Origin of the sequence: Bacillus sp. OV322 (genome assembly GCF_900112495.1) — a bacterium.
GTDB lineage: Bacteria > Bacillota > Bacilli > Bacillales > DSM-1321 > Peribacillus.
The window spans coordinates 1-57,671 of record NZ_FOMA01000012.1 but is presented as its reverse complement, the minus strand read 5'-3'; the positions used below and the strand labels follow the sequence as shown (position 1 = coordinate 57,671).

The window sequence follows — 57,671 nt, the reverse complement described above, 5'->3', positions numbered from 1 at the left end:
AGCGTTCGTCCTGAGCCAGGATCAAACTCTCCGAAGAAATGTTTGACTTGCTCATTTGCTTTTAGAGTGTATGCTCACTATTTAAAACGTTGGCGCTTAGTTTTGTTCAGTTTTCAAAGAGCAATGTGTCGTTTATCTCGTAAGCGACTTTTACATCTTACCACCAGATTCATTCCGGTGTCAACACTTTCATAAAAAAATATTTTATGTCTGTGAGGTATGTTTTATATACTATCACCCTAGATTCTTCAAGTCAATGTTATTTACGCAAGAAAATTATGTAAAATTATTACATTTTTCCACATAAAATTACAAACTGCAAAGAAAAAGCCGGGCCCCTATTAATAGAGTCCCGGCGTCCTTGCAGAATTTATTTTATAGAAATAATATTTTTTTCTTCTCTATCTACTTGACCTGTTTTCTCAATCTTCACTGCCTGGCCTTCTTTCAGGTTTGTAAAGACAATAGGTGTAATGATAGAAGGTGCATTGTTTTTCACGTACTCAAGATCAACTTCTAGCAGCGGTTGTCCTTTTTTGACTTTATCTCCCTGGGAAACAAGGCCATTGAACCCTTTTCCTTCTAATTTAACTGTATCGATACCAACGTGAATCAGTACTTCGCGTCCTCCATCAGATACAATTCCAAGAGCATGCTTGGTAGGGAATAGGTTGACAATTGTTCCATCAACCGGTGAAACGATTGTGCCCTCAGAAGGAAGAATCGCGAATCCGTCACCCATCATTTTTTCAGCGAATACCGGATCTGGAACTTCAGAAATCGGTTTGATTTCGCCTTTAATCGGAGAAACGAAAACCTCATCCTCTCCGTCTGTTTGAAGAGCGCCTGGAACTACATCTTCAATTTGGTGTTCCACTTCTTTTTCAGGAACGGTTTCAACCGGACGAGGCGTTTTTCCGTCCATAATATCTTTCATTTGACCTTTGATGGTCTCAGAGCGAGGTCCGAAGATTGCCTGGATGTTGTTGCCGACTTCCAGGACACCAGCTGCCCCTAACTTTTTCAATTTATTTTTGTCTACTTCTTTCACGTCGTTAACGGAAACACGAAGACGTGTGATACATGCATCCAAGTGAGCGATATTTTCTTTTCCGCCCATTGCCTGAAGGATGTCTCCAGGAAGGGTACCTGCGTTTTTGCCTGCAGGGGCTGATGCATCTTCATCTTCTTCAGTCGCATCTTCGCGTCCTGGAGTTTTAAGATTGAACTTGCGGATCGCGAAACGGAAACCGAAGTAGTAGATAAGAGCAAATACTAAACCAACCGGGATAACAAGCCACGCGTTTGTCTGCGGGTTAAGAAGACCAAATAATACATAGTCAATTAATCCCCCGGAGAATGTCATACCGATTTTTACATTAAGCAGGTGCATAGTCATAAATGAAAGACCTGCAAATACTGCGTGAATTCCGAATAGAACCGGAGCTACGAATAAGAATGAAAATTCAAGCGGTTCTGTGATACCAGTAAGGAAAGAAGTCAGTGCCGCAGAGGCCATAAGACCGCCGACAATTTTCTTTCTTTCAGGACGTGCTTCATGATAGATCGCAAGCGCTGCCGCTGGCAATCCGAACATCATGAATGGGAATTTACCTGCCATGAATGTTCCGGCAGTAAGGTTCTGTACACCATCTTTAATTTCGTTCATGAAGATAGCCTGATCACCTTTAACGACTTCTCCGGCATGGTTTGTATAGCTTCCAAATTCAAACCAGAAAGGCGCATAGAAAATATGATGAAGGCCGAATGGTATTAATGATCTTTCAATTAAACCGAAAATGAATGCTGATAATGTAAGGTTCGCACCAAGCATGTTTTGTGAAAATGAATTCAGCGCATGCTGTACAGGAGGCCAAATCACGATCATGATTAATCCTAGTACTACCGCACTGGCAGCTGTAATGATTGGAACAAAACGTTTTCCTGCAAAGAAACCTAAGTAAGACGGCAATTCGATGCGGAAGAATTTATTGTACATAAATGCTGCAATAATACCGACGATAATACCGCCGAATACACCCGTGGATAGAGTAGGAATTCCAAGTACACTTGCATATTCCTGGCTCCCTTTGATGTCGCCGGGCTCAATTCCAAGAACTGTACCCATTGTTACGTTCATGATAAGGAAACCGATGATTGCCGCTAATCCCGCAACTCCGTCTCCTCCCGCCAGGCCGATCGCTACCCCTACAGCGAACAGCAAGGAAAGGTTACTGAAAATAATATTTCCCGCATTTTCCATGACTGAAGCAACCATTTCAACACCATGGCTATGCAAGAAAGGAGCAATATCCAGCAAAGTAGGATTTTGCAGTGCATTACCAAACGCCAGAAGAATACCGGCTGCAGGCAAGATTGCAACTGGAAGCATTAGTGCTTTACCAACCTTTTGCAGAACTCCAAATAATTTCTTAAACAAAACGCAAACCCCCTATTAAATGTTTTAATCAACTAATAAAACGGTTACATTAAAATAAAATAAACAAAAAAGCATAAGCAAAGAAAGCATGGATGTATGGCTTTGGGTTTTAATATGCCCAAACACCTGACATTCAATCGCAATCTTTACTTATGCCTGATCGAATCAGTAACACGTAAAGTTATCGGTTCGTTTATTTAATTTTCTTTTGTAAACGTTGTAGATGCATTGTTAAATATACCGCTTCGGCATCGAAGACTGGCTTTTTTAACTGCTTTTGCATGATTTTTATTAGCTTCCACGAGAGATTATAACACAGAGGGTATTCTTCTTTCAAGAGTAAAGTTATTTTTTCCGGCTCTTCTACTATCTCACCCGCAAGCACCCTGTCAATGGTAAATCTCAAATGGCGGACCAGCCTCATGTAATCCACGCTTTCTTTATTTATCAAAAACCCGAACTGTTCCTCCACAATAGAAATCAGATGGGAAACCAGCTGGGAATACTGGTTAACTTCAGATAAATTTTTGTTGGTGATGGCACTGTGTATATGCAAGGTAATGAATCCGATTTCACCTTCAGGCAGCCCAATTCCTGTCTTCTCTTCGATTAAGTCTATAACTTCTTTGGCTATTTCAAATTCAAAAGGATAAAGGGTAATGGTTTCGATTAGAAACGGATTTTTAATTTCCATGCCATTTTTTACACGGGTCAAGGCGAAAAGCAGATGATCCGTCAGGCCGACATGAATATGTTCGTTTAAATTGCCGCGCACTTTGCTGCTGATCAGTTCGAGCACTTCAATGATGGCCGCCTGCAGATTTTCATTCATCTCCGGAAGCAGCTTTTTATAGTTTTCCTGCTCTTTTTCATTTCTCAAAACGAACATTTTCTCCGCCGACTTCAGTTCGATTTTATCATTTTTCTTTCTATTGAAGCCTATACCCTTCCCTATCATCACAACTTCCCCATGATCCGGATGGGAAGCAATGACTACATTATTATTCAGCACCTTGTTAATTATAATTTCCGGCATGTTTGTTCCCTCATTTTGTCCCTTGTAGTATGAGTACATGTTAGACTATCTGCTTTCAGGAAAGCAACTATTAAAATTAGATGGTCGCTCTAAAAGCTGTTTCTTCTTTTTAATGCCAAAAAAAGAACCCTGCCCAGCAGGATTCCTTTTTTGAATGTGTTCCATTCAATTATTATACCAAAAAAATGAAGTAAAGGATAAATATACAGAATAACAAAAACATTATAGGATGAACTTCTTTGATTCTTCCCTTCACAAGCATGGTGATTGGGTAGAAGACAAATCCTACAGCAATTCCTGTTGCTATGCTGTATGTCATCGGCATTGCAATGACGGTAAAAAATGCCGGAACTGCAACTTCGAATTTTTCCCAGTCAATTTTCTTGAGTGATGCTACCATCAGGACGCCTACAATTATTAGCGCTGGTGCAGTAACGGCCGATGTAACCACTGAAAGCAGCGGGAAAAAGAAGATGGATAAAACGAATAGCAATCCTGTAATGATTGAAGCAAACCCCGTACGCGCTCCAGCAGCAACACCAGCAGTAGACTCCACGTAAGATGTTGTTGTACTCGTGCCAAGTATGGAACCAATTACGATGGAAAGAGAATCTGCAAAAAGTCCTTTTCCTACTCTCGGAAGCACGTTGCCTTTCATAAGTCCTGCCTGCTGGGCAACAGCTACGAGTGTACCTGCTGTATCAAAGAAAGCAACAAACAAGAAAGTTAGGATAACAACCAGGATCTGAACTGTAAATAATTTATGCGTAGGATCCCCAAATGCCTGGAAGGCTGCTCCAAATGTCGGCTTAAGGCTTGGCACTGCTCCAACTACCTGATGCGGGAGTTCAATTAAACCGAAAATCATTCCAACAATTGCGGTGATGACCATTCCAATAAATATACCGCTGTGAATGCCTCTAGCCAGCAAAATAACCGTTAAAATTATCCCAAATACCGCTAAAAGCGTCTGCGGGTTTGTTAAATCGCCTAATCCTACAAGTACTGAATCGTTATTAACGATGATTTTAGCATTTTGAAATCCTACAAACGTTATAAATAACCCTATCCCGGCTCCGACTGCAAATTTTAGCTCAGCCGGAATGGCATTAATGATTTTTTCCCGGATTCCCGACATCGTCAGAAGAACGAATATGACACCAGAGATGAAAACACCGGTTAAGGCAGTCTGCCAAGGGATCCCGTACGTCAGGACCACTGTGTAGGCAAAGAATGCATTCAGTCCCATACCCGGCGCCAGTGCTATCGGGTATCTGGCTATGAGGCCCATCAGCATGGTGCCGATTGCCGCAGCAAGGGCGGTGGCCACAAACACTGCTCCGTAATCCATTCTTAGGTCGGAGGGGAAATCCTTTACGCTGTTCAAGGAAAGCGTCAGCGGGTTTACAACCAGAATATATGCCATGGATAAGAAGGTAGTTAAGCCTCCAAGGATCTCCCGGCGATAGCTGGTTCCCAGCTCTTCAAATTGAAAATATTTTTTCATACCTAATCTCCTCTGATTGGCACGTCGCATAAAAAAGCCCCATTCTATTAACCGAACGGGGCTTGACTGTAAATGGAAATAGAAAAGGGCATAGACTCCAGCCTTTTTCAATCACATCGTAGTCAAGCTGTTAACGGCAGCTCGGTAGAAACTTTTGGGCCATATCCCCAATATTATACGACGAACATATATTATTATGATTTCACCTTTATAATATCAAAACTAATTTTTTTCGTCAACCTCTAAAGCGAATATTAAACTGGATTCAGTTCCGATCATTCGTATTCTGCAATGAAGGCCTCCTTCAAAAAAATCGGTTAAAGTTACAGCCTTCCCTCCCGTTTCATTTTGCCTGAAACAGAACATATTTAAATATCTGCTCATGATCCGGCTGTTCTGCTACCACCCGGTAATTTTGATGAATATACGGGATTCTAAGCCTTTCTGCAGGAACACCAGGGAAAGTCCTCACTACGGCAAAGCGGACTTTCTTATCTCTCAGATACCGGTTTTGCTCATTCATATTCTCAGGAAAGATATCATAGCTAATGTTCTGCCTTTCAAAGTACTTGATTGTTGGGACAATATTCGCTTTTAGATAAAATCCTCCGTCCAGAAAACCATAATTCAACAGTGTGGGATGTGAGGAAGAATTCATGATTTCCGCAAAATTTTCCTGCGGACTGCGTTCCTTCACATAAAATTTGGATCCAAGGATGTTGTGATTCACAGAAAAACAGACGGCAATCGCGAGAGCTGTAAAAAAGACATATGTTAGAAACATGTAATCTTTATTGAACGATTGAAATAAGGACACCCTCTTCAGCAGGCCTGCAATCGTAATCAGCCCTAATCCTGATAATGGCGTAATGATCAAAAAGTAATAGTAATAATCTCTTCCTCCATAATAGACGCCAAGCAGCAAAAACAATATGATACTAAAAAGCATCAGCTTGCCAGAAGGTTGTTTAAGATATTTTTTTGTGAACATAAAATCAATAAAACCCGCCAAAGTAAGCACCAGCGCTGCCGGGTTTCTGCCAAATGCCTTGCCGATATTTATGGCACAGTGAAGCAGTTTGCCTAAAAAGCCATATTCGGAAGGATAGGACACCATATTAAAAATAAAGTACACGGAATATAACGAGTGCAGGGCATGATGCATACCAAAATAGGCAATCCAGGGCACCGAGGCAATGACGAGTCCGGAAGCTGTATATAAAACTGCCCAGATTAATTCTTTCCACTTCCCTTTATAAATGCAGATGGCTGCAATCACCAGATAAAAGCCGATCCATGCTCCAAGAAGTGTATATTTCGTCCACAGCACGGCACCAATCGACAATCCATTCACCAGGTAAAAGCCTGTTGAAAAAGTCTCTCGTTTTAGCCTGAAATGCTTCAGCACCGAGTAGAGAAGCAATAATAAAAAGGGTATGCAGAATTCCTCAGCACTGTCGCCGGATAAGAAGGCATTCTCGTTCAGGATGAGTGCCGGGAACAACACAGCAATGATGGCTGAGGTTCTTTTGCCGGCATACAGGGCTGATATTTTAAACATAAGCACCAGGCTGAAAAACAAAAAGATACACTCCAGCATATACACCCCTGTAAAGCTTGTATTTGAAATAAAGTACGCAATTTCATGATAAAAATAAAGCAGCGGTCCTTTTTGCTCAAATAAATCTCTGTATGGAACTAATCCATTGGCCATTCCTTTTCCCATTGTAAAAAAAGCATTCGAGTCCACCCAGGGATTAAAGGAAAAAAGCGGAGAGGTTTTAGTGAAAAATAACATAATGCTACATGCATAAACAAAAAACAAGCTGTTCCGGATCGCAGGCACATATCTTTCCGCTCTTTGTTTATCAAGAATTTCATGCAGTTTTTGGATGAACATAAACCGTCTTCTCTCCTCCATTTAAACTTTTCCGTTCTGCCTTAGGCTTCCCTGCAGCAGATTTGCTGATTCTATCATATACTTTTCCGAATGTTATTCAATTAAATAATTCTTTTATTTTTATCGTTTCTATCGCGGTTTCAAACTGAAAATGGAGCACCCCGATTTATTGGGGCGCTCCATTTTAAAATGATTCTGCATTAATGGTAATGCAGGCAGCTGCTTTGAGTAAGCTACCTTATTCCCACTCAATCGTCGCAGGCGGCTTGCTCGTAATATCATACACAACCCTGTTTACATGCGGAACTTCATTGACAATCCTAGTTGAGATAATTTCAAGAACGTCCCACGGTATCCTTGCCCAGTCTGAGGTCATTCCGTCAATGGAAGTGACAGCCCTGATGCCGATTGTATAGTCATAGGTACGGGCATCCCCCATTACGCCGACACTGCGGATATCAGGGAGCACGGTAAAGTACTGCCAGATTTCACGCTCAAGTCCAGCCTTTTTAACTTCTTCCCGCAGGATGAAATCTGATTCACGCACAATCTCAAGCTTGTCCTCAGAAATTGCGCCAAGAACGCGGATCCCAAGTCCCGGACCCGGGAAAGGCTGGCGCCAGACTACCTCATCAGATATGCCAAGCTCCGTTCCCAGCGCGCGCACTTCATCCTTAAACAGGGTGTTCAGCGGCTCGATCAGTTTAAATTGCATATCTTCAGGCAGACCACCTACATTATGGTGGGACTTGATGGTTTGAGCTGTTGCCGTCCCGCTTTCGATGATATCCGTATAAAGAGTGCCCTGTGCAAGGAACTCGATTCCTTCAAGTTTTGTTGCTTCATCGTCGAATACATAGATGAATTCATTGCCGATGATTTTACGCTTCTTCTCAGGATCTGATACACCTTCTAGCTTGCTCATGAAACGGTCGCGTGCATCCACTTTGATGACATTCATATGGAACCCTTCGCTGAAGGTCTTCATTACACTTTCTGCTTCGCCTTTGCGGAGAAGGCCGTGATCAACAAAAATACATGTTAATTGATCGCCGATTGCCTTGTGGATTAGTACAGCAACGACCGAAGAATCCACACCGCCGCTCAATGCACATAATACTTTTTTATCTCCGACTGCCTGGCGGATTTTTTCTGTTTCGATTTCAATAAAGTTTTCCATGGACCAATCGCCTTCACAGCCGCAAACTTCAAAAACGAAATTATTAAGGATTTCATTTCCATGGACAGAATGGCGGACCTCAGGGTGAAATTGCACGGCATATAGCTTTCTTGATTCATCACTCATTGCAGCAATCGGGCAGGAGGCATTGATTCCATCAACCGTAAAACCTTCCGGAGTTTCCACAACTAAGTCTCCATGGCTCATCCAGACAATTTGTTCTTCAGGAAGAACCTTGTATAAAGCAGACTGATTTTGGAGTTTAAGCACGGCTTTTCCATATTCACGGTTTTTCGCGCGTTCAACCTTGCCGCCAAAATGCTTTGTCATCAGCTGCATGCCGTAGCATATCCCTAAGATTGGAAGGCCAAGATCAAAGATTCTCTCATCACAGCCAAAAGCAGAAGCGTCATATACACTGTTCGGGCCTCCTGAGAAAACAATTCCCGCCGGATTCATTTCTTTGATTTCCTCAAGCGTAATGGTATGGGGATGCAGCTCGCTGTATACTCCCATTTCACGTATACGGCGTGTAATTAACTGATTGTACTGGCTGCCAAAATCTAATACTACGATCATTTCCTGCTGCTGCAATTCTTTTTTACCCGGCACAGTCGTCACCTCAATTGATGTATTTCACATTTTAAAAAACAGGTCTTTCCTCTTTAAAATGTGCTGAAATAAATAAAAAAAACAGAATTCTGCCTTCGTAAAATTATACAAAGGCAGAATCCTGTCATGATATATCAAAGATCCTGCCTTCATAGTCAAATCATTTACGGTGATTTGGTAGAAACTTTCGAACCATATTATCGAGGATATACGAAGGACACTATTAAATTTTATTACAATAATTTAAATACAATTGTACGAGTTCATTGTAACAAGGGAACAAAAAGCAGGTCAAGAGGCAGTTGTTTTAATTAATTTTTCCCATAATTCTTGATATTCTTCAAAGACCCCGACATCGCTGTCTCCCCTGTAAGCAAGTTTTTCATATCTTTCTGTCATAATCTTCATGGCATCTGTACCATATACAAAATCAACATACGCGGCGTATTCCCGCAATGTTTGTCCAGCCGGCCTCTTCATCCCTGACCTGTCCAGCTGCTTAAGCAGCACATGATACGCCTTTGCAAACGTTTCGCCGCCTGCCTTCCTTCTGTATACAAGAATGAGAAGATGCGGCAGCCATTTCCTCCATGTCAGCACAGCAATCACTGCAAAGAACAAAACAATTGCAGCAGCAGCCCATGCAATTTTGCTATTATTCTTCAGCCAGCTTTCTTTTTGAACAGCAATCTTTGAAGGGCTGTCCTCCCGCAGGAGATCCTGCTTCGGCGGTGTCTTTTGTGCAGCCTTCGCTTTTGCTTGAGGAGTAACCACCTGCTTATCATTTTGGGTTTTCAGTACAGCAGAGTCAAAAAAAGACGCGCTTGTGGAAAAGCCCTTGGTCGGTTCAAAAGGCACCCAGCCGCTTCCGGGGAAAAATACTTCCACCCATGAATGAGCATTATCATTTGTTACCTTATACTGAGATTTCCCTTTATATTGCACCATCGTTCCTTCCGTATATCCTTTTACCCATCTTGCTTCAATACCGATCGAGCGCACCATAACGGCCATGGCTGTGGAAAAATTATCACAATATCCCCTCTTTGTTTCAAAAAGGAATTGTTCCGCATAATCCTGATTTTCAGACGGGTACGGGATATTTTGCTTGTCATACGTAAACTCCGGGCCGTCAAAATAGTCCTCAATGGCTTTCACCTTGTCATAAAGATTTGTTTTATCTTTGGTAATCGAAATGGCAAGGTCTCTGATTTTTTCCGGCAAGCTATCCGGAAGCTGCAATTCATCCGTATACAGTTCTGCAGGATTTACAGCCATTCTCAGCATTTTAATGTCATACTCACGCGGAACGTATTCCACATCGTAATTATCCAGGTAAAGTTTTTCACCCTTCTCATTTATGGCCTCCACACGGTCTTCACTATCATCATGGCGGTATAACACTCCATCCGGTGCGTTCACTTTTAATAATTGGCTGGCTTCCGGCATCAGGATATGTTCGTGTGTTTCTTTAACCGATAAGCGGACTCGCTCGACTTTGTCTTTATCGCTGGGAAACGACATTGCCTTGTTATTTGCGAACATTGAAACATGCCTAGGTATTTTTTGATTTATCCAGCCCTTGCCTGTATAAAATGATTTATTTTCAACCTTCCAATAATGGCTGCTTTGAGCATCGTTGTAAAAAACAACTGAATCATCCTCTTTGACCGTTCCACCAAGCCGGGAGTCGTTTTTTCCGTACCCCACTTTATGCGGCCCTCCTGACCCGTCCACTCCTGCCTTATTGGAATGAGAAACAATGAATGGCACAGGATCCGGCCATTGGGGCTTGAATTTCGGAAAGGCAAATCCCATGCATGCGCTTATTGCAACCATGGCCGCAATCGCGGCTGTCCACCTTTTGACGGATGCCGGGGACAGTCTTAGTTTTTCTACTTTTGTCAGGCCGACAAGCCTGAGCAGCCCGATCATGACAAAGCCAATGATGATTAAGAGTACAATGCTATTTTTCGCATCATAGGGAGTAAAGGTATCGGCTACAGCCAAAAAGACAATTGTGACAAAGAAAAACAGGAAGATGCTATTTCTCACCATCACCCAATAATGAATTAAATAAGTGACCAGCCAAAGCAGAATGAACAATAGAAGTGTCCTGAATGGGTCACTCAGCATCTGCCAGTCTGCCTGAAAAACAATTGTGAGGCTTCTGTAAAATTCAGCGATATACCCAAAAACCCAGCTTGGATCAAAAAATGGGACATTGGAATAAAAATAGTGCAGAGCAGCGGCAATATAAGCAATTAGGATAGTAAACCTCAGAAGAATATGCGTCTTGAAGTAGTGAAGCAAAAGAGAAAGCCCTGCGAAAAGAATGAAAATAGAAATATTGTCGGTATTCGTAAGCTCATCGACAGGCCTTAGCCATTCCCATAAAAGCAGGATGCCAAAAGCATATAACAGTATATGCGTAAAGTTTTCGAGCCGCCTATTATGCCTCATTGTGCAATCACCCCGGATAACCCTTCTTCCAAATGGCTGTGTTCCATAAAGCTTACTTTGATACCTCTTTTAAATGCAGCGTGACGAAGCCTATTTTCATATTCTGTTATAAAAGGATCTTTCTTCAGGCAAAAGACTGCTGCAGCCATGTTCCTTTTATAAGACCCCAGTAATTCAATGGACGCATCCGTAAGATTGGACGTGATATAAACCAAAACAGCATTCGGAGGCAGCATCGCTTTATTCATATCAAAAACCCGGACTGATGCAGCGGATTGGCCTCCTTCAGCCTTTGCCAGTTGATAGAGGACTTTTTTCCGCTGAATGTCTCCTCCCCTGACAGGCAAGATGATTTCTTCATTCGTTCCAAGAAAACCAATTTGGATACCTTTTTTAAGGACCGAATGGGCAAAGGAAGCTGTAAACGATACTAATTCTTCAAAGAAATCGGATGTTTCTTCATCCAGGATAATGAATAAATCATGATTTTTTTGCTCTTCAAATTCTTTTGTCAAAATTTTATTCGTCCTTGCGGTGGCTTTCCAGTTAATCCAGGAAAGCTGGTCTCCCTGCTGATATTCGCGGATTCCGCTCACTACTGAATTTTCCCTTTGGAGCTTTTTGGTCGTACCTGCCAGACCCTGGTCAAAGAAGTTTTCAAGCTGCCTGTACGGAAGATCGTAATAGGCTGGCAGCACAAGAAGCTTCTGGCGGAGTTCGAAGGATTCCTCCTTTTCAAAAAACCCGAAAATATCCCCGGTCCGTACCCGGATTTCCTGAAGATAATACTCTCCCCTGATCATATTTTCAAAAGAGTAATGAAGGGTGATTTCCTTTTTGAAAAGAGGAAAAACAATGGCTTTCGCGCTCTGTCCGCCTGCAGAAAGCTTACGCGGCAGCATCTCCTCTACTAATAAATAACATAAAGGAAAACGGCTTCTTCGGGTAATTCTGATGCTGATCTCTATATTTTCGCCAGCTATGCATTCTGTTCTGCTTACGAGCCTTTCCGCCTTGAAATCCTTCATAGGGTAAAAAAACAGGATAATCGGGTAAACCGCAAACGGAAGAAACGTATAAAAAAGGAACCAGCTGACAAAGCCTCCCTGAAACATGGCGAAAGCAAAGGATGCCGCAGCAATGAGCAAGAGGCCGGGTATTTTCATATAAGAACCCATTCTTCGCAATATATTTCTCATGGAAGCTACACAAACCTTTTCACTGGCACCGGAACAATTCTGATAATCTCTTTCATGATGCCTTCAGAGCTTTTCCCCTCATATCTCGCCTCCGGTTTTAAGATGATGCGGTGGGCAAATACATTAGGAGATAGATATTGTACATCATCTGGAAGAACATAATCCCTGCCCTGAAGCAAGGCGTACGCCTGCGAAGCTTTCATCAATGCGATAGACCCCCTCGGGCTTGCCCCAAGATAAACACTATGATGGCTCCTTGTTTTTGCGGCCAGCTCTACGATATATCTTTTGATAGTTTCATCGATATGCACCGTCTTTGCCTCATTCTGCAGCTCACGCAGCTCTTCAAGGGTAATGGCTGGCTCAAGATCATCAATCGGAGGTATAAACTGGACGCGGTTCAGGACCTCGACTTCATCCTCAGCGCTCGGGTATCCCATCTTGAGCTTTAAAAGAAACCGATCCAGCTGGGCTTCAGGAAGCGGATATGTACCTTCGTATTCAATCGGATTTTGAGTAGCCATAACAAAAAATGGCTTTTCAAGCTTTCTTGACTCTCCGTCTATTGTCACACTTGCTTCTTCCATCGCTTCCAATAGTGCCGATTGCGTTTTAGGAGAAGTCCGGTTAATTTCGTCTGCCAAGATGATATTCCCCATTATGGGGCCTGCACGAAAAATGAATTCCTGTTCTTTCGGATTGAATATTGAAACTCCTGTCACATCGGACGGAAGCAGGTCAGGGGTAAATTGAATCCGTTTGAAGCTTGCCGAAATCGAACGGGCAAGGGCCCGGACCATCATCGTTTTCCCAACACCGGGCACATCCTCCAATAAAACATGGCCGTCAGCAAGCAGGGCAACCAGGCTTAGCTCCGCAATCTCCCTTTTACCGATAATTACTTTTTCAATATTGCCGAGCACCTTTTCCAGCTTAGAATGCTTTTGTGTATATGTCATACGTCCCCTCCTGTGGAAGCCATAGAAATGTAAATGATAAACTATTTTCTAATTCGACTCCAAATGCCAAAATCCCTTTTTTTACCTATAATTCCATTTGCATGTTTGCACGTTTGACGAAAAAAAATCTCCCTGCCTGGAGGAAGATTTTTTCAGGAAGTAACACTAATGTGTCATATTAACAAAGAGACTCAGATGGCGCGCGATATTCTTTTCTGCTGATAGGTTTTATATTCGTACATATTTCCCAAATTCACCACTTGAATCTTTTCAAACTCAGCAGTAATTATACAATTCCGTGTATCAAGGATTACTTTTTGTGCCATGCTTCCCGCAAGCTTGTCATAGTCCATACCTTTAAACTCGCTATGGTCGGTTAAAATCAGCAGAAGATGCGCATCCTTTACTGCATTTTCTGCCGACACAACCGGCATTTTGCTAGGCTGGACATGCGGATCATGGAAAGAAACTTCTATATTTCCCTCGCTCATCAATTTGTTGACAACTTCTATAGCCGGACTTTCTCTCAGATCATCCACATCCGCTTTATAAGGAAGGCCGAATACCGCAACCTTTGGATATCGAATATCCCCAAGCAGCATTTTTACCCGGTCGACAATATATTCCGGCATGGAGACATTAGTTTCACGGGCAAGCTGAATGATCTTAGCAAGCTCAGGTGATTTGGCAACGATGAAATAAGGATCAACGGCCAGACAATGTCCGCCTACTCCCGGCCCGGGGTGATGAAGATTCACACGCGGATGCTTGTTGGCCATTGAAATAACATCAAGTACATTAATATCAAGGTCGAAGCAAACTTTCGCTAATTCATTCGAAAGAGCAATATTCACATCACGGAACGTATTTTCCATTAATTTAGACATTTCAGCTGTTTTGGCATCTGTACGGATAATTTCGCCCTTCACAAATGTTTCGTAAACCTTGGCCCCCGCTTCTGCACAGGCTTCGGTCATGCCTCCCACAATCCGGTTATTGTAGACAAGTTCATGAAATATTTGCCCCGGAAGAACACGTTCAGGACAATGCACCAAGAATACATCTTGTCCCACTTTAAGGCCGGCTTTTTCTACAATCGGCTTCACATAGTCATCCATGCTGCGGGGAGCAATCGTGGATTCTATAATAATCACATTTCCCTTTTTAACATATGGCAGCACTCGCTCTGTTGCCTGAAGGACATAGGTCAGATCACATGATTTATGTTCGTCCTTTTTATTAGGAGTCGGGACGGCAATTAAGAATACATCCGCAGCTTCCGGTTCAAGAGAGGCGTGGAACCTGCCGTTTTCCGATACTTCCTGCAGAAGCTCATGAAGCCCTGGCTCTTCAATATGAAGATGTCCGTTATTCAGCTTATTTACGATTTCAGGAAAAACATCAACACCTACTACCTCTGCACCATGTTTCGCAAACATTACTGATGTAGGCAAACCAATATATCCTAATCCCATTGTACATAATTTCATAATCTGACAGCTCCTGTTCAATTATATTTTAGAAAACTTGCTTTCTCTAAAAATGTTCAGCTTAGGCTCATGCTGTTTCATATATTTCAATGAATATCTCTTTTTCCTTCAGCCAATTATAATTGTGCCGCGCTTCCAGACAATTGCTGCTCATATCATCTCTTGCTTCTGGATGCTCCAGGAGATAATTGACTCCCTCTGCAATAGAAGCAGGTTCATGAGAATTCACACAAACTCCGGTGTTTTCCTGCTCTACTACTTTTTGAATCTCCGGAAAACTGCAGGCAACAACAGGTACACCGCTCATCATATATTCAAATAATTTGTTAGATGACGCAGAATAATGATTAAAGCACACATTATTCAGCACCTGAAAGCCTAAGTAGGCGTTTTTTGTGTAGTGAAGCAGTTCATCCACCGGAACCTTCGGGATGAATTTCACTCTGTCTCCAAGATTTCTTTCATGGACCATTTTCTCAAGCAGCGGCTTGATTCTGCCATCTCCGATAAAAACAACGGTGCCGCGTTTCATGAGCGGAACTGCCTCAATGATTTTTTCCAGCCCCCTGCCAGTTTGAATGCCTCCCTGATATAAAAGAATGGGTTCTTCCCTCGGCAGACCCAGCATATCGTGAAGGTTTACCGATGAACTTTGTTCTGGCTTCTGCGGGATTGGGTAATTATGCACCACATTCGGATAGATGCCATATAATTCTTCATTGTATTTCGCCCTTGTATGGTTTTCCGCAATCATTTCATCTACAAAGCCCAGCAGGAATTTTTCCATGACGCCATATACTTTACTGTTATAGCCGGTCCTGCTCGTCTGTACTTCATGCGAATCATAAATCAGCTTTCTCCGGCGAAACAGCTTGGCACTCAGCACACCCTGCATCAGGGTATTTAAATCATTGCTGTGGTAATAATCAAATTTCTGTTTTCTTCCTTCCCTGACCATCTGGGTGAATATATGGGCTCGTACCAGCATGGCAGGCAGCTTGGTTTTTGTCATAATGAATACAGCAAGTGCACAAATAGCAATGACACTTAAAGATAGGGCAGCCTGCAAGAGAGTCGTTATGACCCGGAGGCTTGCAAGGATATTCAGGATAAGCAGAAAGAGTACTAGCAACTCAATCTTTCTTTTTTTCAGCTGGCGGAAACCCCTGAGCACCTTATTTAAGGTTGTGCTTCTGTTATTGACACGAATGATGCGAAACCCGCTTTTATGCTGTTCCCGCTTTGGCAGCACCTCATTTTTCCAGTCATGAATGGCCACGAGGCTCACATCATACCCTGATTCGGACAATGCCGAGCATGACCGCAGGACCCTTGCATCATTCGTGAAATGGTTCCAAACGAACATACATACCTTTTTAGACATGGTTTTCCTCCAAGTTAAGCTTCTAAAATATTCAGCAAGCCTTGTATATTTTGATTCCACTGAAAATGCTGTTTGGCATATTGATAGCCATTCTCCCCATATGCCTTGCGGAGCTGCTTATTTTCCGCAAGTGTGAGGATATGCCGGCAAATTTGTTCAACATTTCTTTCCTCTGCAACAAGCCCGCATTGCGCTTCTCCGATAATTTCCTGTGCCCGCCCTGCCACATCACCCACAATCGGTTTGCCGACGCACATATAATCAATGATTTTGCCGGGAAGTACTTTATGAAACACATCCTTCTCCACAAGACTTACATAAGCGATATGTGAGGAGGATATTTCCTGAAGGGTCACCCTCCGATTTCTCGCATCAATCAGCTTGATATTCCGGAGACCTTTTTTTAATATAGCTTCTTCAATCTCTTTCTTTCTGAATCCATAGCCGATGATCGTAAATTCTATAAAGGTATGGCTCTTGAGTTTTTCCGCCACTTCTATCAGCTTCCTGACATCCTGGGCAAGCCCGATGTTACCTGTATAAATCACCTTAATTCTTTTTTCGGACAGGGGCGGAAGGGTTTTTCTAATGTCGAACTCTTCAGCTGTTAAAGAGTTCGGGATGAATTGTATGTTGTCATCGCCTACACCCTTTGACACGATATATTCACGGAATCCCGGACTGTTGATGATAATTTTGTCGCTATGCTGAAAAAGCATCTTCTCGAACAAATAGGCAATTTTTAAAATTCGCTTATTCGCAAATACGCCTACACCGATAAGCGACTCCGGCCATAAATCTCTTACATCTGTGATGAGGGAAGCCTTCATTTTCTTCTTTGCAATCATTCCAGCCACACTCGGGAAGATGGGAGGTGTGGATACAAACACGTAATCATATTTTTTCTTAAGGGTCATTACCTTCCAAATAAATAGAATCATGGTTTCCATATAATGAAAAAGGCGATTCCACTTGCTGCTCGTGTAGCTTTTGATCTTCCCCGGCTGAAGTCTTACAATATCTTTTTCTATGTCCTTTTCATCCCAAAACTGTTCATCCTGATATAGATTTTGATTCGGATAACTCGGCTTCATGGTCAAAACGGTCACATCATAGCCATTCTGCTTCAGGTTAAGATAGACATTTTTCAGCCTATTGCCCGCACTGCCTATTTCGGGGTAAAAATTCTGGACAATCATCAGCACACTTTTCATTTGCTCAAATCACCCAATCTCCATTTGGATTAATCATGTTCTGGTTCTGGTTTGGCTCTTTACTTAAAAATTGTTGTTTTTTTAATGTTCTTGAGGCGATCCCGTTGTTAAACGGGTTGATTAGAGCGTAAGGTGCGAGACTCCTGCGGGATTGCGGGAAGGTGAGACCCCGCAGGCATTGTCGAGGAGGCTCACCGCCCGCTCCGCGGAAAGCGAGCATCCTGGAGCGGAAATCAACCCCCTTGTTCAAAAACAACAATGTTTACGAAAAATGTCTCTGGTTCTTATTATGAAGTCAGAATATTGAGAGCATATGAATGTTAAATAAAGATTTCTTTAGAGTTGTTAACGGATTGTTGGGGTTATTAACGGATAATTAAGATATCGGGGTTCTCGTAAAGTTTATGTGTAGATTGGTGCAAAGAGCTAATCCTGCCATCCTGTTCTTATATAATGAAGCCAATCCAAGCTTCCTCCGGTACTCATCTCGAGGCGGTTTGCGAGGAATTTACGAAAGGGCAGTAACGATAATACATACATATCATGAGAGAGAGGGTTCAGCTATGAAAAAGCTAAAAGTTATGACTGTATTCGGCACACGGCCAGAAGCGATAAAAATGGCTCCTTTAGTTTTAGAATTGCAAAAGCACCAGGAAATCGAAACCATTGTCACAGTTACTGCCCAGCACCGGGACATGCTCGACGGAGTTTTGGAGTTTTTCGGAATTTCTCCGGATTATGATTTAAATATTATGCAAAACCAGCAAACTTTAATGGATATAACAACACGGGGACTAACTAAGCTGAATGGAGTTTTAGAAGAGACAAAGCCTAATATTGTCCTTGTTCATGGAGACACTTCAACGACCTTCATCGCAAGTCTTGCAGCATTTTATCACAAGATCCCTGTTGGCCATGTGGAGGCAGGACTCCGCACCGGAAATAAGCTTTCTCCTTATCCCGAGGAAATGAACCGCCAGCTCACCGGGATACTGGCTGATTTCCACTTTGCACCAACACAGCGTGCTGCCGATAATCTTCTAGCGGAAAATAAACCGGAAGCAAGCATCCGCATTGTTGGCAATACCGCTATCGATGCACTGAAATACACGGTACAGGAAAATTATAAGCATCCTATCCTTGAAGGACTGGGAAATGACCGGCTCCTTCTTATGACGGCGCACCGCCGCGAAAATATAGGGAAACCGATGGAAAACATATTCCGCGCCGCAAAGCGTCTCGCAGAAGCCTATCCCGATGTTCAAGTTGTTTATCCTGTACATAAAAATCCGGTTGTGCGCAAGATTGCTGCTGATATTCTCGGCAAATTGGACAGGGTTCATTTAATAGAACCATTAGAAGTCATTGACTTTCACAATTTTGCAGCACGGGCGCATTTGATTATGACAGATTCCGGGGGCATACAAGAGGAAGCCCCGTCACTGGGCGTTCCTGTGCTGGTGCTCCGCGATACGACTGAACGCCCAGAAGGAATTGATGCAGGAACACTGCTGATGGCAGGGACTAAGGAAAACCGGATTTTCTCGCTTGCCAGTGAATTGCTTCAAAACAGAGAAAAACACGATGTAATGGCTAAAATCTCGAATCCTTATGGAGATGGCTTCGCTTCCCGAAGAATTGCTGAAATTCTGCTGAAGGAACTGAGCCAATCAGAAACTGGTGTCCTGACATTTTAACAGCAAAAAAGGGGTGCAGTTTTCACACTGCACCCCTTTTTGCTATCAGGCATTTTGCGCTGTTTGCTATTTTTTCACTTTCCTGCCTTCTTGCGAATCTGCCATCATTCTTGGAACAAGGATGAAGAACAAAATGATCACAGAGAGTACAAGGATGATGCCCAGCAGGAGGGTCAGGCTGAAAGAAAAGCTCTGCTCACTGTCCGTCTGCTCATCCTGCTCAGAAGCCGTATCAATTTCAGCAGCATCCTTTTCAAAAAGCTTCAATTGCTTTACTTTTGCTTGTATCGAACTATTATCTTTCTGTTCTTTTTTAAAAAGCTCCGATTTAATTTCACTGACCTGCTCATCAGGTTTCTTCTCAAATGTGAGCGCCTTTTGTTCTTCCGGCAAGGCATGCTTTTTTCTCAAGCTGGAATCTTCCTGAAAATAATCTGTTTTCAAATCAATCTTTTTTTCATGATACGCATTCGGCTTTACTGCCGGATCTCCCTCTTCAGCAGATCCGTGCAGCGGGAACATGTACAAATTAATGAAAATGATGAAAGATATCGCAAATTTACGCTTCATGTGCCAATTCTTGATCTTCCTGCCTTCGATTCATGATATATGGAATGACAGACGCGATGATGACCGCTGCCGCCAATATCAGAGTTGCCGGAAGGAAGGAGGACTGATCTCCATATTGGATGGACAAGTAAACATTCGAAACCGGATGGCTGACCGAGAAATTAGGCATAATCAAATCAAGTGCCGGAGTGACAAAGAAGACAATAAGCGCTGCTGCAAGCAAGGACCCGATGAAAGGCCCGATAAAGAATGCAAGGCGGATAATGCCTGACGCTCCCATTAACAGCAGGATAGTGAAGATTGTCCACTTAAGTGCCTGTACATCATGAAGCGGATAAATTTTCAATCCATAAATGCTGATGACCAATCCGACAATCAAATTCAGCATGAGAAACAGTGCTATATGAACCAGAATCGGCAGGCTTGAATAATGGTGCAGGAAGAATCCTATTAAAAGCCCGCTGATCAGTATAATGATGAGCATAAGCACAGGAGGAGCATATGACGCTTTTTGAACCTGTGCTTCACCGCTGACCTTGACCGGATTGGCAAGATAATCATAAACATAGCCATTCTGCTGGTCATCAATCATGGTATTGCCAAGAATATTATAAACATCGCCTTTGACTTTCTTCGTAGAGCCTACATTCAAAGCCCAGTTATTATTTAATTCATCAGCCTTCTTCTGAACAGAGCCTACCTTTGTCTGAAGCTCATTGGTATAGTCTGTCACCTGATTTTGGCGATCAGCCAGGGAATTCACCAAATCCGTTATTGTGCTGACTTCACTTGCGGTTGTATCCTGGACGGACAGCATAAACTCTCCGTTAAGGCTTCCCACCGGAATGGACTCCGTTTCAAGGGTTTTTGTATTTTGCGTAAGGTTTGCTGAAACCTGATCAGCGCTTTCTATGATTGCACCAAGCTCATTTTGGATTGCAGTCTGCTGATCACTTACATTTTGATCATATTGTGCAATGAATGAATCGAGGGATTTAGAGAAGCTTCCAAAATCCTTACCGACTCCTTCTATGCTTGCTGAGTTATTTTTTACGTCCTCTAATGATTGATTCATCGCTGCCAGATAAGGAGAATCCTTGAAACCTTCCTGGTTTTCCACAATGCTCTTCATTAGTGCATCGTCCGAATTACCGGCTTTCTCCTGGATTGCCTGATAGGCGGAAAGCATATCGCTATAAGCCATCAGATCCTCCATATTAGTGCTTTGGATATCGTTTTGGAAAATTCCAGCGAGCGCATTTTTTCTATCCTCTGACAATGCAGCAGATTCAAGAATATTTTTCTCCTTCGTCCTGATGCTTTTAACAGCTTGTGCTGCAGCATTATCAGGAACCGGCTCCCCGTCCCCGTCTTCAATCTGTGCTTTTAATGCAGCAAGGAGCTCTTTATAATTCACTTCCAGCTTCTTTTGGCCATCAGCCTGCTGCTGTACCTCTCCCTCAACCTTTTCCAAATTGGCCTCAAGATTTTTAATCGTTTCGTTAATGGCAGCCCAGTTCTCCGGCTGCTCCTCGGGCTTAACGGCTTCTAGACTTTTCTTTAAAATGGCAATCTGATCCTTTAATCCCGTAAGAGTGATGTCCCCGGGGTTTGCCGGATCTGGAGCAGGGGGCGGATCTGGAACAGGAACCTGCGGGTCAGGTGTTCCTGGTGTGCCTGGTGTTCCTGGTGTTCCCGGTGTGCCTGGCGATGCATTTTGTATTTTTTCATGCAATGGCCCAAGTTTTTTCTCCATTTCATCTAATGAAGCATTTACTGATTTTTGTTTATACTGTTTCATGACCGTACTTAGAAAATCATTCAGCTGCCCGCCGCTTGAATTCGCTAAGTCCTCAGATATCTTTTTCAGCTGTTCTGTACTGTCTGAAATCTTCCCTTCAATTTCAGTGACATTCTGATCCATATCCTCACCGTTGTTATCAAAGCTTGGCTTTGGATCCTTTTGCCCATCGCTGATCTTCTGTGTTTCATCATTCAGTGCTGTATTGTACTGGCTCATGCCTGTCTGCAGCAGCTGCTGATTTTCAGCAGATGTCTGCTGAAATAGATTCGCTTGCTGATTCTGATACTCTTGATATAAATTAACGTCTTCGATAAAGGATGCGACCTTCGTTTTGGCATCATCAATATTTTTCAGGGTTTGCCCTGTGGACTTGCCCGTCTCTTTCGTAGAAGCGAACACACCCTCAAGCATTTTCTTCTGCTGATCTATTTCCCCTGCCAGCTTTTTTGAGTTCGGTGTATAAAAATTATACATAGACTGCTGGAAGGCAATCTCTTTTTCAAGTATTTTGCTGAACTTTTTGCGCACATCTTCAACAGACTGGGAAACATAGCTCCAATATAACGTGGATACTTTCGTATTCATTTTATTTTTGGCCATTTCCAGTTCCTTTTGAACCTTTTCCATGTTCTCTGCATTTAAGTCAGATTGAATTTCATAATTGACACCTGCTTTTACAGGATCTTTTTCATTAAAGGTAAATATGTTTTTAGAAAAGTCGGAAGGCATATAAATGACAGCATCATATTTCTTTTTCTCTAACCCTTCCTCTGCAAGGCTTCTGTTCACGCTCTCCCACTTATACTGTGAATCCTTGTTCAAAACCCCGGATACCTTATCTCCGAAATTCAGGGATTCTTTATTGAATTCTGCTCCTGCATCTTCATTAACAACAGCAATTTGGCGTGAAGCCTTTTCCGTATTCTTCATTGGGTTTTCTCCAACATAGGAAAAGAATAAAACCGGAAGAATCAGGATCACCAATATTTTTCCGACTAGGACCAGTGGCTTCATTTTTCCAGACACTCTATGCACCTGCTTTCCTTTAAACTATCAATACTCATTTGGCGATAATCATTTTCAATTTATATGGGGAATCTGTATTTTGTTTTCCTTGCCATTCATGACTAAGTAGCCATAGCCTGGCTGAATTTCTTCTTCTTTCCTTGAATATGCCAGGGTGAAGAGGCTTTGATCGGACTTTTTCATTAACAAGACACATTGGCGGATTTGCTTCAGCTCACTCGTAAGTGCATCATATCCTTTTGTAAAGTCGCTGGCATTGCCTGAAACGATGAGCTTAAATCCAAGATGGCTGTATTGCTTGATCAGGAGTGCCATCTTATCCTGGATTTTACTGTCGATGGTTTGCTGAAACCTTGTGATGCTGTCAATAACAAAAAGCACTGGTTCGAATGACAGGCTGCTGATTGTTCTTTGCTCAATCGCCTGGATATACTCCCGCTCTCTTTCTTCAAAGGCTTCAATAATTTGGTCCAGCCAATCAGAAATGGCATCTTTGGTTTCTAAATAATATACATTCTCCCTGCCTGCATAAGGAGCAAGCCCCCTGTCAGCAGCATCAAAGATTGCAACACTGGAAACCTCTTGTGTTAGAAGTGACTCAACGATCAGCTTCAGCACATTTGTTTTTCCTTTCCGGGACTGTCCGGCAATCAGCAAATGAGGATTGGACATTAAATCCACATAAACCGGTGTAACACTTTCTTCCGCAAGTCCTATAGGAATCAGCCCTGCCTTATTGGCTGGTGAATAGAAGGATTTGAAGCTTCCGATATCCAGCCTCGAAGGAAGCATAGGAATTCCTTTTGGTTTCGTATAATTTTCATATTTCTTATTCAGCCTGGCAATATTCCGTTTAACACCATCAAGGACCTCCAGATCATCACTGCCTTCTGCGGGCAGGTAAACCTGCATAAGATGGACATCATCCTTCTTGACAAGGGCTCTTCCAGGAATCGGCTCATTATTTAATGGAGTTCTGCCAAGGATGGAATACTGCTCAGAGCTATCCATTAAATAATGGACAATTTTTGTTTTTAAATTATTCATAAGAGGCTGCCTGATCGCACTGATCCTTGTTGCCGTCAGAATCATGAAAATCCCGAGTGACTGCCCGTCACGCGCAAACTGGGTAAACTGCATCTCAAGATCCGGCAGCTCATCCTTCACCAGATCAAAATTATCCAAGACCACATAAATGACCGGCAGTTTTTTCTCTACCTGGGAGTTATATAAAGTTATGCTGCTGAACTCCTTCTCGGTAAACAGCTGCTTTCGCTTTTCCATCTCTGCTTTTATGAACATCATGAATTTCTCGATTTTGCGCTCCTGGTCAATCCTGAAATAATCACCGGTTTGCGGAAGCTGCCGAAGCGGCAGGAGCGCCCCGTTACCGAAGTCAAAAATATAATATTGAAGCATTTCCGGCGTCTGTTTTTCCGCAAACCCAGTTAGAAGAGTAAGTACAGTGTTTGATTTCCCGTAACCAGAGGAACCGAAAATCCCTATATTCCCATCCTCGATCCAATTATAGGCATACGGTGCCTGGCTCTGCTTTTCAGGCTCATCCATCAGCCCGATCGGGAAGAGCCGCTCATTTTCATCACTGTTTTCAGGCTTGAAAATTCTTTCCTCAAGAGGAGGCAGCCATGGACTTGAAAGCTTTTCTATTTTCAATTCCTGCTGAACGGCCAGGATTTCTTTTACAACAGCCTCGATTTCCGTCTTCTTCTCCTGGCCCCCTCCCAATGATTTAGCAGGGACATTGGAGATTGGAATCAGTCCAAGGTCGGTCACGATGCTCACTTCATCTTCTGCCCCATAGGTGTCCTCTAAATACGGCGCCCCGCTCCACGCTGACTGAAATAGCTCGTATACTTCGTTATTGCCGACCTGCAGATATCCCCGGCCTGTTACTGTGATGTTGGCCGCATCGGCATTTTTTAGAATTTCCTTACTGTCTCCCGCGTCCTGCACCTTTAGGGAAATCTTAAAACGGGCATTGCTCCATATCTGGTTATCAATGATTCCGCCAGGTTTTTGTGTAGCTAGAATCAGGTGTACCCCAAGACTGCGCCCAATCCTGGCCGCACTAACAAGCTCCCTGATAAAATCCGGCTCCTCATTTTTAAGCTCGGCGAACTCATCTGAGATTAAAAACAGGTGAGGAAGCGGCTCGCTTGCTATTCCTTCTTTGTACAAATCCGTGTAATCATTAATGTGATTCACTTCATAGCGGTCAAAGAGGCGCTGCCTTTTCTTCAATTCACTGTTGATAGAAGCAAGTGCACGTGCGCTGAAGTTTTTGCTTCCCTCAATATTCGTAATCGTGCCAAGCAAATGCGGAATGTTTTTAAACGGCTGTGCCATTCCCCCGCCTTTATAATCAATCAATAAAAAGGCCACTTCGTGCGGATGATAATGAACAGACAAAGCCAGAATATATGTCTGAAGCAATTCACTTTTCCCGGAACCTGTTGTTCCAGCAAGCAATCCGTGCGGTCCGTGCGCTTTTTCATGAAGATTCAGTTCTACAACATCTTTTCGTCCCTTTAAGCCGATTGGAACAGCAAGCGACTGTGAGGATTGATTGACTTGCCAGTTTTCTCCAATTTTCAGATCCTTCACTTCTTTTGCATTATGAAGCTCCAGGAAGGAAACCATCTCCGGAATGGAGTTGTTCATCCCCTTTTGATGATTAAGGGAACGAAGCAGCCTCGCATAATCTTCATTTCCCTCTTTTTTATGAATATCCAGGACAAACGGGGTATGAACGGCTTTTCCCTGGCCAATCAGGATTTCACCTTCCCGTTCATTAATGTATCTGACAAGCGTATGGATGTTTTCTGACAGGCTTTCTTTTGCATTGGTGGCAAATATGGCAGAAATGCCTACCTGTACATCTTTTCCCTCCAGATATTCCATGATTACATGCTCAGCCACAAGATTGCGGTCTGTAACAATAAAAACAAAATGGGGGAAGAAGCGCTTCTTTTCTTTTTCTTCATCCAGGTCGCGCTCCCGGAGCATTTGATACAGAGAAGACAAAAGCTGGTCCCTGTTTTGTTCGTTATAAACAAATCCTTTGGCATAGGAATGCGGGAGCTGAAAGTGCGGAAGCCATTTCATCCACTCCCATTCTTTATAATCATCTTCATTAAAAATGGCTACAAACCTTACATCATGATAACTATGGAAAAAGGCAAGCTGGCCGATCAATTGCTGCAATTCATTTTTAACAATCGAACCCTTTCCGACCAGCCCCATGGACCCATGTGAAAGATCAATGGCTAAGGGCACATTTTTTATGTATTTATAGGTGCTGACAAGCTCTTGTGCCTCTTCAAGCAAATCATCCATATCCCTGTTGGACATATCATTGGAACCTACTGTTACTGCGTAGCTGGAAGGAATAGTTGCCTTCCCGATGCGAAAATGCAGAAAATCCCCGCTGTCTGCAGTTCTTTCCCAGATACGGGCGCTGATGTTGCCAGTCATATATTTCATTCTCTCAAAGGAAGGAAAGTGGTACTGCAAGACATCTTCCTGTTTCTTTGACAGCACATGCAGCTCCTCGCGTTTTTGCTCCAGGTAGCGTGTGTATACCCTAAGACGCCTCGCTTCTCTTTTCTTGCGGCTTTTTCTGTCTTTAATATATTGAACTGTTGAAGTAAAGATTGTCGTTGTAAACATCACTATCGAGATTAAAATAAAGATTCCTCTCGGCTGAATATAGGCAACAACCCCCATTACAATCATCATTAAAAGAGGCGGCAGTATCATCAGCCATAATCCTCTTTGATGATCATCTGCCTCCTGGGCAGGAAACGTGATGGCCACTTTATCATCCGGCAGATCGTACACCATTCTTGGTGTACGCCTATATTGAGGGTAATTTTTCTGCATCTCGGAAATTGGCGGAAGCGTCCTCGTCAGCTCTGTCTGGAAGGAAGCAGCGCCTTTTATCTTCAGCAGGTCACTTTCAAGAAGCGAGAATTCCAGAAACGGAGAAAAAACCACATCACCTATTTCAAGGTTTCTTGCTTCTCCTGCTTTATGTCCGTTCACATACACAGAACCTGTTTGACCAGGCACAAGCATCCATTGTCCGTTCAGCTTGACCACTTCAAACCCTTTCTCTTCATGGATCTTTGATGCTTCTTTTTGAATATCTGCCCCGTCATTAGGGGAAACCGTCCATTCATCCAGATTGCCAATATAGTAGACATGCTCATCTTCATTCATGGCGGAATAGCAGATGGTCATCGTTTCACCTGAGGCTTCAATGGAGAAGGCACCGCCATGGTTCAGCTCTCCAATCTGCCTTAAATTTTGGATAACACAGTAACCTCCGCTGCCCTCTAGTCTTTGAAGCTCTATTGGACCCTCTTTAAATGGAAATGAGCGGACCGTGCATGTATGTCTTTCTTCATTCCCTATGGTGAGGGTGTCAGGAGGATTACTTTCAAACGAAAAATGCTGGTAGGCATTACTATAAAAAATCCATAACTGCTCCATTAAAAATCATCTCCTGCAAAACGCTGTTGAGTTCTCCGATTCATTACTTCGTGCTTTTGGCTGCTTCTTTCGATTTGCTGTCTGTTTTATTTTTCCGGGCAGCAGCCTGTGCCGCAGCTTGCTCACGCTTTTGTTTCTCTGCCTGCTGTTTCATTGCTTCTTCCTGCTGCTTTTGCAATTCGAGCTCTTTATCCAATTCTTTTTGTTTTTCAGCTTTTTCAGCTTCTTTTTGCCGTTTATATTCATCAAATTCTGCAGTTATGGGTTTAAGCTTCTCTTCCTTTTCCTTGCCTGTCAGGCTGTCATCACTCTGGATTTCTGCCTGGTAATGGATTAAGCCAAGCATGATCAAATCCTGATAACGAAGCGAACGGGCAATGTCGATAGCCTTTTCATTCTCGCCTCTGCCAAGATAAATCCAATAGAGGAAGTACTTTTTATCCGATTGGAGATTAAGTGTGTTTTCAAGCACCTTTCGCTGATCATCTGACAAATCCTCATTCACAAAGTAAGCATAAGCTAATTCATACTGGACGACGTCTGGCATTTTATCTGCGTTTTCATTCTCTAAGGTGTCGATTACCTCACTGTATTTTTCCTGGAGGAATGCCTTCCCGCTATTCACATAAGCCGCTTCCCTCGGCTGGAGAAACAATAGGGAGTAAAGTGTGTAAACAAGGGCAGGCACAAGAAGAATCAGGCCGCCAAATAGGAAATAGCGGTTCCTTTTCCATTTCTTCTGCGGGATATGTATAACCGTTCTTTCCTTTTTCTCAAGCTCTGTTATATGTGACTGTACGAAATCGGCAAGGTCATCCAAACTGCCTGCCGTGAGGATTCTCTTCACGGAAGTAGATAGCTTCAGGGTTTGGTGATAGGAAAGATATTGTTCGAATGTATATTGACCATCTATGCTTTCCGCCACAGCAGCCTTGAGCTCCTGCAGAAAAAGTTCTGGATTTTTTTCATAGGGAGGCAAGCTTTCTCTTACTCCATAATGGAGGAAGTATGGTGTCAAGCTTGAATCTAGCACGATATTTTCCGGGCATATCACCATATGCAGCCTTGGTGAGCGTCCACTCTGCACTTTTTTGATCAGCTGATAAGAAAACAGCCATCTGGATAGTTCATTTTTCTTTTTGATTTCAGAAAATCCAACAAAAGTTTCCGGCACTTGCACCGAAATCCTCACTTCTTCGTCATTCACTTCTATCTCTTTTTGCAGCACATCGTCTGCATCCTTAAGCACTTGCAGCTCTAGCTCATTTTTTACTTTTAGCCTGGCCCTCTGAAAGACAAAGACATATCCATCATCCCTCAATACTGCAGCTTCAATTCTTTTATCTAAATAAGATGATTTTACCTCTTCCATTTCCTGCTCCTTTACCTCTTTCCAGAGATTCTAAGACTATGACTCTGCCTTCGGGCTACAGGATCTCAATCCTGTCTCCTCTTGTGATGCCGCTCTCAAGCAAGGTCCCGTTTCCTGAACAGACGAACTTTTTATTTTGAATCCTGATCCAATAGCCTTCCCGGGGAGGGCGGGACAGGTTTTTCACCTGCCAGACAACTTCTATAACCTTTTTGATAGAAAGATAATTCGATAGCTGAAGATCAAATACTTCCCCGCTGTAATTTTTCAGATCGACGGTAAGCTGGATATAAATTGAAATCACCCCTGCAGTGCGTTTAAAGCTCCTGAATTTTGTGTTTAAACAGAGAAAAAGCGCTATAATCTTAATAGATTCGCAGCGCTTTTCCTACAATCACTATGTTTCTATTATCCGCGAATTTGGCTGGCAATCTGATTATCAGTATCACGCATAATATTAGCAGCTTTATCCAACTGCTGGTGAACATCTTCCAGCAAATTTGACATGTCCTTGAAGGATGGCTTTAACTGTTCATATTGATCATGAAACGCGTCGCTTGATGCACCCTCCCAAATTTGGTTCAGGTGGCCAATCAAAGTATCCAAGCGGCCAATCATTAAATCAATTTCGTGGCTTTCCGTCTGGTATTTCTTCGAAGCATCAATTAACTCATCTGGTGTAACGCGAATATTTCCTGCACCCATTACAAATTCCTCCTTAAAATTTAATTAGTTACATTGTAAATTACCCATACAAATTTTGCCATCGATACCGTGATATTCTTTATAAAATGGTTAATTTTTACTAATTTATAAATCTCTAGTTTCTTTATAATAGACTTTTTACCCAGTACGAAATCACCTAAACCCATATTTTAAAAATAAATCCACATTTTTCATATTTTTTTGCATTGGGCAAATTAAACAGGATCGTTCCATAGTAAAAAGCCTGCTTCTGCAGGCTTAAGAATTTAATATCTAACCAATAATAATTCTTTCTTTTGGATAGTGATAATGGTTTTTGATCGGTTTCCCGCCCAATAAGAATAAAAAGGTGAAAACTCCTATCCTTCCGATAAACATTAACACCATAATGATAATCTTGCCAAAGGTATGCAAATCCGAAGTGATGCCCAGCGAGAAACCTACTGTTCCAAAGGCTGACGCTACTTCAAATACGATCTCCATAAAAGAAAAGCGCGGCTCAAGGACCATCAGAAGCATAACCGCACAGCTGCACAATATCGTCGCTGTCACCGTCACGATATACGCCTTTATCACATCCTCCATGACCACTTCTCTTCTAAATACCTTGATTGTCGTGTTTCCATTGGCAAAATAATAGATGCTCAAAAGCATAATGGCAAACGTTGTCGTCCTGATCCCCCCGCCGGCACTGCTTGGCGATGCGCCAATGAACATAAGGATGCTCAGCAAAAAGTGGGTGGGTGCAGAAAACTCCCGGATATCTATTGTATTAAGTCCGCCATTCCTGGAAGAAACCGAGTAGAAGAGAGAATACAGAAGCGATTCCCCCCACGACATATCTTTATAAAAATGATGATTTTCCAATATAAAAATCATTATTGCTGCAATGATAATCAGTCCAAAAAAAGTGATCGTCGTAATCTTGGTAAACAAGGAAAACCTGAAATTTTTGCGATTTTTCACTTTAAAGAACTGAACCACCTCCATCAGCACGGGAAAGCCAATGGCTCCGATTATTAACAGAAACATCGTGACTGTAAGAACAAACCCGTCCTTAGCAAATGGTATTAAAGATTCTCCTGTTATATCAAATCCCGCATTTGTCAAAGCACTCACACTTGCAAAAAAGCCCTGCAGGAATGATTCCTTCCAGGTAGGAAAGTATTTTAGATAATAAGTTCCAAGCACCGCTGCCCCTGCCAGCTCAATGAGCGTAAACAAAATCAGCAGCCTCTTCACCAGCTGGACAATCCCTGCCAGGGAAGAAATATTCTGGTCGGTCATAATAAGCATCCGCTCTCTTAGGCCGATTTTTTTTCCAAGCATCAGCCAAATAAACGTTCCAAACGCCATAATGCCGATTCCTCCAAACTGAAGAATCACAGCGAAGATGAAGGTTCCAGGCACACTAAGGATTTCACTCAAGTTAACCGTGGATAAACCTGTTACACTCACAGCACTAATTGCCGTAAAAAGCGCATCAATAAATGAAAGCTTAGCATGCGGCTTAAGAGTGATAGGCAGCAATAGCAGTACGGTCGACACCGCCACTGCCAGAATGTAATAAATGACTATAACCTGTGCCGGTGATATCTGTCTTGATCGATTTTCAATTGGACTATTCATGTTTCTCCTGATTTCGTTTTTTTTACATATTATATCGAATCCTCCCGAACATTAAAAGTTCAGGACAGCCGAAGAGCCTTTAGCACATTCGAAAAGGTTAATTAGTTTTATTGTGTGCGCGTAAGTAGTAGTATGGAACCAAGTCTTATGAACTGTATAATATTACATACATTTTGGAGGAAAAATAATTGAGCATTTATGATTTTTCAGCAACAGCCATGAACGGGCAGGATATAAGTTTAGAAGAATTCAAAGGCAAGGTGGTTCTCATTGTCAATACAGCCGGACAATGCGGCTTCACCTTTCAATATGAAGATTTGCAGCGTCTTTATGACCGCTATAAAGAAAAGGACTTTGTGATCTTAGGTTTCCCTTGCAATCAATTTGCCGGCCAGGAACCGGATGATAATGAAAAGGTTCAATTCTTTTGCACCCTTCGATACGGCGTCAGCTTCCCGATGTTCCAAAAAATCGATGTGCGGGATGAAAACGCCCATCCGCTCTTTCACTACCTTGCCTCTTCCCAGCCATTTAAAGGCTTCGATGAATCCCATCCAGTGGCAAAGGTGCTGATCCCTTTATTACATGAAAAGCATCCTGAATATATATATGGCGATTCGATAAAATGGAATTTCACAAAGTTCCTTATTGACAAAAAAGGAACAGTCGTCAAAAGATTTGAACCTACCACTGACCCTATGGATATGGAAGAAGATATTGAATTGCTTTTGAAGTATTCATAAAAATAGAGAGGTTCCCATTTTTCAGGGAACCTCTCTATTTTTTTTTGATATCTATACTCCCCAAAAAACCCGCTCATCGAATCTAAAATTTGCTGCCATGGAACAAGTGGTTGATTTCCGCTTCAGGATGCTCGCTCCAATCAACCAGATTTAACAATGTAATCACCTCACAGAACCCAAAAACCACAATTTCTGAGAAAAGTGACTTTTATTTTAATTGAAATAGAACAAATGTTCGGATATACTTTTAGAAAAGGTTATATAACCGGAGTGGATCCATTTCCCTCCGGTGTGATAGTGTTACGGCCAATTCCCATCATGAGCATTACTGTGAGAATGCTAGCCGGATGTCCTAAAAGGAAAACAACAGGCAAGTTAACAGAGACAAAAGATAAGGAGCAGATGAAAATGATTAAAGATAATATAAAATGGACTTCTCTCATGCTTCCAGAGCATATTCGATTACTAAGACAGTTAATAGAAGAAAATAAATTAGAAAAGAAGCCCTTTTTAGACGGAAAGAATATGGAGCAGATTGGGCAAACGGCAATGGATTCCCTGAACCTTACCATCCCTGTCCGGACTATATACTGGAAGGATGGACTGTTTGATACAAAAATAGGAATCGTAGCAGATGTAGACATGTTAAATAGGGAGATAATCGTAGATCTATTAAGCGGCAGCATTTCCATTCCGATAGACTATTTAATAGCCATTGAAAGGGTTTAGATACCAGTATGGCGTCTGGCTTACAATCACTAGTATGCTTATAACCGGCACAGGGCGGATTCTTTACTATCCTAGAATTCCCTCGGATTACCTCATTCATCAACATTTCCACTTCACTTTTTCGCAATAACGGTTGTGATCAACTTTGCACATGTTACAAATAAATAGTTCTGACATATTTATTAACGGTCTGATTTGGAGTATGATAATATGTAAAAAAAGAAAGAGGTCATCCGGTGAATTCAACATATCCACAAACACAAACAGATAAAACAAGGGCCTTAGTCATGAACGCCCTTTTTATTGCATTAACCCTTGTAGCTACCATGTTCATCCAAATAAAGCTACCCACAATAGGCAACGGGGGCTTCATCCATTTGGGCAACGTGCCTCTTTTCATAGCAGCCATGGTTTACGGCAAAAAAACAGGGGCCATAGCAGGCGCCTTCGGAATGGGCTTATCCGACCTTTTCTCCGGCTATGCTGTATGGGCACCATTCACCTTTATCATTGTAGGTGCCATGGGATTTATAGCCGGCCTCATATCTGAGAAGGCGCCAGGCAAAAGATCGCTGGTAAACACACTGGCAGTAGCCGCTGCCCTGATAATAAAAATCGTGGGCTACTATTTTGCCGAAGTTATCCTTTACGGTAACTGGATTCAGCCATTCGGCTCCATCCCAGGAAACATTATTCAGGTCATACTAGCCGGCATCATTGTAGTGCCGCTGGCAGGACGCTTCAAGAAGAGAATCGGACAGATTTGAACAGCGCCTTAAATTTGGGGCATAATGAGAGGAATGAATTAACTTATGAAAGGACCCTATGGAGCAGGAAGCTACTTTATAGGATCTTTTTTTGTATAAGGACTAAAAACCAAAGACCTTTTTTATTATTCTTTAAACTTAATAAATTCTAACTTCTTTATAAGGAACTCTAAAGTGACAGTCTGTAACTTAATTCATTGGGCTATTTACTTGTTACTGGTACATTCCACTCCCCTTTTTCTTCAAACCTGTCAGCTAATGAATAAGCTAATTCTGTAACGGAAGTAGGGTATTCCATTTGTTCAAGCAGCTTAATTGCATTTTTAGTTGTGGAGGGTCCAGAATGAATTTTATAGTCGAAATATACACTATCTTCTTGAACGCTTTCGTGAAAATGGTAGTTAGTAAATCCAACTGCCATTTTTGTTAATTCTATGTCGTGTGAAGCAACCATAGTCATACCCTGATGTTTTCTAAGCCATTCCATAATGGATGCTGAAGCGGCAATGCGTTCCACAGTATTTGTCCCACGGAGAATTTCATCAATAAAAGACAAACAGGGGACACCAGAATCAGCTGTTTGAATAATTCTTTTCAACGACTTAATTTCTGCTTTGAAGTAACTATCTCCATCGATGACATTATCCTGAATCGCCATTGAGGAAAGAACATAGGCAGGCTTCATACTCCAGCTGCTGGCATGTACTGTATGTATGGTTTGGGCTAAGATTGCATTAATTGCTGCAGCCTTCATATAAGTAGATTTGCCAGAGGCATTTGAACCGGTAATCAGTGTCAATTTATTCAGATGGGAAGAGTTTTTTACAGGATTTTTAATTAATGGGTGATACATCTCATTAAAGATTAATTCTTCACTATTCAGAAAAGCTGGTGTGCAATAGTCATCGATATAATGCCGATAGAAAGCAACAGCAATACCAGAATCAATTTTACCTATTGTTTTCCAGAGTTTTTCATATCTATCCCTATGTTTCTGTATCATACGAATCATATAAAAATATGAGATGAAGTCGAGCAAAAAAATAATGCGTATATATTCGAATAATCCCTCAAAATCTCCTGTACCTTTTCCAAGTGAAATAATTCTTTCTAGAAACAGAATCTTTTTGATAGGCTGTACCGATTTGTTAATTTCTATAACATATGGTTTAAAAGAATCATCTTTAATTTTTGTAAGACGTTTTCCTGTCCGGATAACACTTGATAGATACGAGATCTCATACAAACTAATGTCGAGATTCCGGTTTTCTTTATAGTAAGTAATTATGTTCAGACAGATTGATGAGATTAGTATCAAGATTCCGAGTTTCAGTGAATAAAAGATGATTCCAACACTTGCAATCGGTAAGATTCCAAACAAAATATATAACCAAATATTTTTTATATTTTTATAATCATTATTAAAAAAAGACGAAGAATTTGTATGATTACGTTTGCCCAATATTTTTAGATTATATAATAAGCGCGTTCGTAAAACTTTGTTCTTATGCATGAGTTCATAAAATGATTCATCGCGGTCTTGATTTGTAAGATGAATATTATGTAATTGATTATATAAGTATTCAGAACCAACGGAGGTTTGTGTATAATTAATCTTCTGATATACATCATCCATTGATAAATCGCGCCAGGTAATTAAATCAACACCATTCTGTTGATTACAATTATTCTTCCAATATGCACTAACAGAATCCATTGGTTCATCTAATGAGAATTTCTTTTTCCCTTGCCATTCTTCCTCTATAATTCTATTAATTCGCCTTTTTTTCAAAAACTCCGCGAAAACAATGATTATAAATAATGCGACTGCTCCAATTATATATATCAACATATCCCCTCCTCCAAAGCTATTCTTGTCACCTTCAATACAATCTTATTATTTCACGGCACATTTTTCCATATTTTATGTAAAACACTATATAATTCCCCAAAATGAATAGATTAATTTCACTGAATTTGCCATAGAGGTTCGGAATGTATGCAGCAAAAATGAGTAAAAATAAAAAGGATAGACGAGCAATGAAGTGCTCTTTTCTATCCTTTTTGGTATGCATGCATGCCCCTGATTCAACAGGATGCATGAATTTTTCAGGCGTTTTTTAAAGACTTATCATAGTTTTCAAGCTTTCCGATTTGCCATGGAAAGTGTCTTCTGGTCTTTGGTCTTTCTCACCAGGATGAAATAGCAAAGGAAAGCCAAGGCGCTGGCGCCAAAGATGACGGCGGCCATCGGGACTCCTGTGTACGCTCCGCCAATCCCTACAAGCGGGGCAGAGAGGGAGCCCATAACGAAAGGCAATACCCCTAATAAAGCCGAAGCGCTGCCCGCCATATGTCCTTGTGACTGAATGGCCAAGGTGAAAGATGTCGTCCCGATTATACTAATGGATGATAAGAAGAAGAAAACCGGGATAGCGACACCGATAAGCGGTGCTTTCAGTAAGAGTGCAATCAATAACCATAAACCAGATACATTCGCAAGGGTCAGGCCTATTTTCAGGAAAGTCCCTTCTGAAATGCTATCATTAAAGCGGCCAACTGACTGGCTTCCAATGATCAAAGCGAGCCCATTGACCCCAAACAAAAGACTAAATTGCTGGGGGCTCACACCGTAAACATTCTGATAGACAAACGGTATGCCAGAAACGTAGGCAAAAATACCGGCAGTGATAAACCCCTGTGTTAATGCATAGCCCATAAACTCTTTATTTTTAAATAATGTTCCGAAATTGCCCAATACATAAGGCAAATTACTCGGTACACGCTTTTCAGCAGGAAGTGTCTCTTTTAACTTAAATGAAACGGTAAAGATCAAGATAACCCCAATACATGCCAATACAATAAAAACCCAGTTCCAGCCTTTAAAAGCAAGAATCGCTCCACCCGCTATCGGTGCTACGATTGGCCCGAGGTTTCCTACCAGCATGATTAAAGAAAAGAACTTTGTTAATTCCTTCCCGCTATAAAGGTCCCTTACAATGGCCCTTGATATAACAATTCCGCCTGAGGCTGCAAACCCCTGTACAAATCGGGACCCAATAAGGAAATAGATATTAGGTGAAAATGAGCATGTCAGGGATGCCAGGATATATAAACCAAGGAAAAACAACAAAGGTTTACGTCGTCCGTTCACATCACTTAATGGACCGATGACTAATTGCCCTAAACCAAGACCCAATAAACAGGATGTCAAACTAATTTGAACGAGTGACGGGGTCGTGTGGTAATCATTTACGATTGTAGGAAAGGACGGCAAATACGTATCAATTGTAAAAGGACCCAGAATTCCTAATGATCCCAAAAGCACAGCAAGCTGAAGCCGTTTCTTTCCGCTAGATTTATCCAAAATGTTCTCGCCTTTCTTTATTTAATTTTTTCACCATCAATACACAAACACAAATGTTTCGATAACCGAAATTTAACATTCTTTATTATAACTGGAAACTTGCCTGTTGGTAAACAATTAAATATTTCAAACGGTGAGTCATATTCTATGTTGTCCATCTTTTCTTCAGCAATTAGTTTACCGTGGATAGTATAACTTCTTTAGTATTACTGCTACATAAATAGGTCAAAATAACAACTTGTCTCATTGGATCCGTATTGAATGTGGCTGCATATAAAATCCGCTCTACCCTAACAGATAAACTTACTTCTTCTTTAATTTCACGTAAAAGTGCAGTTTCTAATCCTCCCCAAATTCAATTTTCCCGCCAGCACATTCCCAAGTGCCTCCGCCAATTTCATCGTCTTTTTCACGTTGAACGATCAAAACTTTTCCTTCATTCACAATAACACCTTTAAGAGCAACAACTATTTTATTTGGATTTGTCATTTAATATACCTTCCTGTTTGTTATTAAAAAGTCTTATTATTAAAGATAAATTATATCTTTTATATTCACATGAATTGTTCCTGTTCGTCCACTAAATAAAAACAGTATGTGGTGAAAGAAAGCAGAGTTATACATAGCAAAGGCTCGTGATTACAAATGTGCGAAATCGAATGAAAAGGCTGCTTATCGCAGGTTTGAATGAAGAGTTAACACCTCATAGTCTAAGACACACTCATACATCTCTGCAGCCGAGGCCCGAGTCACTCTCGAACAAATTATGGATCGTTTAGGTCATACTGACGATCAAATTACGAAAAATGTGCATCTCCACGTAACCCAAGAAATAAAAAAGAAGCCTCTCTTATGAGAAGCCTCTAGATTAACCTCTATGTTAGAAAAATGTTAGCATTTCACTTTCACCTTACATACAAACCCAGTCATACCAAGGGTTCAGAAGGCAATTTCATCATGCCGCCCATTCTTTTGGATATATAATAGAAGTAAATAGGGTTTTAAAAAGCCCTACATTAGATAAGGAGAAAAACGGATTCAAAGTTTGGTTAATAAAAAAATTTAATTATGTTACGAAACACTTTGAGATACATATATTAGGAATAACTAATATTTTTGAGTGGTGATGGCTATGTGTACAATTACTCTTTGTATGATCGTGAAAAATGAAGAAGAGGTTTTGCATCAATGTTTAAGTAGTGTAAAGGAAATATGTGATGAAATAATTATTGTTGATACAGGTTCAATGGATAAGACTAAGGATATAGCAAAGAATTTCACAGAAAAGATTTTTGATTTTGAATGGATTGATAATTTTTCGGCTGCAAGAAACTTTGCTTTTAGTCATGCTACAAAGGACTATATTTTATGGTTAGATGCAGATGATATTTTACTAAAAGAAGATCATCAAAAATTTAAAATACTAAAGAAAAATCTAAATGCTTCAATTGATGCGGTTTCAATGATTTACAATATCGCTTTCGATGAATACGGCCAACCAACCTTTAGTTATAGGAGAAACCGTTTAGTAAGAAGAGAGAAAAAATTCAAATGGATTGGTCTTGTGCATGAATATTTAGAAGTTAGCGGTAATATTTATACAGCTGATATAGCTATTACTCATCGAAAATCGGATAAAACTAAATCTGTTCAAAGTGACCGAAACATTCTTATTTATGAAAATCGTCTAAAAAATGGAGAAGACTTTTCACCGAGGGATTTATATTATTATGCAAATGAATTAAAAGACCATGCTGATTTTCAGAAAGCTATAAAGTATTATTACAATTTCTTAGATACAAAAAAAGGATGGATTGAAGATGAAATCCGTGCCTGTATAAACATGGCGGAGTGTTATAGAAACCTTGGTAATTTAATAAAAGAAAAAGAATCACTTGTAATGTCATTTATTTATGATGTACCACGACCTGAAGCTTCATGTCGATTAGGGGACTTATATAAAGGAAACAAAGAATTCAACAAAGCCATTGTATGGTACCGCCTAGCTCTTGAAAAAGAGGCAGTTAATAACCCTGGGTTTAGGCAAGAGGCCTATTCAACATGGTATCCTCATCTTCAGTTATGTGTATGTTATTGGGAAACAGGAGAGCAAAAACTAGCTGAAGAACATAATAATAGGGCCAAAGTGTATCGACCGAATGACTCAAGTGTGAAGACAAATGAAAAGTTTTTTAAAAATTATTTTAAAAATTATGACGTGTAATAATTAGGATTTTTTATAAAAACGTTTTTATTCTCCTTTGTATGAAAATATGCTGATCTGTATTATTCATTTTTGGAGGTGAGATTTTTACCAATAATTTCTTATACTCTAACTGAATACACATAAAAACGGGAAGGTTTACTTAAATAATCCTTCCCGTTTTTTTATCCTTTTTGTTAAAAAGTAACTGAGTTTTTGAAGATTTTTAACAAAATTAAATTAATCGATTACAATACCTGCGCTTGCAAAACCTACAAGAGTTGTGAGAACAGAAACTGCAGTATCTATAGAGAAAACCATTAATAATTTATCCCCTGCAGCAACCGGGAGTGCCGTTGCAGCAGTACCAGTAGAAACGTCTAAAAGGTTAATTATAGGTCCTAAAGCTGGTGATAAAAGTACAAAGGCGCCTGATGGAGAAAAGGTATTGCTAGCTGCAGGTGCCGTATATAATTCTGCTCTTACGGTAACAGGTGTACCTATAATTGCTGCCACTGTCGTACTAAAGAATGCAGATATTGATGATACAGTTCCGGCACGAGGAACCACGAATGCGAAGTCAAGAATGCCTCCGATACCAGGGCTCAGAGTAATTGTTCCTCCACCAATAGTAACACCCTCAAAAGAACTTCCGAACCCAATAAGAGCCCCAGTATCAAGTAATCCTCCTAAAACACTCGTAAGTGCAACAGGAGTACCTGACGCATATGCAATTATAGCACCAGCTCCAGGATTTCCAGTTGCTCCTGTTGCTCCTGTTGCTCCTGTTGCTCCTGTTGCTCCTGTTGCTCCTGTTGCTCCTGTTGCTCCAGCAGGTCCCGTTGCTCCTGTTGCCCCAGCAGGTCCCGTTGCTCCTGTTGCCCCAGCAGGTCCCGTTGCTCCTGTTGCCCCAGCAGGTCCTGTTGCTCCTGTTGCCCCAGCAGGTCCTGTTGCTCCTGTTGCTCCTGAAGGTCCTGTTGCTCCTGTTGCCCCATCAAGTCCCGTTGCTCCTGTTGCCCCAGCAGGTCCTGTTGCTCCTGAAGGTCCTGTTGCTCCTGTTGCCCCAGCAGGTCCTGTTGCTCCTGTTGCTCCAGCAGGTCCTGTTGCTCCTGTTCCTCCTGAAGGTCCCGTTGCTCCTGTTGCTCCAGCAGGTCCCGTTGCTCCTGTTGCTCCAGCAGGTCCCGTTGCTCCTGTTTCTCCTGAAGGTCCTGTTGCTCCTGTTGCCCCAGCGGGTCCTGTTGCTCCTGTTGCTCCAGCAGGTCCTGTTGCTCCTGTTGCCCCAGCAGGTCCTGTTGCTCCTGTTGCTCCAGCAGGTCCTGTTGCTCCTGTTTCTCCTGAAGGTCCTGTTGCCCCTGTTGCTCCTGAAGGTCCTGTTGCTCCTGTTGCTCCTGAAGGTCCTGTTGCTCCTGTTGCTCCAGCAGGTCCCGTTGCTCCTGTTGCTCCAGCAGGTCCCGTTGCTCCTGTTGCTCCATCAAGTCCCGTTGCTCCTGTTGCTCCTGAAGGTCCTGTTGCTCCTGAAGGTCCTGTTGCTCCTGAAGGTCCCGTTGCTCCTGTTGCTCCTGAAGGTCCTGTTGCTCCTGCAGGTCCCGTTGCTCCTGTTGCTCCTGAAGGTCCTGTTGCTCCAGCAGGTCCCGTTGCTCCTGTTGCTCCATCAAGTCCCGTTGCTCCTGTTGCTCCTGAAGGTCCCGTTGCTCCTGTTGCTCCAGCAGGTCCTGTTGCTCCTGAAGGTCCTGTTGCTCCTGTTGCTCCTGAAGGTCCCGTTGCTCCTGTTGCTCCAGCAGGTCCCGTTGCTCCTGTTGCTCCATCAAGTCCCGTTGCTCCTGTTGCTCCAGCAGGTCCTGTTGCTCCTGTTGTTCCAGCAGGTGCGTTTACCTTGACCACAACTTTTTGCTTTACTTTAGATCCGCATTGACATGTTTTATGCCCGCAATCTTTACATTTTTTATCATTACTCAATTTTTCACCCTCCTTTAATAAGAGATACGGTATTATATGACGGGAAATTTATTTGGAATGGACAAGTTCCTTAATTTTTTAAATTTGATTTCAATATTTTCATTTTTTTTAATAACACTCGGTTTCATATTAATGGGAAAATAAGAGTTGGCCGGTACAATGCCTAAACTAAAGATCGCCCAAGAGCAATTTCGTACGAGATATTTTTTAATTCAGTAGCTTCCAAATACTCGGATACCATGTACGTTATCTATTCTGATGATAATTCCTACTACTACATATTCAAAGATAAAAAAATCCCCCTATGCGAGGGCACTGCAAAACGAATACATTAATTGAAAAAAACGCCCATGACTGGCTTAAAACATATAGTCGTAGTGGCGTGAAAATTAGCAGTGTAAGAGCCAGGGAAAAGGAAATGAAGCATTTCATTAGTGTTTGGGGGCCGCCGCATCACTAAGAAAATGTATGAGGAAAGGATTCTGGAATTAAACGAGAAATACAGTCAAAATTATATGGATGGTATTCATGCTTGTGGAAGAATGATTTTTCGGAAAGCATTAACTCAGGGGCTGATAAAAAATAATCCTACTGAGGATTTCAAAATGCCTAAAAAGCAGCAAAGTATTGAAGAGCTGGAGAAGAGATTATTTTTTTGGTGAAAGAGGAGCTTGCTCATTTTCTAAAATTAGCCCAATCTGATGGGCTTGAAATGGATCATTTAATCTTCACGGTATTATCGTATTCTGGTTTAAGAATTAACGAATTATAGGCCATAAAATGGGCAAATTTTAACGAAAAACAAGGCACTATTCGCGTGACAAAAACATTTTATAACCCTAACAGCCATATTGAGAAATATCAGCTTTTAACACCAAAAACAAAGGGAATTGTCCGTGCAATCAAGATTGATGAAATGCTGATTAACATGTTAAAGAAGCACCGCATTAAACAGAATGAGATTAAATTAAAAAACGGCCTTGTTTACCAGGATAACGGATTTATTTTTTCTTGAGAGGAAGGACACCCACAATTATGAAAGTAATTGATACCCGGCTTAAACGACTTCTGAAAAAATCAGGAATTGAAAAGAACATCACTCCACACTCGTTTCGGCATACCCACACTTCACTATTAATTGAGGCTGGAGTCGGCATTAAAGAAATACAACAGCGGCTTGGACATACGGATATAAATACGACAATGAATACTTATGCTCATATGACCGCCAATATGGAAGAAAAGGCCTCCCAACAGTTTAGCAAACTGATGAAAGACCTTCTCTTATAGTTAGCATTTTTTGTCATGGATTCGATGTGAGGACAAATCCGAGGACAAGAAAATCATATTATCATTTTAGACATTGTTATAACAAGGTTTTAAACCCCTAATTACATCATGCCGCCCCTAAGATGAATGTGTGTAACATCGTTATCGAGAGGTGCAAAAAGTGCGGTAAATCAACGTTTTAGATATTGCTTACTGTAACATCTTTAACAGTGATTTACTGTTTGTTATAGGATTGCGTTAGCAAAATGTTAGCAAATTTAGTGTTGTGATTGCTACAAATACCAAATTCTTCTTTACCTGATTTAAATACAACATACTTGGTGGATTCCATATAAATATCTCTCCTTTGAGAACACTTGACCCCTAGAATCGGAAATCGATTTGGTTCCTTTCAGGGGACTTTTGTATAAATCCGTTTTAATAACACATGCAGTATTAAAGCTTAAATCTAGTAATAACCTCTTCAAGCTCTACTGCCATTTTAGCCAACTCCTGTGCAGCAAAGGAAACCTCTTCCATTGAGGCATTCATTTGCTCAGAGGAGGCGGCAACGTTCTGGGAGTGTTCATTCATACCAATTGCTGTTACTGATATACTTTCAATATACTGGGCCACTTCTCTAATGCGGTTTTTCATTTTATCCATAGCCTCACCTACCTCAGAAATATTATCTGATACCGTTATAACTGAATCTTTAATATCTCCAAAAGCCTGACCGCTTTCATTTACAAGTAATAATCCTTCTTTTGCCGAATTTGAACCTCTATCAACAAGATCTTGGGAATCTTGAATACCCTCTTTAATATCGATAACGATTTCGTTTATTTGCAGTGCGGATTGACTTGATTGTTCGGCAAGTTTACGAACCTCATCAGCTACTACAGCAAATCCCTTTCCATGCTCTCCTGCTCGGGCAGCTTCAATTGCTGCATTTAAAGCTAACAGGTTCGTTTGTTCGGAAATAGATTTTATCAACATACTAATTTGGCTGATTTTATTCGATTTTTCGTTTAATTCACCAATTTTTTCTGCTGATGAGGTTACATGTTTATCTATTTCATTCATTTGTTTTACTGTTTGATTTACAACATCGCTGCCTTGTTTTGCAGTTTCTGCAGCCAGATTAACAGATTTGCTGACTATGTTCATGCTTGTGACTACACCATCAACATGATTTGCTACCTCATTGATAATCGATACCGTTTCTTCCATTGCAGCATTTTGTTCATCATTTCCTGCGGCAACACTTTGAATGGATTCCGAAATTTGATTGGATGCCAATTGGTTTTCAACTGACCCAGCAGCAAGTTCCTCTGAGGTAGCAGATAATTGTTGGGAACCATCAGCAACTTTCGAAATCATTTCCTTTAGATTATTTGCCATAATATTATAGTTTTTACCCATATCCCCTATTTCATCGTTTGTATTAATAGTGACACGCTGAGTCAAATCACCTTTTGACATGGAAAGTGTTAAATCACTAATTTTTTTGATATTACCGGTAATACGCAGGCTCATAAATATTGAAACTATAATTGATAAAATGGCAACTATGACACCCAAAATAAGGATAGCACTGCGAATTTGATCGGCAGTTGCGGACATTTCGTTCTTATCAATTACTGTAATGTACTTCCATCCGGCATTTTTTGAGCTTACTATATTTAATACATAGTCATTTCCCTTGATTGTTGCATCAAAGGATCCATCTTTTGTAGATTTGTTCAATTTAGGGATTTTTAAACTCGATATGGGCTTGAAATTCATCTTTGGGTTTTTGGGGTCAGCAAGTATTGTTCCATCTTTTTGTGTTAAAATTACATATCCATTTTTCCCTATGTGAATATCTTTTATCAGGCTGGTTAATCCCTCTAGACTAACATCCAATCCTAACACACCTTTTTGATTGCTACCTTCTTCAATGGTTACAACATTACTTACAATAATCGAATCTGATCCGGTTGCAGCATAGGCACTAGTCATTTTTACTTTTCCGGGGTTTCCAATGGCTGCCTTATACCACGGTCTCTCGGTTGGATCGAATCGAGGGGTTGTCGCCCCTTCCGGATATTGGATATATCCGCCATCTGGGGTTCCCATATATACATATGCAGCATTAGGATGTGATTTCCCAAATTGTGAGAATACGTTAAATATATCTTTCTCTTTTGGGCCATTTTTTAAAGGGGTCATGTCAATCGATTCCCCGTCAGTTTTATCTTTATAGGAAGTTATCGTTTTATCCGCTGTAATTACTGCAGGATTGGTTGCTAATAGTCTTGCATTTTCCTTTATGGATTGAAAATATATTGATATGGCATTATCAACCTGATAAATTTCTTTTTCACTGAAATGGATGTAGTCCTGTTCTGTCTTTTTAGTAACGGAATTATTCACAAAAAATCCTATTAAAATCATAGGTACTAGTGAGAGTAGTAAAGAATATATTAACAGCTTTGATTTAAAAGAAAACCTTTTATTTTTCATATTTTCTTACCTTTCTTTAAGCATAGAAGGCATTATCTAAAATGCCTTCTTATGCAAATTCTTTTATCATTCTTGAACTAACGGTTTAAAATATGAGGGCTGTCTTGACAGAATTAACAACTCTTGATTAAACCAAGCATCAGGTTGTATTGTTTTGAATTGAACAATTAACGCTTCTTCCTTATCAGCTGAAGCAACAACAGGCTGATCGAGTCCATAAAGGGGATCAAGTGTATATAAACTGCTTCTGCCTAGGTAATCCTGATCGGTACCAACATAGTTGGCGACAATTGTATACGCTTGTGCGCCAATCGCTACTGCATCCCAAGTAACCATTGAACCTTCAGGATAGGTGTTTGCAGATATGCGTTTGTTTATTTCCATTTCCCCGCCATATTGACCTTTCCACGATGAAGGTATTGTTATAATATCTGCACGTTTCACGGCCATTACACTGGCCGTCTCTGGATATTCAGCATCTTCACCCAATAAAATACCAATTTTACCTAATGACTTGGTTTTAAAAACGGGTAATGAGGAACCAGAGTTAGCCCATTTTTTATCGCTGTTGCTCAGATGTGTTTTTTGGTATTTTCCTTCTGTCTTACCATCTTCAGAAATAAGAAGAGCGGAATTAAATAGTTCTTTATTCTGTTTTTCGATATAGCCATAAACAATTGATACATGGTATCGCTGAGCTATATCTGCAAAAAATCGGGCTGTTACCCCAGTGGATTCTTCCCCTAGCAACTCAATATTCTTTTTAGACATTCCATTAACTGGACCAGTTAATGAAAGTTCAGGAAGTACAACCAAGTCCAACTTCGGGTTTTTAATTTTGGCTTGTTTTATTAAACCTTCAATCTTAACTTTGTTTTCTTCCTTGCCTCCCATCACAGGCTCATATTGAAGCGCTGCTGCAACAATATCATGTGGAGTGGTATTTTTTGTGTAATCCCACGGGGCTACAGTATGCATAATTTCTTTATACAATTCTGGCCTTCTGTTCTTTAACACTTTTTTATTTTCGTTGTCAAACTGTTTAGGATCGATTGTTGCATACGTAATAGTTGGTTCGTTAACATCTTCGCTTGGGTTCATCACTACAGGTGCTTCTGCAAGTTTCTTCCCTTCAGGTGACCAAATAGCACTTCCACCAATCATATGGAAACCATTTTCTGTATTAGATCGGTTAGCACTTACAATAAACATTCCATTTTGCTGTGCTCTTGCAGGAAGGGCTGATATGGCCTGTGCGGAAGAGTTTGTTGGGAATGCCAAGATTTCCGCACCTTGAATTCCGGCCAATCTGGCAGTTTCTGAGTAGGCAGAATCCATACAAATATTTATACCTATTTTTCCGATTTTTGTATCAAACACAGGTACACCTGCGTCCCCCCAAGCTCCCCAATGCATTTCGGTTTCCCACATTTGCGTTTTGCGATATTTTCCAATATATCCTTCTGGTCCTACTAAAACTGCTGAATTATAATAGAGATTCGATTTTTTCTCTACCTCAGGCATCCCAAAAACAACATAAGCATTATACTTTTTTGCTAATTTTCCGAAAGCTGCTGTAGTCTTTCCAGGAATTGTATCAACAAATGGTTTTATTGCTTCACGGTCAGCATAATAATAGCCTGTTGTTGCCATCTCAGGTGCAACAACAAGCTTTGCATCCTTTTTAAAGGCCTTTTCAGTTACTTTTAGTAACTCAGAAATGTTTTTATCTCTTTCATTTAAAATTGGATTAAATTCTATTGAAGCTACTTTGAAAGGCTGATTGTACTTTTCTTTATTCTTCTCTTTAGCAAGAGAAGGTGAGACTTTTTGACTCCATTGAAAACTACTAATTCCTACTAATGTGAGTATTAAAATTAAAACGATAATTATTTTTCTATGATTCATCAATTTTCTTCCTTTTTAACAGATTTGTTTTGTAATAGCTTATAAAACTTTAGTCAATCACTTCACTTAACCGTCTATATTTTTCCAGAATGAAAATATATTACTTTAAAATATCATCAGTCAGCTTATCCTCCTTTTCAAAAAGCAAACAAAAAATGGCTATTTCCATAAGTATGGAATAGCCATTTATAATCTGGACTATTCGGCAACCTGGCAATCATAGTTCCATTTCTAGAACGTTAGACCCAAGGCTTTGCGTCCTTACCTTTCGATAAGTTTGCCTTTATCGTATTAATAGGTAAATAACAACAGGTAATTTTACCTATAAAAATCATCTCGCTATAATATCGGATAAATGTTTAAAGCCTTTATACAAACTTAATAATTCTTTAATAATAAGTTTATTTTGAAAATTATTACGCAAGTCGGGTAGTATCATTAATCGCAACATGAATATTTGTACAATTGAAAATGGTTTCACGAAAACGTATTACAATCCAAGGAACAATGCGCTTAAGTATCAATTGGGTACTCCAAAGACGATAAAATCTCGAGGGAAAATCATTGTGGATGAAGATGTAATCGAGGAATTGAAGAATCGTAAAAAAGTTCAAGAAGGGGTGATTTATCGGTTACGAGATGCTTACTATAACCAAGATTTTATCTTTGCCAAAATGCAACGGCATTACGGCTATCCTATCGTGATTAAAAAAGTTGCTTGCTATCGCAGGCTTAAATGAAAACTTAATACCTTATAGTTTAAGACATACTCATATATCCCTGCTTGCCGAAGCCCGTGTTTCGCTCGAACAAATTATGGACAGATAGGGCATACCGCTGATCAGATGACAAAGAATGTATATCTACACGTAACCCAAGAAATGAAAAAAGAAGCCTCTCAAAAGTTCAGTGAACTTAAGAGAAGCCTCTAGATTATCCTCAATGTTAGCAAGATGTTAGCAAACCACTCTCATCTTACTCACAAACCCATTCATATCAAGGGTTGAGGGGCGTTATTACATCATGCCGCCCATACCGCCCATGCCGCCCATGTCAGGCATTGCAGGAGCATTTTCTTCTGGCTTGTCAGCAACAACAGCTTCTGTTGTTAAGAACATAGCTGCAACTGAACCAGCGTTTTGAAGAGCGTAGCGTGTTACTTTAGTTGGGTCAACGATACCAGCTTCGATCATGTTTACCCATTCGCCAGTAGCAGCGTTGAAGCCAGTGCCGACTTCTTCGCGTTTTAAGCGTTCAACAATAACAGATCCTTCTAGGCCTGCATTGTGAGCGATTTGGCGTACAGGCTCTTCGATTGCGCGAAGCACGATAGAGATACCTGTTGCCACGTCGCCTTCTTCCTGAAGAGAAGCCACTTTATTGTATACATTCAGAAGAGCAGTTCCTCCGCCTGATACGATTCCTTCTTCAACTGCTGCACGAGTAGAGTTCAGGGCATCTTCAATGCGAAGTTTGCGTTCTTTAAGCTCAGTTTCAGTAGCAGCACCAACTTTGATGACTGCAACGCCGCCAGCTAACTTAGCAAGGCGCTCTTGTAATTTTTCACGGTCAAATTCAGAAGTTGTTTCTTCTAATTGAACACGGATTTGGTTAACACGTCCTGAAATGGCAGCTGATTCGCCAGCGCCTTCAACAATCGTTGTGTTTTCTTTTGTAACAACTACTTTAGAAGCGCGTCCAAGAGATTCAATCGTTGCAGATTTAAGGTCAAGGCCTACTTCTTCTGTGATGACTTCTCCGCCTGTAAGGGCAGCGATGTCTTCAAGCATTGCTTTACGGCGGTCACCGAATCCAGGAGCTTTAACAGCAACTGCATTGAATGTTCCGCGAAGCTTGTTCACAACAAGAGTTGCCAATGCTTCACCTTCAACATCTTCAGCAATCAATAAAAGTGATTTTCCTTGCTGTACAACCTGCTCAAGAACAGGAAGGATTTCCTGGATGCTTGTGATTTTTTTGTCAGTGATCAAGATATATGGATTTTCAAGAACAGCTTCCATTTTATCTGAATCAGTAACCATGTATGGAGATGCATATCCGCGGTCGAATTGCATACCTTCTACCACATCAAGCTCAGTAGTGAATCCTTTAGATTCTTCGATTGTGATAACACCATCGTTGCCTACGCGCTCCATAGCTTCAGCGATCAGTTGTCCAACTTCTTCGTCAGCAGAAGAGATGGCAGCAACCTGTGCGATGGATGCTTTGCCTTCGATTGGCTTAGAAATCACTTTTAATTCTTCGATTGCAGCGTTAACTGCCTTTTCGATACCTTTGCGGATTCCCATTGGGTTAGCGCCCGCTGTTACGTTTTTAAGGCCTTCACGGATCATAGCTTGAGCAAGAACAGTTGCAGTAGTAGTACCGTCTCCAGCTACATCATTTGTTTTGCTTGCAACTTCAGCAACAAGCTTGGCACCCATGTTTTCGAATGCATCTTCTAATTCGATTTCTTTAGCAATTGTAACACCGTCATTTGTGATTAATGGAGAACCGAACTTCTTCTCAAGAACCACGTTGCGTCCTTTAGGTCCAAGCGTTACTTTTACTGTATTTGCAAGTGCGTCCACACCGCGAAGCATGGAACGGCGAGCTTCTTCACTAAACTTAATATCTTTAGCCATTGTATAAGTTACCTCCCTAATGGTTTTAAATGTATGATTCGTTAAGTATGCCGCTAGAAATTAGCCGATTACAGCTAAAATGTCGCTTTCACGTAAAATTAAGTATTCAGTTCCTTCGTACTTCACTTCAGTACCGGAATATTTTGAGAAGATAATTAAATCGCCTTGAGCTACCTCTAAAGCAACACGTTCGCCATTATCAAGCACGCGGCCTGTTCCGACAGCTACAACCTTGCCTTCTTGAGGCTTTTCTTTTGCAGTATCCGGCAAAACGATACCGCTGGCAGTCTTTTCTTCCGATTGAACTAGTTCAATAACAACGCGATCACCTAATGGTTTTAACAAAGTGAAACAACCTCCTCAAATTCTTTGGTTAATTGTTTTAGATTATTAGCACTCTTCACTAACGAGTGCTAACACAATTCCTATATTAAATAAATCATCCATCTTTTGCAAGTATCTTCATGAAAAATTTTTTATAAATTTCTAAGCCAATTGGGAAATGCTATATCGTAATAGCAATAGGCTCAGATAATGCGCCAAATAGGCTGTCCACAAACCTTTCATTGGAGTTCTCCATGTTTTTTTGGTACCCTTTTATGTATAAAAATCTTTTTTTGGACTGTACCTTTTAAAACATTCGCACACTTTCAGAAAAAACTGTTATGCTGTTTAAAGAATCTTCTGCAGCATGGACTGCTAGAAGAGTATAGGAAGTTTTTCTATTAAAGGAGTTTTCGTTTTTGAAAAGAGAATATTGGTTTGTCATCATCACATATATCGCCATGCAGCTATCGGGATTTGTCGGCGTACCCATCCTTATGATGCTTGGCGCCTTAACAGGTGCTCCTCATCATGATCTGCAGATGAAGTCCGGGGCATATTGGATTGTTATCAGCTTCCTGGCAGCACTGGTGCTTGTTTTATTCTTTATGAGGCATGATATGAGAGAAAGCAGGAACAGCCGGAATCAGGCTTCCATTCCTGTGTCTATTATGTGGGCGGTTGCAGGGATCTTTCTCGCCTTGTTTTCTCAGTCCATCGCGTCCTATCTTGAACAGCTTTTTGGCATCAGCCCGGGCTCTAAGAATACTCAGGACATCCTGACGCTTATCAAACAGGTGCCGTGGGTCATCTTTGTCAGTTCCGTTATCGGGCCGATCCTTGAGGAAATCATCTTCAGGAAAATTATTTTCGGATCACTTCATAAGCGCTATAATTTCTTTTTGTCTGCATTGATCAGTTCGTTCATTTTTGGTCTTGCCCATATGGAATTCGTTCATATTCTGCTTTATACGGCAATGGGCTTTTCGTTTGCATTCTTATATAATAAAACGAAAAGAATTTGGGTATCTATGTTTGCCCACGTGGCAATGAATACATTGGTCGTTATTTTGCAATTATTCAGCAAGGATATCGAAAAAATGGCCCAAAATGCTAAACATGTGCAAGGCATCATCGGAGGGTTTTTATGAGACGGAAGCAATCACCGCTTGCTATGGGGATCCTTTATTTTGGCTTAGGCATTCTATTTACTGTATATGCCATCCAGCATGTTTCTCACTCTGGATGGGGATTCATATCATTATTTCTCATCCTTTTGGCCACACTGGACATTGGATCTGGGATAAGGATGCTGCTTTTATATGCCAAGATAAAATCTTCTAAACAAAAATAGTCTGTTAAATTTTTTGGGGAAACACCTGTAATGTGTTTCCCTTTCTGCTCCTTCAGTTGAAAACTTATCAATTCTTGGCCTGTCATAATCCAATATCCAATCATTATATAATTCATACATTCCTCTTATTGTGTCGGGTGAAGCTGCCAATACATCACAGCCTCTATCGTCATATGCGTGAAAGATCGTCTTCTTATGGATATATATGAAATAAACGCTATGAGGCATCCTTGGTTTTAACCTAGATCCTGATTGTATATCGCCTTTAACAAAGGCCAGCACCTCATAACATTTTTGTAAAAGACTCTTTTCTTAAGGATTGTTGTTTATTAATAAGTTCTGTGAGGCAATCCCATTGTTAAGTCAGGTTGATAGGAGCGTAAGGTGCGAGACTCCTGTGGGATTAGCGGGAAGGTGAGACCCCGCAAGCGCAGCTGAGGAGGCTCACGGAAAGCGAGCATCCTGGAGCGGAAATCAACCCGAAAACAGCCTTGTAAAAAACTAAGAACAAAATCACAACAACAAAATTTTGACAGAGCCGAAAATAAAAAATGCTGCCCATTCCGGCAGCATCTTTTATTCGTTGTCAGGGAGAATCTCTTCCCCTGAAACCGGATAATGTTTAAGAAAGTAGATGAGAGATTGAAGCTCGACAGCAAGGTCAATATGATGGATCCTGATTGACTGCGGCACATTCAGCCTTGCAGGTGTAAAATTCAGGATTCCCCTGATGTCTGATTCAACCAGAATGTCTGTAATCGGCTGTGCAGCCTGTGCTGGAACCGTCAAAATAGCTACAGCCACATTTCTTTCCTTTAGTCTTGCACTGATTTCATTCATATGAAAAACAGGCACATCGCTTATCGTGGTTCCTACCTTCGTTTCATCTACATCAAAAGCAATTTCAATCTTTGTATTATTGTTTTTCAAAAAATTATAATTTAAAAAAGCAGTCCCCAAGTTGCCCACACCAATCAAAGCAACTCTTGTCAATTCATCCTGATCGAGCGTCTTTGAGAAAAAAGAAAGCAGGTAATTCACATTATACCCGTATCCCTTTTTGCCAAGCGCACCAAAATAAGAAAAGTCCCGCCGGATTGTCGCTGAATCAACTTTCACTGCCTCGCTCAGTTCTGCGGAGGAAACCCGCTGCTTGCCAGAGACATGCAAGTTCTTCAGAAATCGGTAGTATAAGGGCAGCCGTTTCGCTGTTGCCTGCGGTATCTTCATTTGTTCTTGACTCATTCTTTTCCCCCGCTTTCAAGCAAATCTCTCTATGCTATTGATTGATTTGCCTTTTATAATCCGGACTTGAGACCCCGCCAGTTTTTTCGATTAAGTATGTCGGGCCGATGACCATTCCTTTATCAATGGCCTTGCACATATCATAGACAGTTAGCGCAGTAACAGAAGCAGCTGTCAGCGCTTCCATTTCTACTCCTGTACTTCCTTTTGTCTTGGCAGCTGCTTCTATCATAAGACGATATCCGTCTTCCTCTTCTTTCCATTGGAACGAAATATTGACGCCCTGAAGCGGAATGGGATGGCACATTGGGATAATGACTGATGTGCTCTTGCTTGCCATAATTCCAGCCACCTGTGCCACAGCAAGGACATCCCCCTTTTTCATCTTATTATGGACTATATTCTCGTAAATCTCTCTATTTAAAGAAATACTCGAAGCAGCCACAGCCGTACGGACTGTTTCAGGCTTTTGGCTCACATCGACCATTTTCGCCCTTCCCTGCTCATTAAAATGAGTAAATTCAGCCATATAAAAACACCTCTCTCTTAAATGATACACTATTATACCCATTTTGCGGAACCTTTGTTTTATGTTTCACATAATCACTTCTATTGCCGATAGAGCCTGCAATACGTTACACTATCACTATAGCAATTGAGGTGAATACGATGATTTTACTGCAAATAAATCAGCTCACAAAGTATTATGGTGCTGAATTAATATTATCAAATATGAAGCTTGAGGTACAAAACCGGGATCGGATTGCTTTGGTTGGCCGTAATGGCGCCGGAAAATCGACCCTGTTAAAAATAATTGCCGGAAAATTATCGCATGATGGCGGAGAAATACTGAAGCCTAAAGGTGTGTCCATCGGTTACTTAGCCCAAGATACCGGCCTTGAGTCAGAGCTGTCTATCCAAAATGAAATGCTGACGGTTTTCAGTGATTTAATTAATCAGGAAAAAGAACTGCGAAGGCTCGAAGAAAGCATGTCAAAGCCTGAAATCTTTGAAAATGACGTCCTTTACCAAAAGGTTATGAAGGAATATGATGAACTCCAGGTCAGCTTTAAAGAACAAGGCGGATACCAGTATGAGGCGGATATACGCTCTGTGCTGCACGGCCTTCAATTCGCCGGCTTTGAAGTCTCAACGCTTATATCTTCCTTGAGCGGCGGCCAAAAAACGAGACTTGCCCTAGCCAAGCTTTTGCTGAAAAAACCCGATATTCTGATACTGGATGAGCCGACCAACCATTTGGATATTGAAACACTGTCCTGGCTCGAACAATATCTCCAGGGCTACCAGGGAGCTGTTTTAATTGTATCACATGACCGCTATTTCCTTGATAAGGTGGTCAATCAGGTTTATGAAATTTCCAGGCATTCTATAAAGAAATACTTCGGAAACTACAGCAATTACCTGGTGAAAAAAGCGGAGGATTATGACCGTGACTTAAAGCAATTTGAAAAACAGCAGGATGAAATCGAAAAGCTGCGTGACTTTGTGCAGAAAAATATAACACGTGCCTCCACTACAAAACGGGCTCAGAGCAGACGGAAACAGCTCGAGAAGATGGATGTTTTGGACAGGCCGCAGGGAGATGAAAAATCCGCCAATTTTTCATTTGGAATTGATAAACAAAGCGGCAATGAAGTTCTCCACATCAACAGCCTGGGGATCGGCTATCAGGAACAGCCGGTAGCAAGCAATGTCACTCTGCGGATTGCTAAAGGAGACAGCATGGCGCTTGTCGGGCCAAATGGCGTTGGAAAATCAACACTGCTAAAAACAATCATTGGCAGATTGCAGCCCTTACAGGGTGATTTCCGGTTTGGCACAAATGTACAGGTCAGCTACTATGATCAGGAGCAGGCGAACCTTGTTTCCAATAAACGCGTGCTGAACGAACTATGGGATGAACATCCACTATTGCCTGAAAAAGATATCCGTACCGTTCTTGGCAACTTCCTTTTCTCAGGGGATGATGTGCTGAAGACTGTCTCCACACTTAGCGGCGGTGAGAAGGCACGCCTTGCACTTGCGAAAATCATGATGGAAAAAGGCAACTTCCTTATCATGGATGAGCCAACCAACCATCTTGACTTAGACAGCAAGCTTGTACTCGAAAATGCCTTGATTGATTATCCAGGGACCATCCTTTTTGTTTCTCATGACAGATATTTCATTAACAGGATTGCAACCAAGGTAATAGAGCTTTCTGGCACCGGAAGTGAAGAATTCCTGGGAGATTATGATTATTATCTTCAGAAGAAGCAGGAACAAGCCGAAATACTTGAGCTTGAGTCAAAAGCATCTGTTCAAACTGAACAAGCTGCAGAAAAGACAGGATATAAATTGGACAAGGAAGCAAAAAAGGCAGAACGGCAGCGAAAAAGAAGATTAGAAGAAGTTGAAGCATTTATGGAGCAGTTAGAGGCAGAAATTAAACAGTATAATGAACATCTCTGTGATCCGGAAATCTTCCAGAACCACGAAAAGGTTCTGGAAATACAAGAAAAGTTAGAAAAAGCACAACAAGATTTAGAGGTATATATGGAGGAATGGGCTGAACTGGAAGAAATGCTAAGCTAATTATGAACAGGCTTCTCCTCGAGATGCCTGTTTTTTTATTAAGATTTTACTTATCCACTGGTTTATCAACAAATTGCATACTGTATTAACAGCTCTTTTAATAGTTTTCCACACTATCCACATCAAAAACGCCACTTATCCACATTTACACCTACTTATACACATGCTTTAGCATTTCTAAAAAAAAGATATCCACACCATTCCTGAAGTCTTATTGAGTGAACAAAAAAAGCCTGCTGCGCATTACAATGCGCAGCAGGCTTTCATTATGCTTCAATATCTAATCCCGGATTGCCATTAAGCGCGAGATTCGAGCGTTTCCCGCGTTCATAGAGCACACTTCCGGCCGCAGCAATCATTGCTGCATTGTCTGTGCACAAATTCAGAGGAGGAATGACCAATTCAACATTTGGCAGAGCTGCAAAAGCTTCTGATAAAGCTGCTCTAAGCCCCTTATTGGCCGCTACTCCCCCAGCAAGCAGAACTTGCTTCACGTTATATTCCGCTGCTGCCTGCAGTGTCTTTTTGACAAGCACTTCAATTACACTCTGCTGAAAACTTGCAGCCAGGTTTGCCGGTTCTATTTCTTCCCCGCGCTGTTCCGCATTATGAAGGGTATTAATTACGGCTGATTTTAATCCGCTGAAGCTAAAATCATACGATCCTTCGAGCCATGCCCTCGGAAGGCGAATGGTTGGCTGCCCTTCATGTGCAAGCCTGTCTATATGCGGGCCCCCTGGATATGGCAAATTTAAGGTCCTGGCAACCTTGTCATACGCTTCCCCTGCAGCATCGTCTCTTGTTTCGCCGATCACTCTGAACTTTCCATGCTCCTCAAGCAAAACAAGCTCTGTATGCCCTCCGGAAACGACTAAGGAAAGAGCCGGAAATACCATCTCTTTTATAAGCCGGTTCGCATAAATATGGCCAGCTATATGGTGCACGCCTATTAAGGGGATATTGTGGGCAAATGCAACTGCTTTTGCAGCATTGACTCCTATCAAGAGAGCTCCTACAAGCCCTGGTCCTTCCGTAACGGCAATCCCGTCGATATCTCCATACTGTACTCCAGCCTGCTCGATAGCTTCTTCAATTACCAAAGTGATTTGTTCAACATGGTGTCTTGAAGCAATCTCTGGCACTACTCCGCCAAAGCGCTTATGGCTTTCAATTTGGGAAGCTACAACATTGCTTAAGATTTCTGTTCCATTTTTGACCACTGAAGCTGCTGTTTCATCACAGCTTGTTTCAATGCCCAAGATAATTTGATTCTTTTTCATAATAAATTCACCCACATCACATAGGCATCCTCTTGATTGTCTGTATAATAATTCTTCCGGATGCCGCCTTTTTGAAAACCTAGTTTTTCATATAATGAAATTGCAGTCGTATTTGAAACACGCACTTCCAGTGTCATTCTTTTCACACCCTGGCTCAGCGATATTTCTATCATCTTTCTTAGTAAGGCCTCTCCAAGCTTTTGGCCTCTGTAATCTGGCAGGATGGCAATATTGGTTATATGGGCCTCATCAATGACAATCCAGGCTCCGCAATAACCGATTACTTCCCCCTCATCTTCAATGACCATATAGACTGCGTATTGGTTATGATTTAATTCGTTAAAGAAAGCATCCCTGCTCCATGGAAGAGTGAATGACTTTCTTTCTACGATAAGAACTTGGTCGATATCTTCTGTTTTCATCATCCGGAACATCATTGTTTTACTCATCCATATCGGTCTCTTTCCCATTTATTTTTTTCCCTGAGAACTGCCCTGCTGCTCGAGCCATTTAGCCTCCGCCTCAGCCAGCCTTACGTAGTTCGGGACAAAATGATGGATATCCTCTTCACTCTTGTCCCTGCCAATGAAAGCAAGCTCAGATGGACGCGGTATATAAGCCTGAGGAGGAGAAAATACAGCCAGGTCACCAAGCTGTTCGGAAATGGCCTCTTTATGAAGGCTTATATCTTGTCCGACAAATAAGACGGGCTTTCCAAACTCCTTTAATTTCGCGGCCCACTCAGAGGATAAGATATTGGTATCTTCATGCACGGTCTCTATTCCTGATTCTCCGTATTGATATAACCCCGTATAAACCTGCCCGCGTCTTGCATCAAATAAAGGGGAGATCAGACCATTGAAATACCTTCCATTTGCTGCGAGTGCTTCAAGGCTTGAAACTCCCGACAAAGGAACCTTTAACGTCCAGGCAAGGGTCTTGGCGATAGTCACACCAATCCTCACACCTGTGTATGAGCCTGGTCCCTTTGCTGCTACAATTTTGCCTATTTCCCCCGGAGCCGTTTCACAGTCCTTAAGGAGGGTTTCAATGGCAGGCATAACCCTTACTGAATGGTTTTTCTTCAGGTTGGTTACATACTCCCCAATTATCTGGCTGCCCTCAATCAATGCAATGCCCAAAGTAAAATTCGATGTATCAATAGCTAAAACCTTCATGAAAGAATCTCCTTACATAACTTAACATATCGTTCGCCATGAGCTTCGAAGACAAAGCGCCTCTTTGTCTCATCAAGGCGTAAAATTTGTATCTGCAGCAGGTCTGCCGGCAGCTGGCCCTCTATCAAATGAGCCCATTCAACAACCGTCACGCCATCGCCATTAAAGTACTCATCAAATCCCAAATCTTCCTCACCTTCGCTCACACGGTAAACATCCATATGATACAGTGGCAGGCGGCCCTGATATTCTTTAATAATGGTAAAAGTGGGGCTGTTGACATTCCTTGTTACTCCCAGACCTTTCGCAAGCCCCTTCGTGAATGCCGTTTTTCCCGCACCCAAGTCCCCTTCCAGGGCAAGTACATCTCCTGCAACTAAGTGCTTTGCCAGTTCCTTGGCGAATTGATCTGTCTCTTCAGCACTTTGAGAAATCCATTTAAATATTTCCATCTATCGTTCACCACTTAACTTCATTCAATTTTATTTTAACAAACAGCTTGTGTATACATAATCATAGTGTACCTTTTTTCAAAAAAAGAAACAAATTAGAATCAGGATAGCTTTGTTCCGAAATATTAATAGGCTTACTTCTGACTAAAGTGAGGTGAAGCATATTCAAGATTTCAGAAAACAAAAAAAAACGAAACAAAAGTTTCGTTTTCCTGATTGCGGGGACAGGATTTGAACCTGCGACCTTCGGGTTATGAGCCCGACGAGCTACCAGACTGCTCCACCCCGCGACGATAATATATTGATTCATATATATTATAACCATATTTCAGGTGAATATACATAAATTTCGCTTGGCGGCGTCCTACTCTCACAGGGGGAGAACCCCCAACTACCATCGGCGCTGAAGAGCTTAACTGCCGTGTTCGGAATGGGAACGGGTGTGA

44 protein-coding genes, 1 tRNA gene, 2 rRNA genes, 2 pseudogenes and 3 riboswitches (1 of these 52 running past the window's edge) are annotated in these 57,671 nt (G+C 41.4%); of the genes and pseudogenes, 12 read left to right on the top strand and 37 right to left on the bottom strand.

All coding sequences use genetic code 11. From position 1 onward, the window contains the following. The 12 genes from BM126_RS21010 to BM126_RS20955 all read right to left on the bottom strand — a co-directional run. A 16S ribosomal RNA gene (locus BM126_RS21010) occupies positions 1–37 on the bottom strand (its annotated part extends 25 nt beyond the left edge of the window); the annotation flags it as partial. A 333-nt stretch (positions 38–370) separates the two neighbouring features. Next, a complete protein-coding gene (gene ptsG, locus BM126_RS21005; RefSeq protein ID WP_090991293.1) occupies positions 371–2,440 on the bottom strand; it encodes a glucose-specific PTS transporter subunit IIBC in 2,070 nt (689 codons plus the stop codon). A 193-nt stretch (positions 2,441–2,633) separates the two neighbouring features. Continuing rightward, on the bottom strand, positions 2,634–3,476 hold the full coding sequence (gene glcT, locus BM126_RS21000) for a glucose PTS transporter transcription antiterminator GlcT (RefSeq protein ID WP_090991292.1): 843 nt from the start codon (positions 3,474–3,476) through the stop codon (positions 2,634–2,636). 172 nt (positions 3,477–3,648) lie between these two features. Beyond that, positions 3,649–4,983 carry an NCS2 family permease gene (locus tag BM126_RS20995; RefSeq protein ID WP_090991291.1) on the bottom strand — a complete coding sequence of 445 codons (1,335 nt, stop codon included), beginning with the start codon at positions 4,981–4,983 and terminating at the stop codon, positions 3,649–3,651. Positions 4,984–5,082: 99 nt separating this feature from the next. Then, positions 5,083–5,184: riboswitch (purine riboswitch) on the bottom strand. A 142-nt stretch (positions 5,185–5,326) separates the two neighbouring features. Continuing rightward, positions 5,327–6,883: a hypothetical protein gene (locus tag BM126_RS20990; protein ID WP_256213212.1), complete on the bottom strand. Its 1,557-nt coding sequence runs from the start codon at positions 6,881–6,883 to the stop codon at positions 5,327–5,329. Positions 6,884–7,121: 238 nt separating this feature from the next. Continuing rightward, positions 7,122–8,642 carry a glutamine-hydrolyzing GMP synthase gene (guaA, locus tag BM126_RS20985; protein WP_177201531.1) on the bottom strand — a complete coding sequence of 507 codons (1,521 nt, stop codon included), beginning with the start codon at positions 8,640–8,642 and terminating at the stop codon, positions 7,122–7,124. A 165-nt stretch (positions 8,643–8,807) separates the two neighbouring features. Further along, positions 8,808–8,909: riboswitch (purine riboswitch) on the bottom strand. A 57-nt stretch (positions 8,910–8,966) separates the two neighbouring features. Further along, the gene (locus tag BM126_RS20980; protein WP_090991289.1) at positions 8,967–11,138 is read right to left on the bottom strand and encodes a DUF4129 domain-containing transglutaminase family protein; all 2,172 of its coding nucleotides are present in this window, start codon (positions 11,136–11,138) and stop codon (positions 8,967–8,969) included. Continuing rightward, the gene (locus BM126_RS20975; protein ID WP_090991288.1) at positions 11,135–12,337 is read right to left on the bottom strand and encodes a DUF58 domain-containing protein; all 1,203 of its coding nucleotides are present in this window, start codon (positions 12,335–12,337) and stop codon (positions 11,135–11,137) included. The genes BM126_RS20980 and BM126_RS20975 overlap by 4 nt, the downstream gene beginning before the upstream one ends. Before the next feature lie 5 nt (positions 12,338–12,342). Next, positions 12,343–13,296: an AAA family ATPase gene (locus BM126_RS20970; protein WP_090991287.1), complete on the bottom strand. Its 954-nt coding sequence runs from the start codon at positions 13,294–13,296 to the stop codon at positions 12,343–12,345. A gap of 191 nt (positions 13,297–13,487) precedes the next feature. Then, complete coding sequence (locus BM126_RS20965) at positions 13,488–14,786, bottom strand: nucleotide sugar dehydrogenase (RefSeq protein WP_090991286.1); 1,299 nt, start codon at positions 14,784–14,786, stop codon at positions 13,488–13,490. A 67-nt stretch (positions 14,787–14,853) separates the two neighbouring features. After that, positions 14,854–16,170, bottom strand: coding sequence for a glycosyltransferase (locus tag BM126_RS20960; protein WP_256213211.1), 1,317 nt, complete (start codon positions 16,168–16,170; stop codon positions 14,854–14,856). Between the two features lie 14 nt (positions 16,171–16,184). Beyond that, on the bottom strand, positions 16,185–17,384 hold the full coding sequence (locus BM126_RS20955; protein WP_090991285.1) for a glycosyltransferase family 4 protein: 1,200 nt from the start codon (positions 17,382–17,384) through the stop codon (positions 16,185–16,187). 563 nt (positions 17,385–17,947) lie between these two features. Here BM126_RS20955 and wecB point away from each other — a divergent pair. Continuing rightward, positions 17,948–19,081, top strand: a complete 1,134-nt coding sequence (gene wecB / locus BM126_RS20945; protein ID WP_090991283.1) for a non-hydrolyzing UDP-N-acetylglucosamine 2-epimerase — start codon at positions 17,948–17,950, stop codon at positions 19,079–19,081. A 66-nt stretch (positions 19,082–19,147) separates the two neighbouring features. On the opposite strand, the gene essA is transcribed toward wecB, so the two are convergent. The 7 genes from essA to BM126_RS20910 all read right to left on the bottom strand — a co-directional run bounded on the left by essA (position 19,148) and on the right by BM126_RS20910 (position 30,702). After that, complete coding sequence (gene essA / locus BM126_RS20940) at positions 19,148–19,651, bottom strand: type VII secretion protein EssA (RefSeq protein ID WP_090991282.1); 504 nt, start codon at positions 19,649–19,651, stop codon at positions 19,148–19,150. Then, complete coding sequence (gene esaA, locus BM126_RS20935; protein WP_090991281.1) at positions 19,641–22,481, bottom strand: type VII secretion protein EsaA; 2,841 nt, start codon at positions 22,479–22,481, stop codon at positions 19,641–19,643. The genes essA and esaA overlap by 11 nt, the downstream gene beginning before the upstream one ends. Positions 22,482–22,535: 54 nt before the next feature. Next, positions 22,536–26,996 carry a type VII secretion protein EssC gene (gene essC / locus BM126_RS20930; protein WP_090991280.1) on the bottom strand — a complete coding sequence of 1,487 codons (4,461 nt, stop codon included), beginning with the start codon at positions 26,994–26,996 and terminating at the stop codon, positions 22,536–22,538. Between the two features lie 43 nt (positions 26,997–27,039). Then, positions 27,040–28,368, bottom strand: a complete 1,329-nt coding sequence (essB, locus tag BM126_RS20925; RefSeq protein WP_090991279.1) for a type VII secretion protein EssB — start codon at positions 28,366–28,368, stop codon at positions 27,040–27,042. A 55-nt stretch (positions 28,369–28,423) separates the two neighbouring features. Continuing rightward, positions 28,424–28,663 (bottom strand): ESX secretion system protein YukD, encoded by a 240-nt coding sequence (locus BM126_RS20920; RefSeq protein ID WP_090991296.1) that lies wholly within the window; start codon positions 28,661–28,663, stop codon positions 28,424–28,426. A 113-nt stretch (positions 28,664–28,776) separates the two neighbouring features. Beyond that, positions 28,777–29,073, bottom strand: coding sequence for a WXG100 family type VII secretion target (locus tag BM126_RS20915; RefSeq protein WP_071350452.1), 297 nt, complete (start codon positions 29,071–29,073; stop codon positions 28,777–28,779). A 273-nt stretch (positions 29,074–29,346) separates the two neighbouring features. Then, positions 29,347–30,702: a TrkH family potassium uptake protein gene (locus tag BM126_RS20910; RefSeq protein ID WP_177201530.1), complete on the bottom strand. Its 1,356-nt coding sequence runs from the start codon at positions 30,700–30,702 to the stop codon at positions 29,347–29,349. 188 nt (positions 30,703–30,890) lie between these two features. Between BM126_RS20910 and BM126_RS20905 the strand changes: the two genes are divergently transcribed. From BM126_RS20905 to BM126_RS20895, 3 genes are all read left to right on the top strand, one after another. Then, positions 30,891–31,445 carry a glutathione peroxidase gene (locus BM126_RS20905; protein WP_090991278.1) on the top strand — a complete coding sequence of 185 codons (555 nt, stop codon included), beginning with the start codon at positions 30,891–30,893 and terminating at the stop codon, positions 31,443–31,445. 408 nt (positions 31,446–31,853) lie between these two features. Beyond that, a complete protein-coding gene (locus tag BM126_RS22610) occupies positions 31,854–32,174 on the top strand; it encodes a YolD-like family protein (RefSeq protein ID WP_177201529.1) in 321 nt (106 codons plus the stop codon). A gap of 236 nt (positions 32,175–32,410) precedes the next feature. Further along, a complete protein-coding gene (locus BM126_RS20895; protein ID WP_090991276.1) occupies positions 32,411–32,941 on the top strand; it encodes an ECF transporter S component in 531 nt (176 codons plus the stop codon). 202 nt (positions 32,942–33,143) lie between these two features. Here BM126_RS20895 and BM126_RS20890 read toward each other — a convergent pair whose 3' ends face one another. From BM126_RS20890 to BM126_RS23105, 3 genes are all read right to left on the bottom strand, one after another. Then, positions 33,144–34,790, bottom strand: coding sequence for a MutS-related protein (locus tag BM126_RS20890; protein WP_177201528.1), 1,647 nt, complete (start codon positions 34,788–34,790; stop codon positions 33,144–33,146). 291 nt (positions 34,791–35,081) lie between these two features. Next, positions 35,082–36,308, bottom strand: a complete 1,227-nt coding sequence (locus tag BM126_RS20885; RefSeq protein ID WP_090991274.1) for a Bcr/CflA family multidrug efflux MFS transporter — start codon at positions 36,306–36,308, stop codon at positions 35,082–35,084. A gap of 339 nt (positions 36,309–36,647) precedes the next feature. Further along, the gene (locus tag BM126_RS23105) at positions 36,648–36,797 is read right to left on the bottom strand and encodes an NUDIX hydrolase (RefSeq protein WP_256213210.1); all 150 of its coding nucleotides are present in this window, start codon (positions 36,795–36,797) and stop codon (positions 36,648–36,650) included. A gap of 643 nt (positions 36,798–37,440) precedes the next feature. Here BM126_RS23105 and BM126_RS20870 point away from each other — a divergent pair. Next, complete coding sequence (locus BM126_RS20870; protein WP_090991273.1) at positions 37,441–38,532, top strand: glycosyltransferase family 2 protein; 1,092 nt, start codon at positions 37,441–37,443, stop codon at positions 38,530–38,532. 219 nt (positions 38,533–38,751) lie between these two features. Here BM126_RS20870 and BM126_RS20865 read toward each other — a convergent pair whose 3' ends face one another. Further along, positions 38,752–40,467 carry an exosporium glycoprotein BclB-related protein gene (locus BM126_RS20865; RefSeq protein WP_305728163.1) on the bottom strand — a complete coding sequence of 572 codons (1,716 nt, stop codon included), beginning with the start codon at positions 40,465–40,467 and terminating at the stop codon, positions 38,752–38,754. A gap of 515 nt (positions 40,468–40,982) precedes the next feature. Between BM126_RS20865 and BM126_RS22605 the strand changes: the two genes are divergently transcribed. From BM126_RS22605 to BM126_RS20850, 3 genes are all read left to right on the top strand, one after another. Further along, on the top strand, positions 40,983–41,129 hold the full coding sequence (locus tag BM126_RS22605; RefSeq protein WP_177201527.1) for a hypothetical protein: 147 nt from the start codon (positions 40,983–40,985) through the stop codon (positions 41,127–41,129). A 155-nt stretch (positions 41,130–41,284) separates the two neighbouring features. After that, on the top strand, positions 41,285–41,482 hold the full coding sequence (locus tag BM126_RS20855) for a hypothetical protein (protein WP_090991270.1): 198 nt from the start codon (positions 41,285–41,287) through the stop codon (positions 41,480–41,482). Further along, positions 41,479–41,757 (top strand): tyrosine-type recombinase/integrase, encoded by a 279-nt coding sequence (locus BM126_RS20850; protein WP_305728162.1) that lies wholly within the window; start codon positions 41,479–41,481, stop codon positions 41,755–41,757. Before BM126_RS20855 ends, BM126_RS20850 begins: the two co-directional genes overlap by 4 nt. Before the next feature lie 435 nt (positions 41,758–42,192). On the opposite strand, the gene BM126_RS23465 is transcribed toward BM126_RS20850, so the two are convergent. The 3 genes and pseudogenes from BM126_RS23465 to BM126_RS20840 all read right to left on the bottom strand — a co-directional run bounded on the left by BM126_RS23465 (position 42,193) and on the right by BM126_RS20840 (position 46,152). Continuing rightward, entirely contained in the window at positions 42,193–43,119 is a 927-nt protein-coding gene (locus BM126_RS23465) for a methyl-accepting chemotaxis protein (protein WP_371261481.1), read from the bottom strand. A 12-nt stretch (positions 43,120–43,131) separates the two neighbouring features. After that, positions 43,132–44,175 (bottom strand): annotated as a pseudogene (locus BM126_RS23460) (sensor histidine kinase); the annotation flags it as partial. A 135-nt stretch (positions 44,176–44,310) separates the two neighbouring features. Further along, positions 44,311–46,152: a nitrilase-related carbon-nitrogen hydrolase gene (locus BM126_RS20840; protein ID WP_090991267.1), complete on the bottom strand. Its 1,842-nt coding sequence runs from the start codon at positions 46,150–46,152 to the stop codon at positions 44,311–44,313. A 201-nt stretch (positions 46,153–46,353) separates the two neighbouring features. Beyond that, a riboswitch (cyclic di-GMP riboswitch) is annotated at positions 46,354–46,444 on the bottom strand. A 274-nt stretch (positions 46,445–46,718) separates the two neighbouring features. Between BM126_RS20840 and BM126_RS22600 the strand changes: the two genes are divergently transcribed. Next, the gene (locus BM126_RS22600) at positions 46,719–46,892 is read left to right on the top strand and encodes a hypothetical protein (RefSeq protein ID WP_177201526.1); all 174 of its coding nucleotides are present in this window, start codon (positions 46,719–46,721) and stop codon (positions 46,890–46,892) included. A gap of 276 nt (positions 46,893–47,168) precedes the next feature. Here BM126_RS22600 and groL read toward each other — a convergent pair whose 3' ends face one another. After that, the gene (groL, locus tag BM126_RS20830; protein WP_071350476.1) at positions 47,169–48,797 is read right to left on the bottom strand and encodes a chaperonin GroEL; all 1,629 of its coding nucleotides are present in this window, start codon (positions 48,795–48,797) and stop codon (positions 47,169–47,171) included. Positions 48,798–48,857: 60 nt separating this feature from the next. After that, positions 48,858–49,142, bottom strand: a complete 285-nt coding sequence (groES, locus tag BM126_RS20825; protein WP_071350477.1) for a co-chaperone GroES — start codon at positions 49,140–49,142, stop codon at positions 48,858–48,860. A 398-nt stretch (positions 49,143–49,540) separates the two neighbouring features. Here groES and BM126_RS20820 point away from each other — a divergent pair, with 398 nt between their 5' ends. Both BM126_RS20820 and BM126_RS20815 read left to right on the top strand, forming a co-directional pair. Next, complete coding sequence (locus BM126_RS20820; RefSeq protein WP_090991266.1) at positions 49,541–50,272, top strand: CPBP family intramembrane glutamic endopeptidase; 732 nt, start codon at positions 49,541–49,543, stop codon at positions 50,270–50,272. Next, positions 50,269–50,475 carry a YdiK family protein gene (locus BM126_RS20815; RefSeq protein ID WP_090991265.1) on the top strand — a complete coding sequence of 69 codons (207 nt, stop codon included), beginning with the start codon at positions 50,269–50,271 and terminating at the stop codon, positions 50,473–50,475. The genes BM126_RS20820 and BM126_RS20815 overlap by 4 nt, the downstream gene beginning before the upstream one ends. Before the next feature lie 63 nt (positions 50,476–50,538). On the opposite strand, the pseudogene BM126_RS20810 reads toward BM126_RS20815, so the two are convergent. The 3 genes and pseudogenes from BM126_RS20810 to moaC form a co-directional block, all read right to left on the bottom strand. Beyond that, a pseudogene (locus BM126_RS20810) lies at positions 50,539–50,750 on the bottom strand (DUF3885 domain-containing protein); the annotation flags it as partial. 301 nt (positions 50,751–51,051) lie between these two features. Then, entirely contained in the window at positions 51,052–51,720 is a 669-nt protein-coding gene (locus BM126_RS20805) for a redox-sensing transcriptional repressor Rex (protein WP_090991264.1), read from the bottom strand. Positions 51,721–51,754: 34 nt separating this feature from the next. Next, positions 51,755–52,249, bottom strand: a complete 495-nt coding sequence (gene moaC, locus BM126_RS20800; protein ID WP_071353222.1) for a cyclic pyranopterin monophosphate synthase MoaC — start codon at positions 52,247–52,249, stop codon at positions 51,755–51,757. Between the two features lie 140 nt (positions 52,250–52,389). Here moaC and BM126_RS20795 point away from each other — a divergent pair, with 140 nt between their 5' ends. Beyond that, positions 52,390–54,315: an ABC-F family ATP-binding cassette domain-containing protein gene (locus tag BM126_RS20795; protein ID WP_090991263.1), complete on the top strand. Its 1,926-nt coding sequence runs from the start codon at positions 52,390–52,392 to the stop codon at positions 54,313–54,315. A gap of 266 nt (positions 54,316–54,581) precedes the next feature. Here the strand turns inward: BM126_RS20795 and tsaD are convergent, their stop codons facing one another. The 6 genes from tsaD to rrf all read right to left on the bottom strand — a co-directional run. Further along, positions 54,582–55,595: a tRNA (adenosine(37)-N6)-threonylcarbamoyltransferase complex transferase subunit TsaD gene (gene tsaD / locus BM126_RS20790; protein WP_090991294.1), complete on the bottom strand. Its 1,014-nt coding sequence runs from the start codon at positions 55,593–55,595 to the stop codon at positions 54,582–54,584. Next, entirely contained in the window at positions 55,592–56,044 is a 453-nt protein-coding gene (gene rimI, locus BM126_RS20785) for a ribosomal protein S18-alanine N-acetyltransferase (protein WP_090991262.1), read from the bottom strand. Before rimI ends, tsaD begins: the two co-directional genes overlap by 4 nt. 21 nt (positions 56,045–56,065) lie before the next feature. Next, positions 56,066–56,773 (bottom strand): tRNA (adenosine(37)-N6)-threonylcarbamoyltransferase complex dimerization subunit type 1 TsaB, encoded by a 708-nt coding sequence (gene tsaB / locus BM126_RS20780; protein WP_090991261.1) that lies wholly within the window; start codon positions 56,771–56,773, stop codon positions 56,066–56,068. Beyond that, positions 56,770–57,225: a tRNA (adenosine(37)-N6)-threonylcarbamoyltransferase complex ATPase subunit type 1 TsaE gene (gene tsaE, locus BM126_RS20775; protein WP_090991260.1), complete on the bottom strand. Its 456-nt coding sequence runs from the start codon at positions 57,223–57,225 to the stop codon at positions 56,770–56,772. The genes tsaB and tsaE overlap by 4 nt, the downstream gene beginning before the upstream one ends. A gap of 216 nt (positions 57,226–57,441) precedes the next feature. Further along, a tRNA-Met gene (locus BM126_RS20770) sits at positions 57,442–57,515 on the bottom strand. 61 nt (positions 57,516–57,576) lie between these two features. Continuing rightward, positions 57,577–57,671: ribosomal RNA gene (rrf, locus tag BM126_RS20765) — 5S ribosomal RNA — on the bottom strand; the annotation flags it as partial.

Excerpts from the sequence above, each read along its gene's own strand:
- glcT (WP_090991292.1), bottom strand. The coding sequence starts at position 3,476 with ATGCCGGAAATTATAATTAACAAGGTGCTGAATAATAATGTAGTCATT.
- BM126_RS20995 (WP_090991291.1), bottom strand. The coding sequence starts at position 4,983 with ATGAAAAAATATTTTCAATTTGAAGAGCTGGGAACCAGCTATCGCCGG.
- BM126_RS20990 (WP_256213212.1), bottom strand. The coding sequence starts at position 6,883 with ATGTTCATCCAAAAACTGCATGAAATTCTTGATAAACAAAGAGCGGAA.
- guaA (WP_177201531.1), bottom strand. The coding sequence starts at position 8,642 with ATGATCGTAGTATTAGATTTTGGCAGCCAGTACAATCAGTTAATTACA.
- BM126_RS20980 (WP_090991289.1), bottom strand. The coding sequence starts at position 11,138 with ATGAGGCATAATAGGCGGCTCGAAAACTTTACGCATATACTGTTATAT.
- BM126_RS20975 (WP_090991288.1), bottom strand. The coding sequence starts at position 12,337 with ATGAGAAATATATTGCGAAGAATGGGTTCTTATATGAAAATACCCGGC.
- BM126_RS20970 (WP_090991287.1), bottom strand. The coding sequence starts at position 13,296 with ATGACATATACACAAAAGCATTCTAAGCTGGAAAAGGTGCTCGGCAAT.
- BM126_RS20965 (WP_090991286.1), bottom strand. The coding sequence starts at position 14,786 with ATGAAATTATGTACAATGGGATTAGGATATATTGGTTTGCCTACATCA.
- BM126_RS20960 (WP_256213211.1), bottom strand. The coding sequence starts at position 16,170 with ATGTCTAAAAAGGTATGTATGTTCGTTTGGAACCATTTCACGAATGAT.
- BM126_RS20955 (WP_090991285.1), bottom strand. The coding sequence starts at position 17,384 with ATGAAAAGTGTGCTGATGATTGTCCAGAATTTTTACCCCGAAATAGGC.
- wecB (WP_090991283.1), top strand. The coding sequence starts at position 17,948 with ATGAAAAAGCTAAAAGTTATGACTGTATTCGGCACACGGCCAGAAGCG.
- essA (WP_090991282.1), bottom strand. The coding sequence starts at position 19,651 with ATGAAGCGTAAATTTGCGATATCTTTCATCATTTTCATTAATTTGTAC.
- essC (WP_090991280.1), bottom strand. The coding sequence starts at position 26,996 with ATGGAGCAGTTATGGATTTTTTATAGTAATGCCTACCAGCATTTTTCG.
- essB (WP_090991279.1), bottom strand. The coding sequence starts at position 28,368 with ATGGAAGAGGTAAAATCATCTTATTTAGATAAAAGAATTGAAGCTGCA.
- BM126_RS20915 (WP_071350452.1), bottom strand. The coding sequence starts at position 29,073 with ATGGGTGCAGGAAATATTCGCGTTACACCAGATGAGTTAATTGATGCT.
- BM126_RS20910 (WP_177201530.1), bottom strand. The coding sequence starts at position 30,702 with ATGAATAGTCCAATTGAAAATCGATCAAGACAGATATCACCGGCACAG.
- BM126_RS22610 (WP_177201529.1), top strand. The coding sequence starts at position 31,854 with ATGATTAAAGATAATATAAAATGGACTTCTCTCATGCTTCCAGAGCAT.
- BM126_RS23105 (WP_256213210.1), bottom strand. The coding sequence starts at position 36,797 with ATGACAAATCCAAATAAAATAGTTGTTGCTCTTAAAGGTGTTATTGTG.
- BM126_RS20870 (WP_090991273.1), top strand. The coding sequence starts at position 37,441 with ATGTGTACAATTACTCTTTGTATGATCGTGAAAAATGAAGAAGAGGTT.
- BM126_RS22605 (WP_177201527.1), top strand. The coding sequence starts at position 40,983 with ATGGATGGTATTCATGCTTGTGGAAGAATGATTTTTCGGAAAGCATTA.
- BM126_RS23465 (WP_371261481.1), bottom strand. The coding sequence starts at position 43,119 with ATGATTTCGAAAGTTGCTGATGGTTCCCAACAATTATCTGCTACCTCA.
- BM126_RS20840 (WP_090991267.1), bottom strand. The coding sequence starts at position 46,152 with ATGAATCATAGAAAAATAATTATCGTTTTAATTTTAATACTCACATTA.
- groL (WP_071350476.1), bottom strand. The coding sequence starts at position 48,797 with ATGGCTAAAGATATTAAGTTTAGTGAAGAAGCTCGCCGTTCCATGCTT.
- BM126_RS20815 (WP_090991265.1), top strand. The coding sequence starts at position 50,269 with ATGAGACGGAAGCAATCACCGCTTGCTATGGGGATCCTTTATTTTGGC.
- BM126_RS20805 (WP_090991264.1), bottom strand. The coding sequence starts at position 51,720 with ATGAGTCAAGAACAAATGAAGATACCGCAGGCAACAGCGAAACGGCTG.
- moaC (WP_071353222.1), bottom strand. The coding sequence starts at position 52,249 with ATGGCTGAATTTACTCATTTTAATGAGCAGGGAAGGGCGAAAATGGTC.
- BM126_RS20795 (WP_090991263.1), top strand. The coding sequence starts at position 52,390 with ATGATTTTACTGCAAATAAATCAGCTCACAAAGTATTATGGTGCTGAA.
- tsaD (WP_090991294.1), bottom strand. The coding sequence starts at position 55,595 with ATGAAAAAGAATCAAATTATCTTGGGCATTGAAACAAGCTGTGATGAA.
- rimI (WP_090991262.1), bottom strand. The coding sequence starts at position 56,044 with ATGAGTAAAACAATGATGTTCCGGATGATGAAAACAGAAGATATCGAC.
- tsaB (WP_090991261.1), bottom strand. The coding sequence starts at position 56,773 with ATGAAGGTTTTAGCTATTGATACATCGAATTTTACTTTGGGCATTGCA.
- tsaE (WP_090991260.1), bottom strand. The coding sequence starts at position 57,225 with ATGGAAATATTTAAATGGATTTCTCAAAGTGCTGAAGAGACAGATCAA.